Here is a 56661-nt window from a genome sequence, read left to right on the forward strand (position 1 = left end):
CGCCAACGTGGCGGCGGCCGACACCACGCTGAACTCCCGCGGCATCCCGCACCCGCGCCCGTACCAGATCAACGAATACGGGGCGTCCAACGAGCAGAACCCCGGTGACGGATCCTGGTACATCGCGCGCCTGGAAAGGGCCGGCGCCGACGGCCTGCGCGCCAACTGGGCCAGCGGCGGGAACCTGCACAACGACCTCGGCAACCTGCTCGTCCGCAACTCCGCGGGCGAGTACCAGCCGAAGGGCGAATGGTGGGTCTACCGCTTCTACGGCTCCCAGACCGGCCAGATCGTGTCCGTCACCCCCAGCGCCGCGTACGACGCGTTCGCCACCAAGGCGGCCGGGACGGCCAAGATCCTGGTCGGCGGCGGCAGCACGACCGGCAACGTGGCCGTCAACCTGCGGCGCCTGGACACCACGAGCGGCATCGTGCGCAACAACCAGGTGAGAGTCGTCACCGAGCGCATCCCCTACAACGGCGGCGGCGCCGTCCAGGGCCCGGTCACCGTCCAGAGCTCCGTGGTGACGCTGTCCGGCGACGGCACGACGGTCAACCTGCCGCACACCGCCGTCGACGACACGTACACCATCACGCTCCTGCCTCCCACGGACCCGGGCCCCGGCGGGTCGACGTCGGTGTTGCGGAACGTCAACGCCGGCCGGTGCCTGGACGTCCCCAACGCGAGCACCGTCAACGGCACCCAGCTCCAGCTCTGGGACTGCGGCGCCGGCAACAACCAGCAGTGGACCCTCACCCCCTCCAAGCAGTTGCAGGTGTACGGCAACAAGTGCCTGGACGCCAAGGGGCAGGGCACCGTCAACGGCACCCAGGTGATCATCTGGGACTGCAACGGGCAGTCGAACCAGCAGTGGAACGTCAACGGCGACGGCACCATCACCGGCGCGCAGTCCGGCCTGTGCGTGGAGGCGAGCAACTTCGGGACCGCGAACGGAACGAAGGTGCAGCTGTGGTCCTGCACCGGCACGACCAGCCAGAAATGGACAAGGAGCTGACCCGGGCTTACTCATAGGCCAGTACTGCCTTACCTCGGTTGCCTCCATGCGTGCTCAGAGCTAACCTGCAAATGAAGTTAGAGGTTGGGTACGAACGAGAGCGCGGCAAGGAGGTTCGAAATGCAGTTGACCTCGATTGACCCCTTCTTCCAGGAGTTCGAGCGCCAGTTCGACCGCCTGGCTCGTCAGGCCTTCGGCACCGAAGGCGCGGTCATGCCCATGGACGGGCTGCGCCGCGACGACGACGTGCTCCTGCGCTTCGACCTTCCCGGCATCGACCAGGACTCCATCGAGGTGACGGTCGACCGCGGCGTCCTCAGCGTCACCGCCCGCCGGGAAGAGGAGGTCGCGGAGAACGAGCGGCTGTTCGTCCGCGAGCGCCCCATGGGCTCGTTCACCCGGCGCGTCTACCTCTCCGAGCACCTGGACAGCGAGAAAATCGACGCCGGCTACGCCAACGGCGTGCTCACCGTCCGCATCCCGGTGCTGGAGCGGGCCAAGCCACGCAAGGTCGAGATCCAGCGCGGCGAGACCAAGGCCATCAGGGCCTGACCGGCGATACGGGGGTGGGCACCCCCGCCCGCCCCCGTACGACGAGGAGTTCCTGATGGCCGACCTGCCCTTCGACGACGAATACGCACCCCTCTACTCCCTGGGGCAGGTGGCGGAGATGCTGCAGGTCCAGCAGGCGTACCTGCGCCGGCTCGACCAGCACGACGTCATAAGCCCGAGCCGGTCCAGCGGCGGCCAGCGGCGCTACTCCCGGCGCGACATCATGATCGTCCAGCACGTCACGCGGATGGCCGACGAGGGCATGACGCTCATCGCCATCCGCCGCATCCTGGAGCTGGAGCGAGAGCTCACCGAGCTGCGCCGGCAGCTGAAGGAGGCCCGGGAGAGGATCCGCGAGCTGGAGTGACGGCGACATGCCCCTCGGTCGTCCACGACGTCGAAACCGGGCAGCGACACGGCCCCCGCGTCATCGCCTCTCTGGCGGGCCGAGCAGGAGTTCGCTGGAGCGGGACTCGACGGCGTCGAGGGTGGCCAGGGTCGCGGCGTCGAAGGTGATGTCGCCGACCGCCATGTTGGCCTCCAGGTGGGCGGCGTCGGCGGTGCCGGGGATGAGCAGCACGTTCGGGGCGTGGTGCAGCAGCCAGGCGAGGCCGACCTGGGAGGGCGTGACGCCGAGGGACTCGGCCACGGCGCGGGCGGCCGGCTCCTCGGTCACCTTGGGCAGTCCGGGGAAGGCCCCGCCGAGCGGGAAGAACGGCACCCAGGCGATGCCCTCCGCCGCGCATAGCGCCAGCAGGTCCTCGTCGTCACGGGAGACGAGGCTGTAGGCGTTCTGCACGCAGGCGATGCCGGCCGGCAGGGCGCGGCGCAGGCCGTCGAGGGTGACGCTGCCCAGCCCGATGGCGCCGATCTTGCCCTCGTCGCGCATCGCCGTCATCACGGCGAGCTGGTCGTCGAGGTCGACCACCTGCTCGCCCGTGGCCCGTATCCCGGGGCCGGAGTCCGTGCGGCGCAGGTTCACGACGGGGATCTGCTCCAGGCCGAGGCTGATGAGGTTGTCCTCGACGCCGGCGCGGAGTTCTTCGGGCCGCTGTGCGAGGCGCAGCCGGACGGGGCCGTGGGGGTCGGGGGCGGCGCCGACCTTGCTGACGATCATGACGTCGTCCTGCGGCCGGATCGCCTCGCGCAGGAGCTCGTTGACGTAGCCGTTGCCGTAGAACTGGGCGGTGTCGATGTGGTCGACGCCGAGGTCGACGGCGCGGCGCAGGAGTGCGATGGCCGCGCCGCGGTCGTCGTGCAGGCGCTCCAGTTGCATCGCGCCGTAGCCGATGCGGGAGACGGTGCGTCCGGCGAAGGGAGCGGTGCCGCCGGGTCGAGGGGCGTCGGAAAGGGGGTTGCTGGAGGCCATGGGGATCCCCGTCCACGTAGGATGCCAGAGATAACGGAGGGTCCTCCGCTATCTCTGACTCACTATAGAGCAATACCGGAGGTTCCTCCGGTTCCGTGCGGCCAGCGGGTTGTTGTGCGCTCGGGGGGAGTCGAACCCCCACGCTCCTTGCGGAGCACTGGATCCTGGGTCCAGCGCGTCTGCCGAAGTTCCGCCACGAGCGCCTGGGCCCCGGGCCTGGCTGGCGTCGGCCTGCCCGGGGCGAGGGCCGGGTCCGGCCGGGGGGCGCCATTCCCGCCGGTCAGGCCGTGGCCCGCGGCCCTGTTCTTTCAGGGCCGCTGTCCGAGTGGCAGGATTCGAACCTGCGGTGCTCCTGCTCCCAAGGCAGGCGGGCTGACCAAACTGCCCCACACTCGGTCATCAACAAATAAGCCGCCCCGGTGCATTCCGAGACGGCTTTCCGATAAGCGGATGGTTATCCGGAAAGCCCTCGCCACAGTCGGGGGTAGCGCACTTCACTGCCTTTCTTTCGCGCGGCTGGACAATGTCCACGGTAAAGGAGTGATCGGCGGCCGTGCCACCCGATTATTTCTGCGCGCGCGTTTCCGGGGTCTCCACGCGGAAGTGGGGCAGGGACTCGGGATAGTTGTCCCTGACGTAGTTGACCAGGAACTCGCGTACGTCGCACTTGAGGTCCCACGAGGAAGGCGAGTCCGCGGCGCTCATCAGGGCGCGCAGTTCCACCAGGCCGTTCGGCAGCACGTCGGTGACCTGGAGCGTCCAGTCCTTCTGGTCCCACAGCGGGTTGCCCTGCAGGAACTCGTACAGCGCCTCCCGGAGTTTGGGCACCGGCACCGACCAGTCCACGCGCAGGAACACGACGGCGAGGACGCGGCTGCCGTGCCGGGTCCAGTTCTGGAACGGGTTCTGGGTGAAGTACGACACCGGCAGGACCAGGCGGCGCTCGTCCCACAGGCGCACGACGACGTAGGTGAGCGTCAGCTCCTCGATCCGGCCCCATTCGTTCTCCACGACGACCACGTCGTCGAGCCGGAGCGCGTCGCTGAAGGCCAGCTGGAGGCCGGCCAGGGCGTTGCCGATGGTGGGCTGGGCGGCGATGCCGACGATGGCGCCGGCGATGCCCGCCGAGGCCAGGATGCCCGCGCCGAGCGCGCGTACCTGGGGGAACGAGAAGAGCACCGCCCCGATCGCGATCACGACGATGACCGCGGCAGCGATGCGGCGGACCAGCCCGATCTGGGTCATGATCCGCCGCGCCCGGCGGTTGCGCTCCCCTTCGACCCGCACCAGCCGCTCGAGCACCACGTCCGTCAGCGCGTAGTTGGCCTGCACGATCAGCCAGGTGACGGCGCCTATGGTGACGATGCCGAGCGCCCGGTTCACGGTCGCCGCGGCGTCCTGGCTCACCCCCAGCGTGCCCGGCGCGAACACCAGGTTGAAGGCCGCCACGGCCGCCACCGTGAACGCGGGCCACGTGCAGTGCTCCACCAGGTGCCGGGCGAACGCCCATTTGCGTCCGACCCTGTTCAGCACCCTCCGTACCAACTCAACCAGGAGGATCGAGCCGATCACCGCGATCACGAGAATCAGCCAGCCTGCTGGAGACTGCACGCCTATGCCCCCAATGTCTAGAAAGTTTCGTCAAAGGTCACATTGCCCTCAACTGCCACTTGATACGCAGAGACGCGCCGTTCGAAGAAATTGGCCAGCTCCTGCACGTCCTGCAACTCCATGAACGCGAAGGGGTTGGCCGAGCCGTACCTCGTGGGCAGGCCCAGCCTGGCCAGCCGCTGGTCGGCCACGTATTCCAGGTATTGGCGCATCTGTGCGACCCCCATGCCGGGCATGCCGTCCCCGCACAGGTCCTCGGCGAAGGCCAGCTCGGCGGCCACGGCCTCCTCCACCATGAGGGTAACCTCTTTGCCCAGCTCATCGTCGAAAAGGTCCGGTTCCTCGGCCCGCACGGTCTCCACCACGCTGAAGGCGAACTCCATGTGCATGGACTCGTCGCGGAAGACCCAGTTCGTCCCGGTGGCCAGGCCGCCGAGCAGGCCCCGGGAGCGGAACCAGTAGACGTACGCGAAGGCCCCGTAGAAGAACAGGCCCTCGATGCAGGCGGCGAAGCAGATGAGGTTGAGCAGGAAGCGCCGCCGGTCCTCCCGCGTCTCCAGGCGCTGCAGCTCGTTGATCGAGTCGATCCACTTGAAGCAGAATTCCGCCTTGTCGCGGATCGAGGGGATGTGGTCGATCGCGGCGAAGGCCTTCACCCTTTCGGCGGGATCCGGCAGGTAGGTGTCCAGCAGCGTCAGGTAGAACTGGACGTGCACGGCCTCCTCGAACAGCTGCCTGCTGAGGTAAAGGCGCGCCTCGGGGGCGTTGACGTGCTGGTAGAGGTTGAGCACGAGGTTGTTGGCCACGATGGAGTCGCCGGTGGCGAAGAACGCGACCAGCCGGTTGATCAGGTGCCGCTCCTGCGGCGTCATCCTGGCCAGGTCGGCGAGGTCGGAGTGGAGGTCCACCTCCTCGACGGTCCACGTGTTGCGGATGGCCGCGCGGTAGCGTTCGTAGAAGTCCGGGTAGCGCATGGGCCGGAGGGTGAGGTCCATGCCGGGGTTGAGCAGCACAACGGTCTCCTTACTGGCAGGCTTCGCAGGTCTCGGGGTTCTCCAGGGAGCAGGCGATCGCCTCCGTGAGGGCTGCCGGTGCCGCCTGGACGGTGGTCTGCGCGATGCGCGTGGCTGGCCGGGAGCGCAGGTAGTACGTGGTCTTCAGGCCCCGCTTCCAGGCGTAGGCGTACATCGACGAGAGCTTGCCGATGGTCGGGCTGGCCATGAAGAGGTTCAGGGACTGGGACTGGTCGATGTACGGCTGGCGCGCGGCGGCCAGGTCGATCAGCGCCTTCTGCGGCAGCTCCCAGGCCGTGCGGTAGAGCACCTTGAGGTCGTCGGGGATGCCGGGGACCGTCTGGACCGAGCCGTCGGCCCGCTTGATGTCGTCGCGCAGTTGCTGCGTCCACAGCCCGCGCGCCTGCAGATCGGCCACCAGATACCGGTTGACCTGCAGGAACTCGCCCGACAGCGTCTCGCGCTTGAACACGTTGGACACCTGCGGCTCGATGCACTCGTAGCAGCCGGCGATGGAGGCGATCGTGGCGGTCGGCGCGATGGCGATCATGAGTGAGTTGCGCAGGCCGGTGCGGGCGATCTTCTCCCGCACGGCGTCCCAGCGCCCGGTGCTCGCGACGTAGTGGTCCGGGTGCAGCACTCCCCCGGCCGCCCGCGTCTCGGCGTACGACGGGTGCCGGCCGCGCTCGGCCGCCAGGTCGGCCGAGGTGTCGTACGCGGCCAGCGCGATCTCCTCGGCGATCCTGGTGGACAGCGCCAGCGCCTCGGGCGAGTCGAACGGCAGCCGCAGCGTGAAGAACACGTCGGCCAGGCCCATGACGCCGAGCCCGATGGGCCGCCAGCGCTTGTTCGCCGCCTCGGCCTCGGGCGTCGGGTAGAAGCCCAGGTCGATGGTCCGGTCCAGGAAGCGCACGGCCGTGCGCACGGTGCCGCGCAGCCGGTCCCAGTCCAGGTCGGCGGCCAGGAGGTGGGCGGCCAGGTTGACCGAGCCGAGGTTGCAGACCGCGGTCTCGGCGTCGCTGGTGACCTCCAGGATCTCGGTGCACAGGTTCGACAGGTGGATGACGTTCCCGGGGCGGCCGGTCTGGTTGGAGGTGCGGTTGGCGGCGTCCTTGAACGTCATCCAGCCGTTCCCGGTCTGGGCGAGCGTGCGCATCATCCGGCCGTACAGGGTCCTGGCGGGGATCTGCCGGACATGTCGCCCGGCGGCCTCGTACGCGCGGTACGCCCGCGTGAACGCGTCACCGTACAGGTCGGTGAGGTCGGGCACCTCCTTCGGGTCGAACAGCGACCAGACCTCGTCCGCCTCCACCCGGCGCATGAACTCGTCGGGCACCCAGTTCGCCAGGTTCAGGTTGTGGGTGCGGCGGGCGTCCTCGCCGGTGTTGTCGCGCAGCTCCAGGAACTCCTCGATGTCGGCGTGCCAGGTCTCCAGGTAGACGCAGGCCGCGCCCTTGCGCCGCCCGCCCTGGTTGACGGCCGCGACGGACGAGTCGAGCGTGCGCAGCCACGGGACGATGCCGTTGGAGTGGCCGTTGGTGCCCCGGATCAGGGAGCCGCGCGAGCGCACCCGGGTCCAGGAGATGCCGATGCCTCCGGCGTACTTCGACAGCCGCGCCACCTGCCCATATCTGTCGTAGATCCCCTCCAGCTCGTCGCGCGGCGAGTCGAGCAGGAAGCACGACGACAGCTGCGGGCGGCGCGCGCCCGAGTTGAACAGCGTGGGCGAGCTGGGCAGGTACGACAGCGTGGACATGAGCGCGTAGAGCTCGGCGGCCTCGGCCACCGACTCCGACAGCCCGCAGGCCACGCGGAGGAAGAAGTGCTGCGGGCGCTCCAGCACCGCCCGCGTCTCGGGGTGGCGCAGCAGGTAGCGGTCGTAGACGGTGCGCAACCCGAAATACTCGAACCGCTCGTCCGCCACGGCCATGAGCTCGGCGGAGACCAGCGCGTCCAGCTCGGCGGCGTGCGCGGCGACGAACTCCGCCAGCCCGTCCTGGATCAGCCCGGCCGCGTGGGTGGCGGCGATGGACTCCGAGAACGTCCGCACCCCGTGCGCGGCGGCCTCGTCGGCGATCTCCTCGGCCAGGAGCCGGGCGGCGACCCGGGAGTTGGCCGGGTCGGCGATGACCCGGGCGGCGGCCTCCTCGATGGCCAGCCGGCGGTCGACCTCGATGATCTGCGTCACGTGCTCTCTCCTCGCGAGCTCGTCCCCCGTGAGGGCACGCGAGAGCACGGCGGCACGGATCATCCCCCGGCCGTTTCGCTCCCCGGCCCTCCCGCGAGGCCATGGTCACTTCGTGCCGGGCGGGCGGCCCGGGCACACCGCTGGCAGGTCTTCGGGCTCGCGGGCGCGCACATCGTTCCTACTGGCCGTCGCTTCCCAGATCGCTCCAGTGCACGTGACGGCGGTCGTTCCCGCTCACCGCTGCGGGGCAGCCCCGGAATCACACCGGGTTCCCTTTTGCTCCGCCTCCGGAGAGGCGAACCAGCGACGAGCAGGATCCTACATCTAGTGGCCGTTCCCGCAACTACCCCAGCATGTTGTGGCCTTGGTGGTGCCGAGGAGACCGAGATCCCGCAGGACGGCGCGGGTGCGCTCGACCTCGGAGCCCAGCCACTGCCGGAAGTCGGCGCCGCTGAGCGGGATCGAGACCCAGCCCGCGGACCGGCAGGCCGCCTCCCAGCCGGCCGAGGCGGTCACGTCCTCGCACATGCGGATGGCCGATTCGCGGCTCTCGTCCGGCATGCGCTTGGGCCCGAAGGCCGCCGCCCAGTCCGTGAAGTCGACCCGTACGCCGGACTCCAGCAGCGTCGGCGCGTCGAGGCCGGGCACCCGCCTGGCGGTGGCCACCGCGAGCGCCTTGACCTGACCGGCCTTGATGCTCGCGCGCCAGTCGTTCAGCGGGCCCGCGGCCGCCCCGGCCTTGCCGGACAGCAGCGCGGTGGCGGCCTCCTGGCTGCTCGGGTAGCCGGTGTAGTCGAGCTGGCGGGTGTCGGCCCCGAGCCCTCTGGCGATCAGGCCGAACAGCAGGTGGTCGGGCTCGCCCTGGGGACCGCCCGCCAGCTGCGTCTGGCCCGGACGGGCGAGCAGCTGCGCGCCGAAGGCCCCGAAGTCCCCGAACGGCGACCGGGCGGGCACGACCACGACCTCGACCTCGCCGGTGAGCCTGGACAGGGGGGTCGCGGTGTCGAGGAGGGTCTGGCCGTTGTTCAGCTCGGCGGCGGCCAGCGCGGGCAGCCCGCTCACCGTGATCCTGGTGCCCGCTCCGATCTCGTATCCGCCCGCCCGGGCCGCGTCGGCGAACGCCTGCCCGACCCGCTCCCAGCGGCGCCCCTGAGGGCTGATCGAGTATCGGGCGCGCAGGCCCGCCGCGCTCCCGGCGAAGCGCTCCGTCCCGCAGCCGGCCGCGCACGCGGCCAGGCCCAGTCCCCATGCGAAGAACCGCCGACGGCGCATGTGCCTCTCCCCCGAGCTTCGCGAGTCATCGCTCACCCTAAGTTATCGACACAATACGCAGAGATACACATATCTCTCATAGTGGCTTTTTGCCGACCCCGGCCATGAGGGACGACGGCAGCGACCAGTCCCCCACCAGCTTGGGCCGGTCGGGACGCCAGTCGACGGCCTGCACCAGGCCCGGCGGCTCCAGCGGGAAGTCGCCGAAGAAGGCCCGGATCTCGGCGGGCGTGCGGTCGGTGCCGCCGCCCGGATCGTCCGAGGAGGCGCCCCGGTAGCGCTGCCCGTCCTCCAGACGGCCCATCGAGGTGGCGTGGGTGATCACCAGGTAGCTGCCCGGCGCCAGCCGCTCGCACAGGGCCGCCACGGCCTGCTGCGGCCGCGCCGAGTCCGGCAGGAAGTGCAGGATCGACACGAGCAGGACCCCGACCGGCCGGCGCAGGTCCAGGAACGCGCCCGCCCCCGCGAGCACCGCGTCGGGGTCCAGGAGGTCGGCCTCCACGAGCGCGGCCCTGCCCGTACGTCCGAGCAGGGCCGTGGCGTGTGCGGCGACGACCGGATCGTGATCCACGTAGACGACCCGGGCCTCGGGCGCGACCTCGTGCGCGCTGCCCTGGGTCGGCAGCCCGCTGCCCAGGTCGAGGAACTGCCGTACCCCGGCGGCGGCCACGTAGCGCACGGCACGCTGGAGGAACGCCCGGTTCGCGCGGGCCAGCGGGACCGCGGCCGGAATCAGCTCGGCGAGCTGCTCGATGGCCTGGCGGTCGACCGCGAAGTTGTCCTTCCCGCCGAGCATGTAATCGTACATGCGTGCGAGATTGGGCCTCTCTGGGTCGAACTGCCGCACGTATCGAATTTATGTCGTCCGCAGCGAGATAACGAGGTTTGAGGCCAAATTAGCCTGTTTATTCAACCGTGACGCTCTTGGCGAGATTGCGAGGCTTGTCCACATCCCGGCCCAGCGCCACCGCGGCGTAGTACGCGAGCAGCTGAAGCGGGATCGTGAGCAGGATCGGGTCCAGCTCGATCTCGTTCTTGGGGATCACGATCACGTCGTCGGCCAGCTTGGCGTCGGGTTCGCGGTGGCCGACCATGAGCACCTGCCCGCCGCGGGCGCGGATCTCGCCCAGCGTGGTGAGGTTCTTGTCGAGCAGCTCGTCATCGGGGACGATGGCGACTGTCGGCATGTCCGGGCCGATCAGCGCGAGCGGCCCGTGCTTCAGCTCGCTGGCCGGGTACGCCTCGGCGTGCACGTACGAGATCTCCTTGAGCTTCTGCGCGCCCTCCCTGGCCACCGGGTAGCCGCGCACGCGGCCCACGAACATCATGCTCGGGTGCTTGGCGTACTTCTGCGCCAGCTCGGCGATCTTGTCGCTCTGCGTGAGGATCTCCTCGATCTGCCCCGGCAGCCTGCGCAGGCCGTCCACGATGCGCCGGCCGTCGGCGGGCGACAGGTCGCGCACTCGGCCCAGGTGCAGCGCGAGCAGCGCGAACGCCAGCGACGTCGAGGTGAACGCCTTGGTCGAGGCCACCGAGACCTCGGGGCCCGCGTGCAGGTAGATGCCGCCGTCCACCTCGCGGGCGATGGCGCTGCCGACCGCGTTGACGATGCCGATGACGCGGCCGCCCTTGCGCTTGAGCTCCTGCACGGCGGCGAGCGTGTCGTACGTCTCGCCCGACTGGCTGATGGCGACGTAGAGCGTGTCGGGGTCGACGACCGGGTTGCGGTAGCGGAACTCGCTGGCGGGCTCGGCGTCGGACGGGATGCGGGCCAGCTCCTCGATGAGCTGCGCCCCGATCTGGCCCGAGTAGTACGCCGACCCGCAGCCGATGATCTTCACCCGGCGGAAGCCCCGCGTCTCGCGGGCGTCCATGTTGAGCCCGCCCAGGTGGGCCACGTGGAAGCGCTCGTCGAGCCGGCCGCTCATCGTCCGGGTGATCGTCTCGGGCTGCTCGGAGATCTCCTTGAGCAGGTAGTGCTCGTAGCCGCCGGTGTCGTAGTGGCCGGCGTCCCAGTCGACGGTCAGCGGCTCCTTGGCGGTCTCGCGGGCGTCGCTGGCGAAGGTGTGGAAGCCGTCGGCCTTGAGCACAGCCAGCTCGCCGTCCTCCAGGTGCACGACCTGGCGCGTGTAGCGGACGAGCGCGGCCACGTCGGACGCGGCGAACATCTCCTTCTCGCCGATGCCCAGCACGATCGGGCTGCCGTTGCGCGCCACGACCACCTCGCCGGGGCGTTCGCGGTCGATGACCGCGATGCCGTACGTGCCGACGATGCTCTTGAGCGTCTTCCTGACCGCCTCCTCGAGGGAGTCGTTCTCGTCGGCGGCGCGCGCGATCAGGTGCGCGAGCACCTCGGTGTCCGTCTCGGAGGCGAACACCACGCCGTCGGCCTCCAGCTTCGCGCGCAGCTCGCCGGCGTTCTCGATGATGCCGTTGTGCACGACCGCGATGCGCTCGTCGGCGGACAGGTGGGGATGGGCGTTCTCGTCACTCGGCACGCCGTGGGTGGCCCAGCGGGTGTGCCCGATGCCCAGGGTGCCCTTGAACCTGGCCGGCACGACCTTGGCCAGGTCCGCCACGCGGCCCTTGACCTTGCGTACCTTGAGCCCCCGGTTGGACACCACGACCCCGGCCGAGTCGTACCCCCGGTACTCCAGACGCTGCAGGCCCTCCAGCAGGATGGGCGCCGCGTCCCGTGGGCCGACATAGGCCACGATTCCGCACATCGAGGTCTCCTCTTCATCCGTAGACGATCCTGCGCAGCTGCCGCAGGGACAGCTCCGGTGCCGCGACCCGGCGACCGCGTAATTCGGCGGCGATCCTGGGGAAGATCTCGTCGTTGGTGTGACCGACCGTTTTCAGCTCGGCGTGCCGGCGGCGGACGTACTCCTCGACGGACTCGGAGAAGTACGACAGCACGTCGGCGATCACCTTCGCCGCCTCGCCCGGGCCCAGGGGGCTCGTCTCGGTGAGGTGGAGGATGAGGTCTTCGTAGGGATGTCGTGCCGGGGACACAGACGAGGACATTACGCATCTGGAACGAGACACTTCAACTTCCTGCCCGAAATCGGGCAGGAATTAACTCGAACGCCTGTCTAGAGCAGGCTGCCACGGCCCCATCCCTTGCCGAAGCGCCACCAGGCGAAGGCACCGGCGGCCAGACCGAGCCCGACGAGGACGGCCGCGGGCCGGACCGTGCCCGCGACGTCGCCCCTGACGGCGGCCTGGAGCATGGTGGTCGCCCAGTATCCGGGCGAGACCGGCGCGATCGCCTGCGCCCAGGCGGGCATCATCGCGTACGGCACCAGCGCCCCGCCCAGCGCGCTGACCGACAGCGCCGCGATGTTGCAGAGCGTGCTCAGCTCCCCCTGGCTGCGCACCACCCCGGCCAGGGCCGTGCCGACGCCGAGCAGCGCGAAGCACCACGCTGCCACGGCCAGGGCCAGCGGCCACACCGTCCCGGCCGGCCGCAGCCCCACCACCATCATCCCGTACGCGAGCAGCACGACCTGCTGGAGGGCCAGCACGGCGAACACCGGCAGGGCCTTGCCGATCATGATTTCCGGGACGCGGGCCCTGGTGGCCCTGAGGCGGTCCCAGGTGTGCCACGTGCGCTCGGCGAGGCCGGCCGTGGCCACGTCGGCCATCGACAGGACCGAGAACATGACCAGCAGGCCCGTCACGACCTGGGCGGGCTCGCCCAGCATCGACTTGAAGACGAGCATGAGGACCATGGGCATGACCAGATAGCTGACCAGGTGGGCCGGGTCGCGCCGGCGCAGGAGCACGTTGTGCGCGGCCAGGACGGCGATGCGGTGCAACGTCTCACGCGGCATCCGCGGGCTCCTCACTGAGACCTTTGTAGAGGTCGTCGAGTGACGGCCGGCGGATGTCGATGCCGCGTACCGGGCGGTCGAGGTCACGCAGCAGGGCGGCCAGGGTGGCGGTGGGGTCGGTGGTCGCGACCGCGATCTCGCCGTCGTCCAGGGTGACGCGGACCTCGCCCGGCAGATCCCTGAGCAGCTCGGCGCCCGCGCCCCTGGCGATCACCCGCCCGCTGCGCGCGACGGCGATCGTGGCCGCCAGCTCGGTGAGCTCGGGAAGGTAGTGCGTGCAGTAGACGACCGCCGCGCCGCCGTCCGCCCGGCGGCGCACCGCCGCCAGGAGGGCGGTGCGGGTCTCGGGGTCGGCACCCGCCGTGGGCTCGTCGAGCAGGAGCACGTCCGGGTCGGGCAGGAGGGCGGTGGCGGCCTGCGCGCGGCGCTGCTGGCCGCCGGAGAGCACGCTCACCCGCCGGTCGAGCACCCCGGTCAGCGCCAGCTCCTCCGCCACGGCGTCGATGGCCCCGGCCAGGGCGCGCCGCCGCAGCCCGGCCAGCCCGCCGAACAGCCGCAGCGTCTCCCGTACGGTGACGCCGGGGTAGAGGGCGAGCCGCTGGGGCGCCATCCCGACCTCGCCCCGCACCGCGACCCTTCCGGCGTCCGGGCGGGTCAGGCCCGCGGCGATCTCGAAGAACGTCGTCTTGCCCGCGCCGTTGTGACCGACCAGCCCGGCGATCTCGCCCGGCTCCACCCGCAGGTCGAAGCCGTCCAGCGCGGCGACGTCGCCGTACCGCTTGACCAGCCCGGCCGCCTCCACCAGCCCGCCCATGCGTCTTTCCTTCCCCTCTGGTCTACGTTGTAGACTGCTCTACACTGTAGACTCGCGTCGTGCGCAAGCTCAAGACCTCCCGGCAGCCGGAGATCCTCGACGCGGCCCTCGCCATCGCCGACGAACGCGGCCTGGAAGCCCTGTCGATGCGGGCCGTCGCCGAGCGGGTCGGGGTGACGCCCATGGCCCTGTACGGATATTTCCGGAACAAGGATGAGTTGCTCGACGGCCTCGTCGGCCGCCTGCTCGACCGGCTCGCGCCCGACGATCCCGGGCAGACCTGGCAGGAGCGCCTGGGCGCGATCGCCTGGGCCACCCGGCGGCTGGCCCGCGAGCACCCGTCGGTCTTCCCGCTCCTGCTGCTGCGCACCTCGGCGACGCCCGACGGGGTCCAGGTGGTCGACCAGCTCTACCAGGCGCTGCTCGACGCGGGCGTGCCGGAGGCCGACGTTCCCCGGGTCGAGCGGCTGGTGAGCACGTTCGTGATGGGGTTCGCGCTCTCGGAGGTGAGCGGGCGCTTCTCCGACGCCTCCCGGGACATCAGGCTCAGCCGCGGCGCCGACGCGCCTGCCCACCGGCGATTGGCCGAGCATCTGACGCCCGATGACTGGGATGCCGAGTTCGCAGCCGATCTGGCGGATCTCATGCGTATCATCCGACCCGTCTGACCCATCCCTTTCTGGGAATGGTTACGGTGAGTAGTCGTATCGTGACCTTCCTGGGGGAGATGTCATGCGCCTCTGGCTCGCCGCCGCCCTGACCGCCGGCACGTTCACCGCGCCCGCGGACATGCCCGCATCCGGCTCTGCCCCAGGACGACCGCCCGGCCTCGCCCTCGCGAGCTCCGGCCACCGGACCACCCCTCCCCTCACGGGCCCGCCCGACCTCCTCTTCGCCGGCCCACCCGGCCTCTCCTCCACGAACCCTTCCGGGCGGCAGGCCCCTTCCGGGCGGCAGGCCGAGTTCGCCGCGGCCGCTCGGGAATTCGGGGTGCCGGAGAGCGTGCTGCTCGGCGTCTCGTACCTGGAGTCCCGCTGGGACGCGAACGGCGGGTCGCCGAGCACGGCGGGCGGCTACGGGCCGATGCACCTGGTGGACGCGTTCCCCGCCGACACGCTCACCCCCTTGACCGCCGCCGCCCCTTCAACCGGGGACGCGCACGCCTTGTCGACCGGCGGTGGGCACGGGTGGCCGATCGGTGACGCGCTGGGCGACGGCCGGGGGGACGATGCCCGCCCGATGCCCCGTACGTTCGCCGAAACCCCTCCCGCCTCGGCGCTCTCGGCGCCGCCCACCACGCTGCCCGAGGCCGGACGTCTCATCGGCGCGGACCCCGCCCTGCTGCGCACCGACCCGGCCGCCAACATCAGGGGCGGCGCCGCCCTCCTCGCCTCCTACCAGGACCGCCCGAGCGCGAACCCGGCCGACTGGTACGCGGCCGTCGCCCGCTACTCGGGCTCGGAGGACGCGGCCGCGGCCCGCGAGTTCGCCGACGAGGTGTTCTCGGTGATGCGGGAGGGCGCGCAGCGGCATACCGACGACGGCCACCTGGTACGCCTCGAACCCGTGCCCAACCTCCCCCACCCCGTCGCCGCCACCGCCGAGGACCCCGCAACCTCCAAGAACTCCGGCACCGTCACGATCCAGAGGGACCCCGCCGCCCCGCCCGTAGCCAGTTCGCAGACCGACAACGACCCGCCACCACCCCCGTACAACGACCCGTTCGACACCGACCCGCTGTCCTTCTCCGGGGAGGAGTACGGGACGGACGATGAGAGCGACCCCGACGAGAACTGGGCCGAACCCGGAAATGTGGAGAAGACCGGAAACGGCGGGCAGGTGGAGTGCCCCAGCTCGCTCGCCTGCGAATGGATACCCGCCGCCTACGAGCGCTTCGGCCGGAAGAAGCACCGCGACTACGGCAACCACGACCGCCTGAGCCGGGCCCGTTCCGTCGACTACATCGTCATTCACGACACCGAGGGCACCTACCAGGGCGTCCCGTCCCTGGTCCGGAACCCGAGGTACGTGAGCTGGCACTACACGATCCGCTCCCGAGACGGACATGTCGCCCAGCACGTGGCGACCAACGACATCGCCTGGCACGCGGGCAACTGGGACGTCAACACCCGTTCGATAGGGATCGAGCACGAGGGCTACCTGGCCAAGGGCACCTGGTACACGGAGGCGATGTACCGTTCGTCGGCCAAGCTGGTCAGATACCTGGCCGGCAAGTACCGCATCCCGCTCAACCGGGCCCACATCCTCGGCCACGACAACGTCCCCGGCACCACCCCGAAGATGGTCGCGGGCATGCACGAGGACCCCGGACCGTACTGGGACTGGGCCCACTACTTCGACCTGCTGGGCAGGCCGCTCAAGGGGGTGCAGAGCGGCAACTCCATCATGATCCGCCCCTCGTACGCCACCAACCGGCCCCGCTTCACCGGCTGCGTCGCCGTCAAGCCGGACAAGGCGTGCCCGCCGCACGGCGCCGCCACGGTCTGGCTGCACCAGGAGCCGCGCGAGTCGGCCCCCCTGGTCAGGGACCCGGGCAAACATCCGGGCAAGCCCAGCACGTACAGCGTGTACGACCACAGCGCCCGCGCCTCCACCGGCCAGCGCTACGCGGTCGCGGACCGGCAGGGCGACTGGACGGCCATCTGGTACCTCGGCCAGAAGGCGTGGTTCCACAACCCGCCCTCCGACCCCACCGCCGTCCCCGCCAAGGGCCCGCTGGTGACTCCGCTGAGGCCGGGGACCAGGGTGTACGGCCGCGCGTACCCGGAGCAGGCCGCCTACAAGCTGGCGTCGTACCAGCCGCTGGCCCCGCTCCAGTACAAGATCGGCCCCAGCCAGACGTACACGGTGGGCGACACGATCACCGGCTCCTACTACTCCGCGGGCGCCTTCAGCCCGGCCAAACACGTCACCACAACCGGACAGACCCGCTACTACCAGATCCAACTCGGTCACCGGGTGATGTTCGTCATGGCCAAGGACGTGCGCCTGATCCGCTGAATTTCGCCCCGCGGGCCTCTCAGTGCGCACGGGCACTCCTGGAAGACGATATGGTTTTCCCGTAGCCCGGCGCACGTCGCCCGGGGTTAACGCGGAAGTGGCTCAGTGGTAGAGCATCACCTTGCCAAGGTGAGGGTCGCGGGTTCGAATCCCGTCTTCCGCTCGGAGCAAGACTCCAGGGTGGAGTGGCCGAGAGGCGAGGCAGCGGCCTGCAAAGCCGTCTACACGGGTTCAAATCCCGTCTCCACCTCGGCCGAACGGCGGACCCCCAGGATCCGCTAAAGTAAAGGCAGCACCACGCGGAAGTGGCTCAGTGGTAGAGCATCACCTTGCCAAGGTGAGGGTCGCGGGTTCGAATCCCGTCTTCCGCTCTGAGTTCTAACTCAATACGGACGATTAGCTCAGCGGGAGAGCGCTTCCCTGACACGGAAGAGGTCACTGGTTCAATCCCAGTATCGTCCACCTCAATGAGAAAGCCCCCGGTCGCCACCAGCGCCGGGGGTTTTCCTCTTCGGGCTTGAGTATGGTGTCGCGCTGACGTGGGTCCTGCGAGCTGGTCAAATCCCGGCCGGGTCGACCAGCCCGGCCCTGCCTGGACCATTGCCCAGACAGGGCCGGAATGCGGATCTTGGCCACGTCCGCGCCGGCCCGGATCAGCCGCCTGCTGCCCCTCACCCTGAAGATGAGCTCCCGTCATAGACTCCCGCGGACCACGTTCCGGGCCTGGCTCCCAGGTCGGCGGCCAGTTCCAGGGCGACGTCGTACCTGACCAGCTCCTGAGCCACGTACCTGCCGTTGCAGGTCCCCTTCCGCTTGTCGACCACGGCGCAGCCGTCCAGTGACGCCTGCCCGATGAGTTCGGTGGGAGGGAAGCCCACACGCGGATGGACTGGCGCCCGGCCGACCACGTGGACGGGAGCGAACTCCGGTCGTAGGCGTGCCGAGCCATGCCGCCCTGGCACCGGGTGACCTGCCCCCCGCGCCCGCCCTCGACGGCCGTGACCACCCACGACTGCGGGTCCGCGCAGATGACGACCACGGTGGTGGCCTGGCTGGTCGGCTTGACCTCGATGTCCATTCCGGTCGCGGACATCGTGCTGAGCACGGCCCCGATCCTGGTCAGGCCGTCGATAGTGGCCGGCGGATCTGACACGCGCGACGGTGTCGCGGAGTCCACGCTCGACGAGGTGACCGGGGCGGCCGGCCGGGCCGCCGGAGTCGTCGTCACCGTCCCCGGCAGCGTCCAGATCACCGCGGTCGCGGCGGCCCCCGCCGGCGCCGCGCCCGCGCCCCATCGGGCAAGCCTGCCGCCGCCTGCCCCTCCGTACGATCCCGGCCACGTCCATGTCCCCTCCGGGGCCGTACGCCGTGCGCTCGGCGAGCAGCTCGCGCAGGTCGTCTTCGGTATGGTTCATTGCTCCACCTCCATCAGCTCGATCGCCGGTTGCACCCGCAGCCGCGCCAGCGCCCGCCCCAGCTGGGTCTTGACCGTGCCCAGCGAGCAGCCCGAACCGGATGACAGCCGCGCCAGGGATTTCTCACCGCACCTGCGCCATCGCCGTGCAGTGGCGACATGCCAGGGGCCGTGACGGTGATCACCATGTGGTGCGCCGGCGAAGCTGACCGCCTCTCTCCGGGCACCGACGTGTCCTGGCAGAGCGGTGACATTTCGCGAGCATGGTCGAGATCCGCGCTCGTAGAGGCAGCGTCGGGGCGTCAGCCAGGTGACCTCGGCGCCGCAGAGCGGGCGTCTGTGACGCTTGTCAGCCCGACGTGCTCGGCGCCAGGCTCGGCCGGGCGCTGTTGCCGGTCACTCAAGATGGAGATGAACGCGACATTCGCAGTGGTGATGCGGCTGCGCGACAAGACCCTGCCGGACGGGACCGACGTGTCCGGCGGGGTCCTGGTGTGCAGGCTGACGGCTTGATCAGGAACCGGCATGGGTCGGCAACTTCGTGTCTGATGCCGTGGTCATCGATGTGGTGGTGGCGGTCGAGATATCGGCAGTCGGTTTCCTGGTAGCCGATCAGCGGTGTTCGTGGCCGGGTTCGGCACCAAGTTGCTTCACGATGGCCCGCGCGGCGGATTTGCGCAGATTGGTGTGGACCGGGTTGTATCTGATCAATCGTATGCCCACGTTCCGCCGAGAGCTCGAATGCGGGATCAGGGGTCTGAAGTGGGTGGAGTACGACCACTTCGGCGAGCTGCTGAAGCAGCCGCCCGCTAGCCGGAAGTCGCCGAGGCGGGTGCCGTCCACCCGCCACTCCACGAGCTCGTGAACGTTGCCGCAGCAGTCGCGGATGCCATGCGGGGACGCCCCGGAAAGCCGGCTGCCGACGCGTTCGACCCGATAGTCGGTGCGCCTGCCGCCGTAATAGAGGTTCGCCCGGTCGGGTGTGGGCCGTTCCGGTCCCCACGGGTATTGCTTGTCCAGCGCCGCGCACCCGGCGAGGGCCAGCCATTCCGCCGGCGTGGGGACGGCCCACACCCCCGGCGCGCCCGGGTCCAGCTCGACACAGCCCATGATTAGCTCGTGCAGGAATGCGCGCAGTTCGACCTCGGTGCTCCGACTCCCGGTGCGGGGGAGATCGATGATGTACGGCTCCTCAAGGGCAGGGAGGCGGAGGGGCCGACCCGGGAGGACGGTGGCGGCTTCCTCGTTCTTGAGGGGGAAACGCATCGCCTCGAATTCGTAGGGGCAAATGCCGTCGATCTTCGGAATAAGGTCGATATCGGGACTGAACGCGCTCGGCAACGGGGCGAAGCGATGGGACGCCAGGGACTTCTCCTTCCTCACCACCACCCGCATGTCCCAGGCCGTCTTGGCAGGAAGGCCCCGCTCGTGGGCTTCCACAGCGCGGCGGATGGCGGACCAGAGGGACCGGTCATGGGGGACAACCTGCTGCAGCCAGCGCATGAACACGTGAAACCGGTCGGCGTGCGTCCCCGCCCATCGGGCGAAGTGATCGAAGATGCTCTCGACCGGCCACGCGGAGGCCTCGGCATCGTGCTCGCGCAGGAAGTGCTCGAAGAGCACCTCCCAGGTTCGCCGGACCACTTCCAGGTTCGACGATGGGTCCATCAGGATCTGTCCGGTCTCCTTGACGAGCCACTGCAGGTCGCCGGGGCGTGCCAGGTAGAGGGTCATGTCCGCGGCCAGCACCGCCCAGAAGTCGGTGGCGGAACGTACCGGTATAGAGAGTCTGCGGAAGGCGGTCACCAACTCGGCGTTTATCCCGGATTCCGTCAGGTGGCCCAGGGCCGACGGCAGGGCGGAAAGGCCCTTGTCCGCCTGGACGGGACCCAGGCCGCGAAGGATGAGTTCGGAGGGGCCGAGGCTCTTCTGCGGCTCCTCCTCCGTGTCTTCGTCGTCGGTTCCCGTGCGCGGCTGATCGAACTCGATCACCCATTTGTCAAGCTCGATGCGCAGGTCCGCGGTTTGGGGCGCGATGAATCCCCGGCGTGCTGTCGGCTCCATCGCGGAGCCTTCGGAAGGCGCGGGGGGTTCGAGGGCGGGAACTTCGGTGGTGGGCAGTTCGGGAAGCACCGCCGAGCCCGTGGTGGCCTTGTCCTCCATGGATACCGCCGGGAGCGTCGCAACGGAGATGCCGGATCTGGCGATCTGCTTGACTCGGGCCACGTTCACCCATGCGCGAACCCACTGGTCGACGTCGTCGGACGGCACGCCGCAGCCCTCGACGAACGCCTGGAGATGCTCCTTTCTCGCCATCACGGCACCGCTAGCAATCTTGTGCACTTGCGATTTGGATATCTTGAAGGCGACGGGGCTGTGGATTTCCCTGATTGACCTGCCCGAGATGATGTAGAGCTCGACCTGGAGGCGCTTCAACGCGTCCTCGGAGGTCACGGCCGCAGGGTCGAAGTGTAGTTCGGTCTGCAATTTGTTTCTGTCGGCCACGCGGTTTCCTGTCCACGATCGTCCACGGGAATCCACAGCTTAGACAAAAACGCCCACATGCGTATCAGTGTTGTCCAAACCACTTCCGGGCCGGCGGTCGCCGCGGCTTTCCTGGAGGCGTCACGTCAACGACAAGGAGGCGCTATGGCCGAGCAAGGCCCGGACGCGGCACGCTACTGGCGGATTCGGATCGTTCTGGAGGTTCTCAAGACGGGGTTCTGGCTGCTCTTTTATGCGGCACTCTGGAACGGCTGAGGATGAATTCGGGGGCAAGGTCGCGCGGGCGGCAACCTGTTGACGGAGAATTATGTGTCAACCAATGGTTGATACGTGATCGTACATAACAGGCACATGGAGCGACCGCCGACCTGCCCCTGGACTACCTCGTATGGCACACCGCCGAGAGCGTGGCCTCACGGGGCCGATCGAGCAAGCCGAGCGTGCTGAACGGCCCCTCGTCCGCGAGCCGGGCCCACTCCGGCAAGGCCGCCGGCTCGCTGACGGGGCAGCCCGAGACCGACGTTCATACGTCCCCCGAGGCTTCCACCGTCGGCGAGGCGCCGCCGGCTCCGCTGCGCGCGCCGGTCACCGTGCCCACCGGTTGTTGATCGCGCGCGGTCGGCGGGCGGCGCTCCGCCGAACATCGAGAGCCTGACGCCGGGGCGCCGGCACGCCGGCACTGTGCGCGTGGCGTTGTGCAGCTGCGGCTCGGGGCGGCAGGACCGAGCGTGAGCCGCGGATTGGCCGCACTCCCGTGTACGGGCGGGCAGCCCGACGTCTACCTACCCGGCGGCGGGCTGTTCGGTGGTGGCGAGGCCGGGTGCGTGGTCCACGTCGTGGCGGTCGATGCCGCTGTCGATGTGGTCGGCGTGGTAAAGACCCTGGGTGAGCAGGCGGCGCACATGTTCGTCGGCCGCGCTGTAGTAGACGAAGGTCCCCTCGCGGCGGCCCTTGACGAGACCGGCCAGGCGCAGTTTGGCCAGGTGCTGGCTGACCGCGGTAGGTGCGGCGTCGGCGAGTTCGGCCAGGCAGGCGACGTTTGACTCGCCCTGCAGCAACGCCCACAGGATCTTGATGCGGGTGGGATCGGACAGTAGCCGGAACGACTCGGCGGCCAGGTGCACCTGTTCCTCGTTCGGCATGTCGAAGTCCGGCAACGACGTGTGCATACCCGCCAGGATACCCCAACGCCTGCCTACTTGCGTATCTTCGTGAGTGCGCATATACGATGGCACGGTGACAACGGAACTGAGAACGCCAGCCGCCGGCCACGCCGGCACCACACCGCCTGCCCGGCCGCTTTCGACGCGATGGCCGGCGATGTGGTCGCTGCCGGAGGTGCGTTGGGCCGTACTGGCCCTGGCTTTGTTCGCTGTGGGCGGCATCAGCCAGTTGGCCGGGGCGCCGTCGTGGCTGTGGTGGGGGCTGTATCTGGCCTGCTACGCGGCCGGCGGGTGGGAGCCTGGCCTGGCCGGGCTGCGGGCGTTGCGTGAGCGGACGCTGGATGTGGACCTGCTGATGGTCGCCGCGGCGATCGGCGCTGCCGCGATCGGGCAGGTCTTCGACGGCGCGTTGCTGATCGTCATCTTCGCCACCTCCGGCGCGCTGGAGGCCATGGCCACCAAGCGCACCGAGGACTCGGTGCGCGGCCTGCTCGACCTGGCCCCCGCCACGGCCACCCGACTCACCGACGGTGGCGGGGAGGAGGCCGTACCCACCGAGCAGCTCGCCGTCGGCGAGGTGATCCTCATCCGGCCCGGCGAGCGGGTCGGCGCCGACGGGCGGGTCCTGGACGGGGCCAGCGACATCGACCAGGCCACCATCACCGGCGAGCCGCTGCCGGTGGCCAAACAGGTGGGCGACGAGGTGTTCGCCGGCACCCTGAACGGCAGCGGCGCGCTGCGGGTACGGGTCGAGCGCGACCCGTCGGATTCGGTGATCGCCCGGATCGTGGCCATGGTCGAGGAGGCGTCGAAGACCAAGGCGCCGACCCAGCTGTTCATCGAGAAGGTCGAGCAGCGCTACTCCATCGGCATGGTGGCCGCCACTCTGGCGTTGTTCACCGTGCCGCTGATGTTCGGCGCCGATCTGCAGTCGACGCTGCTGCGCGCGATGACGTTCATGATCGTCGCCTCGCCGTGCGCGGTGGTGCTGGCCACCATGCCGCCGCTGCTGTCGGCGATCGCCAACGCCGGACGGCACGGCGTACTGATCAAGTCCGCCGTGGTCATGGAACGCCTGGGCCAGATCGACGCGGTCGCCCTGGACAAGACCGGCACCCTGACCGAAGGCGCCCCCCGCGTCACCGACATCCGCCCCTTGCCCGGGGCCGGCCTGGACGCCGACGCTCTGCTGGCGTTGGCCGCGGCGGCCGAGCATCCCAGCGAGCACCCGCTCGGGCGCGCCGTCGTCGAGGCGGCCCGCGAGCGCGGCCTCAAGGTGCCGGGGGTGGAGGACTTCGCCTCCACCCCCGGCCTCGGCGTCGCCGCCACCGTCGGCGGGGTCAAGGTCGCCGTCGGCAGCCCCGAGCGGCTGCTGGCCGGCCTGGGCGGGCAGCGCGCCGCCGACGCCGCGACCGCGGTCGCCGACCTGGAAGGCCAGGGCCGCACCGCGGTCCTGGTCACCCTCGACGGCGTCCCGGCCGGAGCGCTCGCCATCGCCGACCGCGTGCGGCCCGACGCCGCCGCCACCGTCGCCTCCCTCACCGCCTTGACCGGCGCCGCGCCGGTGCTGGTCACCGGCGACAACCCCCGCGCCGCCGCCCGGCTGGCCGGCGAGGTCGGCATCACCGACGTGCGCGCCGGGCTGCTGCCGGCCGACAAGGTCGCCGCCGTGCGGCAGATGGAGAACGCCGGACGCAAGGTGCTGGTCGTCGGCGACGGCGTCAACGACGCTCCCGCGCTGGCCGCCGCGCACAGCGGCATCGCCATGGGCCGCGCCGGCTCGGATCTGGCCCTGGAAACCGCCGACGCCGTGGTGGTACGCGACGAACTGGCCGCCATCCCCGCCGCGGTGGCCCTGTCACGGCGCGCCAAGCGCCTGGTCGTGCAGAACCTCATCATCGCCGCGGTGTTCATCACCGGCCTGGTCATCTGGGACCTGGTCGGCGACCTGCCACTGCCCCTGGGCGTCGCCGGGCACGAAGGCTCCACCGTCATCGTCGGCCTCAACGGCCTACGCCTGCTGCGCGAGGCGGCCTGGCGCCGCGCCGCCACCCCCGAGAGCTGATGGACCAGGTCGCCGACTGGCAAGTTACACGATCACCTACGAACCCGGCGAGGACCTGGACGATCTTCCGCCGCACAAGGTGCGGACGATCCTCGCGGGCGAGTGGCCGACGGTCAAGCTCGCCATCACCATGACCGACGATGCACCGGAGGCCGGTCGAAGGCGTAGCTTGCCGCCGGCCGTTCGCTGTCATAGACGCTCGTCACGGCTCTTCCGAGATCGGCATCGGCCATGCCAAGGATCATGCCGCATGCTCGTTGAGCACAGGCCTCCGGTGCGGAGCATCAGGCGCTGCGATGGCTCGGCCAGAGCGAACTGGCCGGCGTTCATGCGCGGCGGAGACCGGCGGGGCGGCCGCGGTACGCGGTCGCCCTCACCTTACGAAGACGCCGGGCAGTACTGCCAGACGAATTCCAGCCACGGCGGGGCCACCCCCGTGAAGTGCGCCCAGCTGCCCGGTTCCGCACCCGGGTAATCACCGCTGACCTCAGAAAGGAACGTCAGCGTGAAGCCTTCCCGGATCAGGCTGTTGACTATCCGGCTCAGCGTCTGCCTGTACTCCCTGGGTTCGCGGATGCGGCGGTCGGCCTGCTCGCGGTCGTAGACCCAGGACTGGTCGGGATAGCTGGTCGCGGCCTCGTCCGTGTAGGACTGCTGCAGCGTGTAGCCCTCCCCGTTCCAGGAGTGGTGAGTGAGCCCGGAGAAGAACGGGTTGGCGCACATCAGGTAGTAACGCCCGCCCTCGGCGACGACTCTCGCGACCTCGCGGAAGACGATCCGGCAGTCCGGGACGAAGGTCAGCGAGTACGGATGCCAGACCAGGTCGAACGAGGAGTCGTCGAGGGCCGACAGGTCCCGCATGTCCCCTTGGATCGTGCGGATGCCGACACCGTAGTGCTCGGCGGCCAAGCGGTCCCGCTCCAACTGCCCGGACGAGATGTCGAGAACCGTCACGTCGGCTCCGAGCAGAGCGAAGGCCGCAGACTGCTGCCCGCCTCCTCCCGCCAGGCAGAGCACCTTCCGGCCCGCCACGTCGCCGTCGATGCCCAGCCTCTCCAGGCCCAGATAGGCCTGGGCCTTGTCGGCGTCCAGGTCGAGCATGGGACGGGTGAACAACGCGTCCGCCTGCACAAGGGCTTCCCAGCGATCCACGTTGTAGTGGTAGACCTCGTCCTGCACGGCAGGCAGCCTATCTGCCGTCCAACGGCCGGGACGAACCATATTCGGCCGGGTCTTGTGGTTCACGCGCAGGCCATGGCAGCACACTGCTAATGCCACAGCTGAGGGGCGGGCCTTGGCAGTGTCCTCGATGCACTTCCCTGGTCCCTGAAGGCAGGTGGACCCCGTTTCGCCTCAGCTTTGAAACCTCCGCTACGCGGGGCCGGTCCGCTTCATTCCTGACCCGAAGGCTGGAGTATTACGGGCGAATCGGGTAGCCCAGCCCCGGTATCGGGCCGACGATGCCGTCAAGGTCGGGCTGCGCCCTCCTCATCCCCTCCGCCGGCTTGCCGCCGCACCGCCTCTTGCCGTCTCCGCTCCCCGCCGCCTCCACTCCCCGTCCCCGCCCCGTCCCCTCCCGCCCCGTCCCCTCCCGCCCCGTCCCCTCCCGCCCCGTCCACTCCTCCTCGCTTCCCCGTCGCCCCCTCGCTGTGGCTCCCCTCGCCGAGAAATTCCGCCTTCCCGTCGGAGAATCAGGGGCGAAAGCGTTCTGGAAGGCGCCCGAGCGGAGCGAGGACGAACAGGGGGGCGGGCTTCAGCCCGCCTGGAAGGGCGCGCGAGCGGAGCGAGCACCTCTGGTTCGGGGCGGGCGTCAGTCGCGTAACCACCCAGATGGGCAAGGGGTGGGTGAGCCCGCCACACCTACTCCGAACCAGGTCAGGGCCAGGTTCTGGCCTCCGCTTCGAACCGGTCGCTCTCCGCGGGCAGGACGCAGAGCAGGTGTCCGCCCGGTGCACGTAGGATGCGGCATTCCTGCCACCGCGACACCTCCGTCGCCCCGAGTGCCAGCAGCCGCCGGGTCTCGGCCTCGACGTCGTCCGTCTCGATGTCGAGATGGAATCTGGGCGCGTCGTCCACCGCCTGGACCGCCACGTCGAGGCCGGGAACGGCGCCGTGCAACGAGGTGAACTGCTCGTACCCGGGCAGCGGGCGCGGGCTGGCGCCGAGCGCCGCGGCCCAGAACGCCGACGCCTGCTCGGCCTCGGAGGCGGGAGTGTCGATCAGAAGGGCATAGACCCGGCTGCGATGCATGGCGGTCATCCTAGCTGGGCGGATCTTGCCCGAAATGTCGCCTTATGAGAAGTTTCGACTGCTCTGTGTGCATACACGGTGTCTGTACGGGTAGCGCTCGTTGCAGTGGCTCCTCATAGGAGGAAACCGTGGACATCAACATAGGCCAGGGCATCACGGATGCCTGGCGGCAGATAGCGACGTTCGTTCCGAAACTTGTCGCGTTCCTGGTCATACTCATCATCGGATGGATCGTGGCCAAGGCGCTGCAGAAGATCGTCGACAAGGTGCTCGAGCGCGTCGGCTTCGACCGGGCGGTGGAGCGCAGCGGCGTGCGGCGCTGGCTGGAGCACAGCCGGTACACCGCCCGGAGCCTGCTGGCCAAGATCGTCTACTATGCGATCCTGCTGGTCACCCTCCAGATCGCCTTCAGCGTGTTCGGGCCCAACCCGATCTCGGCGTTGCTGAACAGCGTGGTGGGCTGGCTGCCCGCGGCCCTGGTCGCCATCGTGATCATCGTGGTGGCGGGCGCGATCGCCATGGGAGTCAGGGACATCATCGCCGGCGCGCTCGGCGGGCTCTCCTACGGCCGGCTGGTGGCGACCGCCGCGGCGGTCTTCATCTGGGCGCTGGGCATCATCGCCGCGCTCAACCAGATCGGCGTGGCCACCACGGTCACGACTCCGGTGCTGATCACGGTTCTCGCCACCATCGGCGCGATCGCGGCGATCGGCATCGGCGGCGGGCTCGTCCGCCCGATGCAGCAGCGCTGGGAGGGCTGGCTGAGCCGTATCGAGCGGGAGGCCCCGCAGGCCAGGGCGCACGCGGAGGCGTACCAGCGGGGGCGTGAGGACGCCCGCGCGATGGCGGGAGAGCCTGTACGCACCACCCCGGGCGCTCCCGGCACTCCGGGCACTCCGGGTGCTACGACCACCCGAACCGCTCCGACCACCCCGGGCACCCCAGGCACCCCGCCGCGCTCCGAGATGCCTCCGGACTGAGCCGTCCGCCCGCTTGGCCCTGGCCCCGCCTGCCCCTGGCCGGGAGGGCAGGCGGGCAGGCCAGGCGGGCAGGGCAGGCGGGCAGGGCAGGCGGGCAGGGCAGGGCAGGGCAGGCCGGAAGGTCAGGCCGGAAGGCCGTCTTCCAGGAAGCCTTCCTCGCGGGCCAGCCAGCAGACCGCCGTCAGCCGGAGCGCCGCCGCGTCCGGCTCGCCGGTGAAGACCCAGGCGCGCTCCCGCAGCTCGTCGAGGAAGCCCAGCAGGTAGTCGCCCAGGGTCTCCCGGTCCAGCGGGATCGCGTCGCGCAGCACCGCCGCGTGCTGGTCGACCGCGGCGACCAGGCCGGGGTCGCCGTGCATCCGGGCGAGCTGGGCGTCGCCCAGCGTGTTCATCAGCCAGCGCAGGGGCGAAACCGCCCAACCCTCCTCAAAGACCACCAAACAACCTTAAAGCATCTCCCAAGGTCAGCGGCCCTCCGCGTCGATGTCGGCGAGCGTGCGGCGGGCCACCGCGAAGGCGGCGTTGGCGGCCGGAACCCCGCAGTAGACGGCCGTCTGGAGCAGCACCTCCTTGATCTCCTCGCGCGTGAGCCCGTTCCGCAGAGCCGCGCGGACGTGCATGGCGAGCTCCTCCATCTGCCCCCTGGCCACGAGCGCGGTGAGCGTGACGCAGCTGCGGGTGCGCCGGTCCAGGCCGGGCCGGTTCCAGATCTCGTTCCACGCGTAGCGGGTGATCAGGTCCTGGAAGTCGCGGGTGAAGTCGGTGGTGGCGGCGACAGCCCGATCGACGTGCGCGTCCCCGAGCACCTCCCGCCTGGTGCGCATGCCCGCCGCGAAGGCGGGCTCGTCGCCCCGCAGGTGGCCCAGGAGGGCGGCGGTCACCGCGTCGGGGCGCTCCACGTTCGCCAGGTGCGAGGCCCTGGGCACCACCGTCAGGGACGCGCCCGGGATGTCGCCGGCCAGCGTGAGCGCGTGGTCGAGCGGCGTGGCCGGGTCCTCGGCGCCGGCGATCACCAGCGTGGGCGCGGCGATCTTCCCCAGCCGGCCGGTCAGGTCGAAGGCGGCGATGGCCTCGCAGCAGGCCGCGTACGACTCGGCGTCCACCTCCACGAACCGGTCGAACACCCGCTGCCCGTCGAAGCCGGGGGTGAACCAGCGAGCCTTCAGCGTCGGCACGAGCTCCGCCAGGCCCTTGCCGCGTACCAGCGCCGCCCGCTCCAGCCACGGCCCCGGCTCGCCGAACCTGGCCGACGTGCAGCACAGCACCAGCCCGCGCACCCGGTGCCCGGCCCCGTCGGCGAGCATGACGGCGATGGTGGTGGCGATCGCGCCACCGAGGGAGACGCCACCGACCGCGAACCGCTCGTCGTCGACGAGGTCCAGCACGGCCTGCGCCAGGTCGTCGATGGTGAACCCGGCCGCGGCCGGGGCCGAGCCGCCGTGGCCCGGCAGGTCGTACCTGAGGACCCGCCAGGACTCGGTGAGCGCGGGGAGCTGGGGCTGCCAGATCTCCATCGTGGTGCCGAGCGAGGGCCCGAGCACCAGCAGCGGCGCGTCGGCGGGGCCGTCGATGCGGTGGTGGAGTTTCACGGTTGCTCCCGGTAGGTGGCGAGGATGCGATCAACGAGCTCGGGGGCCGCCCCCAGGTACGCCGCAGGGTCGAGCAGTTCGGCGTGGCCCTCCAGCGGGCCGTCCCCGGACAGCGCCTCCTCGAGCGCCTTGCGGTCGAGGTGGGCGGCCAGCCGCTCGGCGAGCAACCGGCCGCCGGTCAGCTCGGCGTTGGCCCGCATCCGGTCGGGGAAGACCCGCAGCCCGGCCACCAGCTCGGCGGCGGTCTCGGCCGCGCCGCCCGTCAGGCGCAGCGCCTCGCGCAGGGGCAGCCACTCCGCCTGCCAGGCTCCCGCGGCCCGCTCGTGCTCGCCGACCTGCCCGAGGACCTGCGCGTACGCCGGCACCTGGAACGCGGCCGACCGGACCAGGACGGACAGGGCGGGATTGCGTTTCTGCGGCATGGCCGACGAGGAGCCGGCCGACGACTCGGCCACCTCCCCCACCTCGGTCTGGGCCATGAGGACGATGTCGGTGGCCGGTTTGCCGAGCGCGCGGGCCGTGGCGGCGAGCGCCGCGCCGAGCTCGGTGACGGGAGAGCGCTCCGCGTGCCACGGCATCGGGGGCGCCGCCAGCCCGATCTCCTCGGCGAACACCTCGGCCAGCAGCAGCGCGGTCCCCGCGCCGGCGCGCTCGGCGAACGCGGCCAGGGTGCCGGCCGCGCCGCCCAGCTGGGCCGGCAGGCGCAGCTCCCGGAGCCGGGCCCGGGCACGCATGAGACCGGCCAGCCACCCCGCCGCCTTCAGCCCGAACGTGGTGGGCACCGCCTGCTGCCCCAGCGTCCGCGCGGCCATCACCGTGTCCCGGTGCCGCTCGGCCAGCTCGCAGAGATCCCGCATGATCGCGCTCAGATCGCCCACGATGCCGCGGATCGCCCGCGTGGCCACCAGCATGGCGGCGCTGTCCAGGATGTCCTGGCTGGTCGCCCCCCGGTGCACGGACGACGCCGCGCCCGGCACGGCCCGCCGCAGGTCGGCCACGAGGGGCACGACCGGGTTGGCCGACTGGCGGGCCCGCCTGGCCAGGTCGGCCGGGTCGAGCACCAGCGTGGCGGCCGTCCTGTCGATGGCCGCGGCCGCCTCCGAAGGGATGAGCTCCAGCCGCGCCTGGGCGCGGGCGAGCGCCGCCTCGGCCTCCAGCATGGCCCGCAGCCAGGCCGCGTCCGAGGTGATCGCCTCCGCTCGCGTCCCCGCCCAGACCGGGGCGAGCAAGCCGCCGTCAGAACCCAACGCGGTCCACCTCCTCAGTCCTGCCATCATTCACGGCAGGCCCACGTAGTTCTCGGCCAGGGTGGTCGCCGCCGCCTCCGAGGAGGTCACGTAGTCCAGGTACGACAGCTGCAGCCGCCGCGCGTACGGGTCCTCGTCCTCGAACGTGTGCAGCAGCGTCGTCATCCACCACGAGAAGTGCTGCGCCCGCCACACCCGTTTCAGGCACGCGTCGGAGTAGCCGTCGAGCAGCCCGGTGGAGCCGTCGGCGAAGTACGCGGCCAGGGCCTCGGTCAGCACGCGGACGTCGGCCACGGCCAGGTTGAGCCCCTTGGCGCCGGTCGGCGGCACGATGTGGGCGGCGTCGCCGGCGAGGTAGAGCCGCCCGTACTGCATGGGCTCGGCCACGAACGCCCGCATCGGCGTGACGCCCTTCTCCGTGATCTCGCCGGTCGTCAGCGTGAAGCCGGGCACGCTCTCCAGCCGGGCCTTCAGCTCGGCCCAGACGCGCTCGTCCGGCCAGTCCTCCACCCGCGCGTCCGCCGGGACCTGCAGGTAGAAGCGGCTGACGGTGGGCGAGCGCATGCTGTGCAGGGCGAAGCCGCGCTCGGTCCTGGTGTAGATCAGCTCTTCCGACGAGGGCGCCACCCTGGCCAGGATGCCCAGCCAGGCGAAGGGATAGTCCCGCTCGTAAACGCTCAGAACGCCCTCGGGGATGGCCGGCCTGGACACGCCGTGGAAGCCGTCGCACCCGGCGATCACGTCGCAGTCGAGCCGCTCGCCGCCGAAGGTCAGGTACGGCCCAGAATCCGGCGAGTGCACCTCCACGTCCTCGACCTCGAACCTGATGTCGCCGCCCGCCGCCAGCCTGGCCGCGATCAGGTCCTTGACCACCTCCTGCTGCCCGTACACGGTGATGGACCTGCCCGGCACGAGCTTCTCGAACGCGATGCGGTGGCCCGCGCCCCCGTACCTGAGCTCGATGCCGTGGTGCGGCAGCCCCTCGCGCAGCAGGCGCTCGCCGACGCCCGCCTCGACCAGCGTGTCCACCGTGCCCTGCTCCAGCACCCCGGCCCGCACCCGCCGCTCGACGTAGTCGCGGCTGCGCTTCTCCAGCACCACGGAGGAGATGCCGCGCAGGTGGAGCAAGTGGGAGAGGAGCAGCCCGGCGGGGCCCGCCCCGATGATCCCGACCTGAGTTCGCATGAGGGAAGCATGCTGCCTTGACCGGGATTGGCCGAGATCCTGCTTCCACTCAGTGGAAGAATGGCTCCATGGCAGGCGGGGCCCGGGAGGGCGGGCGCTCGGTGACGTCCAAGGTGCTGGCCATCCTGGGCGCGTTCGACTCCGCGCATCCGCAGCTCACGCTGACCGACGTGGCCCGGCGCAGCGGGCTGCCGCTGAGCACGGCGCACCGGCTGGTGGCCGAGCTGGAGGAGTGGCAGGCGCTGAGCCGCGCGCCGGACGGGCGGCTGCGGGTGGGGCTGCGGCTGTGGGAGCTGGGCCAGCTCGCGCCCGGCCGGCTCCAGGACCTGGCCCATCCGTGGCTGCAGGAGCTGTTCGCGACCACGCGCGAGAACGTGCACCTGGCCGTGCGCGACGGGCTGGAGGTGCTGTACGTGGACAAGGTGTACGGCCGGCGGGCGGTGCCGATCGTGTCGCGGACGGGCGGCCGGCTGCCGATGCACCCGACGGGCGTGGGCAAGGCGCTGCTGGCGTACGAGCCGGACTGGTTCGTGAAGTCCTACCTGGCACGCAAGCTCGAACGGCCCACCCCGCACACGATCACCGAGCCGGGCCGGCTGGCCAGGGAGCTGGCCGTCGTGCGGGCCCAGGGCTACGCGCTGACGTACGAGGAGATGACGCTGGGCACCTGCTCGGCGGCGGCGCCGATCCTGGTGGGCGGGCGGCCGGTGGCGGCCGTCGGCATCGTGCTGTCCTCGCGGCGCGCCCGCGAGCTGCCCCAGCTCATCGATCCCCTGCTGGGCACCGCGGCGGCGATCGCGAAGGCTACTCCCCCAGCCGCTGGATCCGGTCCTTGAACAGGGTCGTGGCGATGGCCGCCTTGTGCGGCTGGCCCTTGAGGAACGCCTGCGCGAAGTTCTTCGCCTGCTCGTAGGAGACCTTGGCCGGCATGGGCGGCTCGTTCGGGTTCACGTCCACGTCCACCAGCGCCGGGCCGTCATGGGCGAGCGCCTGCCCGATCGCCATGGCGACGTCCTCCGACTTGGTGACCTTGGCCCCGAACCCGCCGCACGACCTCGCCCAGGCCGAGAAGTCGGCCTCCGGCTCGGGGAAGCGCACCCCGTGCTCCGGATAGCCGAGCACCATCTGCTCCCAGAGGATCTGCCCGAGCGAGTTGTTGTTGTTGATGATCACCTTGACCGGCAGCCGCTGCTGGACCGCCGTCAGGAACTCGCCCATCAGCATCGTGAACCCGCCGTCGCCGACGTACGCGATGACCTGGCGCCCCGGGTAGGCGTGCTGCATGGCGATGGCGTACGGCAGCCCCGGCGCCATCGTCGCCAGCGTCCCGGACAGGTAGAACCGGCGCTCGCCGCGGATCGTCCAGTGCCGAGCGGCCCAGGTGGCGATGGTGCCGCTGTCACAGGTCAGGATGGCGTCGTCGGTGGCGAGCTCGTCCACGATGGACACGACGTACTGCGGCGCGATGGGATCCCGGTCGGGGTTCTCCAGAGCGTCCATGTCGGCCCGCCACTTATCCATCATTTCCTGATATTTCCTTAGATGGGCGGTGCGGTCGCGGGCGTTGAGCAGCGGCAGCAGGGCCCGCAGCCCCTCCTTCGCGTCGCACACCACGGGCACGTCGGTCGCGATCCGCGCCCCCGCCCTGGTCGGGTCCGCCTCGAACTGCACCACCCGCGCCTGCTCCGGCAGGAACTTGGAGTAGGGGAAGTTCGTGCCGACCATGAAGAGCACGTCGGCCTCGTCCATCAGCTCCTCGCTCGGCCGGGTGCCGAGCAGCCCGATCCCGCCGGTCGTGTACGGCGAGTCGTCCGGGATGACCGCCTTGCCGGGCAGCGTCTTGGCCACGGGCGCGCCGAGCGCCTCGGCCACGGCCAGCACCTCCTCCCGGGCGTGCAGCGCCCCCTGCCCGACGAGCATGGCGGGGCGCCGGGCGTTGTTGAGCACCTCGGCCGCCCATTCGACGTCCTCCTGGCGCGGCAGGCCGGACGGGCGCAGGTAGACGGGCGCGGTCTCCGGCAGCCGCGCCGGGGCCACGGTCCGGTACGGGGCCATCCCCGCCTCGGCCACCTGCAGGTCGTTGGGCAGCGTGAGATGGGCGACCCCGCGCCGCGCGTAGGCGGTCCTGATCGCCAGGTCCACCAGCGAGGGCAGCTGCGCCGGGTTGGTGATCATCATGTTGTACTCGGCCACGTCCTCGTACAGCCGGTCGAGGTGCACCTCCTGCTGGTAGCCGGTGCCCAGCACGGACGTCTCCTGCATGCCCGTGATCGCCAGCACCGGCACGTGGTCCAGCTTGGCGTCGTAGAGGCCGTTGAGCAGGTGGATGCCGCCGGGCCCCGAGGTGGCCAGGCACACGCCGATCCGGCCGGTGGCCTTGGCGTAGCCGGTGGCCATGAAGGCGGCCGCCTCCTCGTGGTGGACGAGGACGAAGCGCACGCGGTCACGGTGGCGCCGCAGCCCTTCCATGATGCCGTTGATGCCGTCGCCCGGCATGCCGAAAACGGTGTCGACACCCCACTCGGCGAGCCGCTCTACCAGGGATTCCGCTGCGATTCGAGCCATGGGCCCGCCCTACCCGGCTCCGCGGCCCGCAGACGCTTTTACCAGATTCCTTGTCATTTCTGGACATTCGCGGGTAGAGGGGCGTCATGCGCATTCTGGTCACGGGAGCAACGGGCACGCTGGGCGGGGCCCTGGTGCCCGCACTGCTCAGGTCGGGCCACCGGGTGCGGGCGCTGAGCCGTACCAAGCGCGAGGACCGCGGGAACGTCGAGTGGGTGTGGGGCGACCTCGTCTCCGGCAACGGCCTCGCGGAGGCCGTGCGCGACGTGGACGTCATCGCGCACCTCGCCACCGGCGGCCGCAAGGGGCGCGGCGCCGTGGACGTGACCGGCACGCGCAAGCTGGTCGCCGCCGCCCGCCAGGCGGGCTACCCGCACCTGCTGTACACCTCGTGCGTCGGGGCCGACAGCGTGGCCAGCGGCCACCTGCGGCACAAGCTGGAGGCGGAACGGCTGGTCTGCGAGAGCGAGCTGGGCTGGACGATCCTCCGCTCCACCCACTTCCACCAGGCGCTCGACCGGCGGCTGAGCGACTTCGAGTCGCTCCCCGTGCTCGCCGTGGACCGCTCGATGCCCTGGCAGCCGGTCCACACGGGCGAGGTGGCGGCCCGCCTCAACGAGCTGATCGCCGCGGGCCCCGCGATGGACGAGCTCGAGTACGGCGGCCCCCAGGTGCTCAACACGGAGGAACTGGTCAGGACCTGGCTGCAGGCCAAGGGCCTGCACCGCCCCTGCCTGCCCGTGCGCTTCCCCGGCAGCCTGTACGCGGCCCAGCGCGCCGGCGAGCTGCTGACCGACGCCGAGCCCAAGGGCCGGATCACCTGGCACGACCACCTCTTCCCGGCGTCGGTCGAGCTCTCCGACGACTTCGCCTCGGAGCACACCGCCTCGCCCACCAGCCCCGCCAACCAGCCGGAGCAGGACCCCGACCTGCACGTCTACGGGGGCGACGAGGGCTACGAGCGCCCCACTCGCGGCTGACTCCTTTTACGTAGTCGTTACGTAACTCCCTCTTGCTGGGCATTCGGCTACCTATGTACGGTCCTTTCATTGCCACTTAACAACTTGTTCAGTGCAGCCAATCGAGAGGTTCGATGACGGAGTCGGAGAACGCCCGCTTGGGTGCGCGAATCCGCGCCTACCGCAACATGCGCCGCATGACCGTGCGCGCACTCGCGGCGGAGGCCAGGGCGAGCGCGAGCTTCATCAGCCAGCTGGAGCGCGGGCAGACCAGCTCCAGCATCGGGATGCTCAGGCGAATAGCCTCGGCTCTCGGTCTCACGGTCGCGGATCTGTTCAACGAGGAGGACGAGGTCGGCCACCGCGTGGTGCGCCGCGACGCGCGTCCGGAGCTGCACACGGCTCCCGGCACGCGCAAGTTCCTGATCTCCCAGCGTCCGCTCCAGAACGTGGAGGTGTACGCCGGGGAGTTCGATCCGGGCTCGTCCACCGGGGACGAACCGTACACCCACGGCGACTCCCAGGAGATCTTCCTGGTCATCCGCGGGCGGATCACTCTCTGGCTCGGCCCCAACGGCTCCGCCGCCGCACACGTGCTGGAGCCCGGGGACAGCGTGGAGTACCGCACGTCGGTCCCCCACCGGATCGTCAACGAGAGCGACGAGACCGCCGAGGTCCTCTGGACGGTCGCCCCGCCTACCACATCCTCCTGAGCCCCAGCCATACCTGCCAACAAGGGGGAACCCATGCCGAAGCACCCAGCGCGACTGGCCGCCACGGCCGGTGTCGCGGCTTCGCTCCTGCTCGCGACCGCCTGCGGAGCCGGCTCGGCGACGCCCGCCTCGATCGACCTCGGGTCGGGGCCCGCCAAGTCGGGCACGATCAAGAAGGACGCGTTGAGCGGCGTCAACATGACCTTCGTCTCCTACGGAGGCGTCTACCAGGAGGGCCAGCAGAAGGCGGCGGTGGACCCGTTCGCCCAGGAGTCGGGCGCCAAGATCCTCCAGGACGGCCCCACCGACTACGCCAAGATCAAGGCCCAGGTCGACTCCTCCAACGTCACCTGGGACGTGATCGACTCCGACTCCATCTGGGCCGAGGCCCAGTGCGGCAAGCTGCTCCAGCCGCTGGACTACTCGATCATCGACAAGTCCAAGGTCCCCGAGGGCCTGTCCGGCCAGTGCACCGTCCCCGCGATGCAGTACGGCATGGTGCTCGTCTACAACAAGGACAAGTTCGGCGCCAACCCGCCCAAGGGCTGGAAGGACTTCTTCGACACGACGAAGTTCCCCGGCAAGCGCGCCATCTCCGGCAACCCCGGCGACTCGGCGCCCGGCCCGTTCGAGGGCGCGCTGATCGCCGACGGCGTGGCGCCCGACCAGCTCTACCCGCTGGACGTCGACCGGGCCACCAAGAAGCTGCAGTCGGTCCGCTCCAACCTGGTCTTCTGGAAGACCGGCGCGGAGGCCCAGCAGTTGCTGGAGTCCGGCGAGGTGGACATGGGGATGGTCTGGAGCGGCCGGGCCTACGCCGCCGTCAAGAACGGCGCGCCGTTCCAGGTCGCCTGGGACCAGTGGATGCCGATCATGGACTCGCTGGCCGTGCCCAAGAACGCCAAGAACCCGAAGGCGTCGATGGCGCTGATCAACTACTACCTGGGCGCCCAGCAGCAGGCCAAGCTCACGGAGCTGACCTCGTACTCGCCGATCAACACCGACGCCAAGCCGAGCCTCGACCAGACCGGCCAGGCGTTCCTGACCACCGCTCCGGGCGTGCCGGAGAAGGCACTCAAGATCGACTCCAAGTGGTGGGCCGAACACCAGCCGGAGATGATCGAGAAGTGGTCGGCCTGGCTCGGCGGCTGATCGCGCATGGCCTCCACCCTGCAGGCGGTCGCCCCGCCCGCCGCCGCCAGGCAGCCGGCGGACCCTGAGCGCCGCCCGGCGCTCCTGGTCCTGCCGGCGCTGGTGGCGCTCGCCGTCTTCTTCCTGTTTCCGCTGATCTCGATGGTGATCAGCGCGTTCACCGATCCGGTGCCCGGTCTGGGCAACTTCACCTGGTTCTTCAGCGAGTCCCAGAACCTGCGCGTGCTCGGCCGCACGTTCACCACCGCCCTGTGGGTGACGGTGGTCGCGCTGATCCTGTCGTACCCGTACGCGTACGCCATGACGATCGCCGGCACGCGGGCCAGGGCCGTGCTGACGCTGCTGGTGCTGGTGCCGTTCTGGACCAGCCTGATGGTGCGGACCTTCGCGTGGGTGATCCTGCTGCAGGACACCGGCGTGGTGAACGACCTGCTGGGCACCATCGGACTGGGTCCGTTCAGCCTGATCCGCACCCAGACGGGCGTCGTGATCGGGATGGTGCAGCTGCTGATGCCGTTCATGGTGCTGCCGCTCTACGCGGTGATGAGCGGGATCGACCGGCGGCTGCTCACCGCGGCGGGCAGCATGGGAGCGCGGCCCGTCAAGGCGTTCCTCGACGTCTACGTGCCGCTGTCGCTGCCCGGGGTGTCGGCGGGGTGCCTGACGGTGTTCATCAGCGCGCTCGGGTTCTACGTCACGCCCGCGCTGCTCGGCTCCCCCACCGACGCGCTGCTGTCGCAGCAGATCTTCACGCAGGTCAACGGCCTGCTGAAATGGGGGCGCGGCGGCGCCATGGGCGTGGTCCTGCTCGGGCTCACGCTGGCCATGATCGCGCTGCTGGCGGTCACGCTGCGCCGCGCCGGGAAGAAGGTGACCGGATGAGCGCCCGGATCGGACGCGGGGCGCTGTGGGCGTTCTGCGCGCTGGTCGGCGTCTGGCTGGTGGCCCCTGCGATGATCGTGGTGCCGCTCAGCTTCACCTCGAAGGCGTCGCTCAAGTTCCCGCCGGACGGCTGGTCCACCCGCTGGTACGAGCACTTCTTCGGCGACCCGGCCTGGATGTCGGCCCTGTGGACCTCGCTGGAGGTCGGCCTGCTGGTCACCGTGGTCGCCACCGCGCTCGGCACGGCGGCGGCGCTCGGCCTGACCAGGGCCAGGATGCGCGGGCTCGCGCTGCTCCAGGGGTCGATGCTGGCCCCGATGATCGTGCCCGGGGTCGTGCTGGCCATCGGCGTCTACGCCGTGTTCCTGAAGCTGCAGCTCGTCGGGACGCTCATGGGCTTCGTCATGGCGCACACCGTGCTGGCGCTGCCGTTCGTGATGATCCCGGTGACCGCGTCGCTGAGCGGGTTCGACCGGCGGCTGGAGAGCGCGGCGGCCAGCCTGGGCGCCGGCCGCTGGACCACCTTCCGCACCGTGACGCTGCCGCTGGTCGCCCCCGGCGTGGCCGCGGGCGCGCTGTTCGCGTTCGTCACGAGCTTCGACGAGGTGGTCGTCTCGCTGTTCATCCAGAGCCCCTACCTGCAGACCCTGCCGGTGAAGATGTACGCGAGCGTCACCCGCGAGACCGACCCGACCATCGCCGCGGCGGCCACGATGATCATCGTGCTGACCACGAGCCTCGTCCTGATCGCCACCTTCTTCGTCGCCCGGAGGTCACGTGCCCACCAGTAACGATCTCGCCGCCCGCGGCGCCGGCATCGAGCTGACCGGACTGACCAAGCGCTACGGCGACTTCGTCGCCGTGGACGACGTCTCGCTGTCGATCAAGCCGGGCGAGTTCATCACCCTGCTCGGGCCGAGCGGCTCGGGCAAGACGACCACGCTGAACATCATCGCCGGCTTCGACCACCCCACCACCGGCGAGCTGACCGTGGACGGCACCGCCATCGCCGCGACGCCCGCCCACAAACGGGACATGGGCATGGTCTTCCAGCACTACGCCCTGTTCCCGCACATGACGGTCGCCGAGAACATCGCGTACCCGCTCAAACAGCGCAAGGTGCCCAAGGCCCGCCGCGCCGAGCTGGTCGCGGCCGCGCTGGCCACCGTCCACCTCGGCGAGTACGGCCACCGCTACCCGCGCGAGCTGTCCGGCGGCCAGCAGCAGCGTGTGGCCGTGGCCCGCGCCATCGTCTACAGCCCGCGCGTGCTGCTGATGGACGAGCCGCTGGGCGCGCTGGACAAGAAGCTGCGCGACTGGCTCCAGCTCGAGATCAAGCGCATCCACGGCGAGCTCGGCACCACGTTCGTGTACGTCACGCACGACCAGGACGAGGCGCTGGTGCTGTCGGACCGGATCGCGGTCTTCAACCGCGGCCGCATCGAGCAGGTCGGAGCCGCCGAGGAGCTGTACGAGCGGCCCGCCACGCTGTTCGTGGCCCGCTTCCTCGGCGAGTCGACGATCCTGCGCGGCGACGTCACGCCCGACGGCATCGGCGTGTGCGCGCGGCTGCTGCGGGCACCGGGCACCTTGGCCGACAAGGCGGGGGCGCTCGTCGTACGCCCGGAGCGGCTGGCCGTGCGCGAGGCGGGCTTCGACCCCGACCCGGAATGGAACGCCCTGCCGGCCACCGTCACCGGCGAGATTTACCTGGGCTCCAGCAGGAAGCTGGAGCTGAGGCTGCCCGACGGCTCGTCCGCGCTGGTGCGCGAGCAGGCCGGCAGCCTCAGCGACGCCCGTGGCGGCGACGAGGTCACCCTGACGTGGCGCGTCGCCGACTCCGTCCTGCTGCCCGACTCGCCCGATGTGGAGGCTGTGCTCACATGAAAGGCATCCCGCTCACCAAGGACTTCGCCAACGGCGGCGTCTCGTTCTGGTACCGGCAGATCGGCCTGCCGGACCGGCGTCCCCCGCTGCCGGGGCCGCGCTCGTACGACGTGGCCATCGTCGGCGGCGGCTACACCGGCCTGTGGACCGCGTACTACCTGAAGAAGGCCGAGCCGGGGCTGCGGATCGCGATCCTGGAGAAGGAGTTCGCCGGGTTCGGGGCGTCGGGGCGCAACGGCGGGTGGCTGTCGGCGGAGTTCGCCGGGTCGCGCAAGCGGTACGCCAAGGCGCGCGGCCGGCAGGCGATGATCGACCTGCAGCACGCGATGTTCGACGCCGTGGACGAGGTCATCGAGGTGACCCGCGAGGAGGCCATCGACGCCGACATCCACAAGGGCGGCCTCGTCCACGTCGCGACGAACCCGGCCCAGCGGCGCCGGCTGCGCGCGGAGCTCGACGACCTGCGCACCTGGGGGTACGGCGAGAGCGACCTGCGGCTGATGGACCGCGACGAGCAGCGCGAGCGCGTGCAGGTGGCGGGCACCCTGGAGGCCACCTACTCGCCGCACTGCGCCCGCATCCAGCCCGCCAAGCTGGCCGTCGGCCTGGCCGAGGCGGTCGCCCGGCTCGGCGTGGACATCTTCGAGGACACCACGGTCACGAAGATCGTCCCGCGGCGGGACGGCAGCCAGGCGGCGGCGGTCACCACGCGCGGGGCGGTCACGGCGGACTACGTCATCCGCGCCACCGAGGGCTTCACCGCCTCGCTGGCCGGCCAGCACCGGCAGTGGCTCCCGATGAACAGCTCCATGATCGTCACCGAGCCGCTGCCGCCCGAGGTGTGGAAGCACATCGGCTGGCAGGGCAACGAGCTGCTCGGCGACGAGGCGCACGCCTACATCTACGCGCAGCGCACCGCCGACGACCGCATCGCGATCGGCGGGCGGGGCGTGCCCTACCGGTACGGCTCGCGTACCGACCTGCGGGGCGCCACCCAGCCGCAGACGGTCGCGCTGCTGTGGCGGATGCTGGTCAAGCTCTTCCCCGCGGCGGCGGACGCGCGGATCCAGCACTCCTGGTGCGGCGTGCTGGGCGTGCCGCGCGACTGGTGCTCCACGGTCCACCTGGACCACGCGAGCGGCCTCGGCTGGGCGGGCGGCTACGTGGGCAGCGGCGTCACGACCACGAACCTGGCCGGCCGCACCCTGCGCGACCTGGTGCTGCGCCAGGACACCGAGCTGACGTCCCTGCCCTGGGTGGGCCGCCAGGTGCGCCAGTGGGAGCCCGAGCCGCTGCGGTGGACGGGGGTGCAGCTCATCTACGCGCTCTTCCGCGCCGCCGACCGGCAGGAGAACGACCACGGCACCACGACGTCGCCGTTCGCGCGGGTGGCGAACCTGATCTCCGGCCGCTGACGCGCCTCACCCTCCGGAGCGCGCTCAGCGCTCCGGGCCATCCGGGGGCCATCCGGGGGCCAGAGGTCAGCGCTCCGGGGGCCCGGCGCCGCGCCAGGGGTCGTAGTCAACCTCCAGCGGCTCCTGCGGCGGCCGCTCGGCCTCCGGCACGTGCTGGAGGTTGACCCGGATGCGATACCACACGCTGCTGCGCCCCCGCATGCCGTCGACCAGCACGTCGGCGGGCTCCAGCCGGGCCGCGACCTCCGGGTGGCGGGCCTTCCACCGCTCGAACCCGGCCAGCGCCTCCTCCTTGTGCTCCGCCCGCGCGATCTCGATGACGGGCATCGTCTGCTGCCTGCGCCCGCTGCCCTTGGGCGGCTTGGGCGCCGGGCCGAGCTCCTCGGCCAGCTCCAGCAGCGAGTCGAGCGAGCCGGGGTGCAGGTCCATGTCCTCCCACGGATCGCCGGCCTCGGCCAGCCGCTTGGGCACGGAGTCGATCGTGAACGCCTCGGGGCGGCAGCCGGGCACCTCGTCCCAGGTCAGCGGCGTCGAGACGCGGGCGTCGGGCACGGCCCGCACGGAGTAGGCGGAGGCCACGGTGCGGTCGTAGGCGTTCTGGTTGAAGTCGACGAACACGCCGTGCCGCTCCTCCTTCCACCACCGGCTGGTGGCCAGCTCGGGCGCGCGCCGCTCGACCTCGCGGGCCACCGTCTCGGCGGCCTTGCGCACCTTGGCGAACGGCCAGCGCCGCTCGATGCGGGCATAGACGTGAAACCCCCGCGACCCCGACGTCTTGGGCCAGGCGACCAGCCCGTGGTCCGCCAGCACCTCGCGCGCCACCTGCGCGGTGGCCAGCACGTCGGCCCACTCGACGCCCGGCACCGGGTCGAGGTCGATGCGCAGCTCGTCGGGCCTGGACAGGTCGTCGGCGCGCACCGGGTGGGGGTTGAGGTCGACGCACCCGAGGTTGACCACCCACAGCAGCTGGGCCAGGTCGGTGCAGACGACCTCCTCCGCGCTCAGCCCCGAGCGGTATTTCAGCTCGGCCACCTCGATCCAGTCGGGCCGCTTGGCCGGGGCGCGCTTCTGGAAGAACGCCTCCTGCTCGATGCCGTGCACGAACCGCTTGAGCACCATCGGCCGCCCGTGGACGCCCCGCAGCGCCGCCTCGCCCACGGCCTGGTAGAAGCGGATCAGGTCGAGCTTGGTGTGGCCGGACTGCGGGAAGACCACCTTGTCGGGGCTGGTGATGCGGACCTCGCGACCCGCGACCTCGATGTCAGGCATACGGTCACGATACGCGGGAGCACCGACAAGGCTCAGGGCGCCAGCTCGGCGCCGCGGGCGCGGCTGCGCGACTCCAGGTAGGCCAGGCCGAGCCGCCGGTGCCGGGCGATGGCCGCCCGGTTGTGCCCGAGCGCCTGCTCCGTACGCCCGAGCCGGAGCGCGAGCTCGGCCAGCACGTCGTGCACGCAGCCCAGGGCCCCGCTGCCCGTGCCCAGGACGATGGGCTGGTCGGCGATCGGCAGCAGCCGCTCGTACATCTCCCCGGGGTCGGGGGTGCCGAGCTGCGCGGCCACGAGCCCCCAGACCGGGAAGAAGAAGTCGGCCGACCAGTCCTCCCGCAGGTCCACCCCCCACCGTTCGAGGAGCCGGCGCGCCTGCTCGGTGCGGCCGACGTCCAGGGAGGCCAGGATGGCGAGCGGGCGTACCAGACCCATGAGCGGGCGGTCGCCCGCGGCCACCAGCTCGTCCAGCAGCTCCGCCACCCGGCCCTCACCGCGCCGGCAGGTGTAGAGGACGCCGAGGCGGCGGGCCTCCTGGCCCCACAGGCTCGCCCCGAAGGAGATCTTGGGGAAGTGCTCGGCCAGCGCCTCCGCCTCCGCCCACCGGCCGTGCAGGGCGTGGTCGGCGGTCTGCGCGACGCGGACCATGGCCTCCAGCTCGGGCCGGGCGACCTCGTGCAGCAGCTGCTCGCAGCGGGCCAGGTCCCTGCTCCACTCGGCCAGCTCGCCCGCGCGCAGCAGGCACGACATGCGCAGCACCCGCGCCACCAGCCTGGCCTCCCTGGGCAGGCCGGGCACGGCCAGCATCTCCTCGGCCGCCGCCAGCCGCTCGGGGTTGCGGCCGGGTACGAAGCTCGCGATCAGGTAGTTGTTGAGCGCCCTGGCCAGCAGCATGGGGTCGCCGGAGCGGCGGGCCAGGCCGACCGCGTCGAGCGCCAGCCGCTCGCCCTCGGCGCGCCGCGGGCCGTAGTGCAGCTCGATGCCGAGCGTGCCCAGGAGCGCGGCCCTGGACCGGTCGTCGAGGTCGCCCGCCAGGAGGTCCTCCAGGATCGCGACCATGTCCTCGTCCACGACGCCGTACGGGCGCCAGTTCCACACCGACAGGCCGCCGAAGACCGACACCGCCGCCACCAGCGCGTCCCGGTCGCCGAGCCGCTGGGCCTGGGCGACGGCCTCGGTCAGGTCGCGGTAGGCGCCTTCGGCGTCGCCCGTGGTGCGGCGGGCCTGGCCCAGCTCGGTGAGCACGCGGCAGCGCTCGGGCGAGTCGCCGGGCGGCAGGTGGTCGAGCGCCAGCTCCCACAGCTGCACGGCCTCCTGGTAGCCGTGGCGCTGCGCGGCCTGCGCGGCGGCCCGGGTGGCGTACGTGACCGCCTTGGGCGCGCCGCCCAGCCGGGCCGCGGCGGCGAAGTGGCCGGCCAGGATCGCCGGGTCGGCGCCGGGCAGGGTCTCCAGGTGCCCGGCGGCCCGCAGGTGCAGGCGGGCGCGGTCGAGCCGGGTGAGTCCCTGGTCGAGCGCCTGCCGTACGAGGGCGTGGGAGAAGCGGTAGTCGGCGGCCCCGGTCAGCGGCTGGGTGAGCAGGCCGGCGGCCAGCGCGGGCTCCAGGTGCGACATGACCTCCTCGACGGGGCGGTCCACGAGGGCGGCCAGCAGGTCCAGGTCCACCTCCCGGCCCGCGACCGCGGCGGCCCCGAGCAGGTCCCGGGTGGGCTCGGGCAGGCGGGCCAGGCGGCGTTCGATGACGTCGCGGGCGCCGGGCGGGACGAGGTGGCGCTCGCGTTCGGGCAGGCGGAGCAGCTCGGTCAGGTAGAACGGGTTGCCGCCCGAGCGGTCGAGCAGCTCCTGCGGGTCGGCCGCCACGTCGCGCAGGCGCAGGTAGTCGCGCACGCCCGAGGCGTCGAACGGCGCCAGCGGCAGCCGGCGGCCCTCCCTGGCCAGCGCGCCCAGGGTCTCGCGCAGCTGCTCGGGGTGGTCGCCCGGTTCGGGCCTGAGCGTGGCCACGACGAGCGCGGAGGTCCTGGCCAGCTCGCCGGCGACGTGGCCGAGCAGCCTCAGGGAGGAGGCGTCGGCCCAGTGCAGGTCCTCCAGCACCACGAGCAGGGGGCCGGTCCGCAGCTCCGCCAGCACGGCGTCGTACAGGTCGAACAGCTCGGCCTGCGGGGACGGCGGGATCAGGCCCGCGCGGGTCCACGGCCAGAACGCGGGGGCGGTGCCGCCGTCGAGGCAGCGGCCCCACTCCACCCGGAAGCCCCTGGCCGTGGCCAAGTCGGCGACGGCCCTGGCCAGGCTCGTCTTGCCGATGCCCGCCTCGCCGGTGACCAGCGCCAGCCCGCCCCTGCCGTGCCTGGCCCGAGCCAGCAGCTCCTCCAGGACCCGCAGCTCGTCCTCCCTGGCCACGAGCCTGCCGGAGCCCGGGCCCGCGGGGACGGGTGCCGGAACGGGGTCGGGTGCCGGGCTGGGCTTGGGGGCCGGGTCGAGTTCGGGCGCCTGCTCGAACACCGCCTGCTCCAGCCGCCTCAGCTCGGGCCCCGGCTCGATGCCCAGCTCGCCGGCGAGCAGGGCGCGTACCTTGCGCAGCGCCGCGAGCGCGTCGGCCTGGCGGCCCGCCCGGTACAGCCCGAGCACCAGCAGCCCCCACGCCCGCTCCCGGTACGGGTGCGCCTCCGTCAGCGCCTCCAGGTCGGGCACGCTGGCCTCGCCGAGCGCCAGCCGGGCCGCCAGCCGGTCCTCCTCGGCCACGAGCCGCAGCTCCTCCAGCCGCGCCGACGCCGCCGGCGCCAGATCGGGGAACTCGGCCAGCGGCTCCCCCCGCCACAGCGCGAGCGCCCGGTCGAGCGTCCGCGCGCCCTCCGCGTGCCGCCCCTGCCTGACCAGGCGCGCCCCGTCGGCGGCCCACGCGGCGAAGCGGCCCACGTCGGTCTGGCCGGGCGTGACGTCCAGCACGTAGCCGGGCTCGCGGGTGAGCAGCACCCGGGGCGGCGTGCGCGGCTTGCGGTCCGGCTCCAGCACCCGCCGCAGATGCGAGACGTACGCCTGCAGCGTCGCCGTCGCCTTGGCCGGCGCCTCCCCCGCCCACAGCTCCTCGATCAGCCGGTCGAGCGGCACGACGCGGCCCGGTTCGAGCGCCAGCCTGGCCAGGACCGCCCGCTGCTTGCGGGTGCCGAGGTCGAGCCGGTTGCCGTCGCCGTCGTCCACCTCAAGCGGACCGAACAGTCTGAACTCCACGAACCCCAAGTCAACCTCAACTCCTCCGCAAATGCCGAAACGCACACTTGATCCATGAACGAGCTGAAGAACGTGATGAACGGCCGCGTGCTCCTCCCCGGCGACGAGGGTTTCGACGAGGCGCGCAAGCCCTGGAACCTGGCCGTCGACCAGCAGGTGCGCGCGGTCGTCGAAGCGGCCGACGCCGACGACGTGGCGGCCACGGTCGGCTACGCCCGCCTGCACGGGCTGGCGGTGACCGCGCAGCCGAGCGGCCACGGCGCCTCCGGCGACACCGACGGCACGATCCTGCTGCGGACCGGCGGCCTGGGCGGAGTGGCGATCGAGAACGGGGTGGCGCGCGTCGGCGCGGGTGTGAAGTGGGGCGAGGTGCTGGCGGCGGCGAGCCCGCTCGGGCTGACCGGCCTCGCGGGCAGCTCCCCCGTGGTCAGCGTGACCGGGTACACGCTGGGTGGCGGGCTGAGCTGGTTCAGCAGGAAGTACGGCTTCGCCGCCGACACCGTGCGGGCCTTCGACGCGGTGGACGCCGAGGGCCGGCGGATCCGGGTGACGGCCGAGCGGGACCCCGAGCTGTTCTGGGCGCTGCGGGGCGGCGGCGGTGACTTCGCGGTCGTGACGGCGATGGAGTTCGACCTGAGCCCCGCCCCCTTCCTGTACGGCGGGCGGATCACGTGGCCGATCGAGCGGGCGCCCGAGGTGCTGGCCGCTTACCGCGAGGTCACCGCGAGCGCGCCGGACGAGCTGACGGTCTGGTACGACCTGCTGCAGATCCCCGGCGGCCCGGGGTTCGTCATGGTCGACAGCACCTACCTGGGCCGGGACCCGGGCGCGCTGCTGCGGCCCTTCGAGCTGATCGGCGGCGCGATCGGCGACACCCGGCGGCTGCTGCCGGTGGCCGAGCTGGGCTCCATCTGCGACGAGCCCACCGATCCCCAGCCCGGCACCAGCCGGTGCGAGCTGCTGACCGGGCTCGACGACCAGGTGGCCGGCGTGCTGCTGGGCGAGCCGATCGACCCGATGATCAGCGTGCAGATCCGGCACCTGGGCGGGGCCCTGTCCCGGCCCGCCGACGGGGGCGGCGCCGCGGGGCACCTGGACGAGCCGTACCTGGTCTACGCGATCGGCCGGCCCACCGAGGCCACGGCCGAGCGTCTGGAGCGGCTGGGCAAGGCGCTGGTTCCGTTCAGCAGCGGGCGCAAGCCGTACACGATGCTGCACGGCGGCGAGCAGGCCGCGGCGGCGTTCCCGCGCGAGTCGCTGGCCCGGCTCCGCGACCTCAAGCGCTCCCGCGACCCGCACGGCGTCATCCGGGCCAACTTCCCCGTGCTGGGGTAGCCCGTTTCACCCGATGGCCCGGGCCAGGAAATCGCGGATCAAGGGGACGATCTCGCCGAGGCTGGTCTCCAGCGCCCAGTGGCCGGCATCGAGCACGTGCAGCTCGGCGTCCGGCAGGTCGCGCAGGTACGCCCTGGCCGCCCCCTCGGGCATGTAACCGTCGTGCGGGCCCCACACGATCAGCGTCGGCGGACGGTGCTCCCGCAGGTACGCCTGCTCCTTGGGGAACCATTCCAGCGTCGTCGCCTGGTCCTCGAAGAGGCCCACGACGTTCGCGCGGCGCCGCGAGGTGTTCATCAGCGACCAGTGCAGCCGCCACAGGTCCGGGCTCACCCGTTCGGCCAGATGGTCCGGCAGCTCGCCGGCGAACTCGTCGCGGAAGCCCTCCTCCGTGACGTTCGCGGCGAGCCTGGCCCGGCCCTCGTCCGTCGGATCGCTCCAGAACTCCTTGAGCCAGGCGTACTTCGGCCCCAGCTGGTCCTCGTAGATGTCGCCGTTCTGGATGACGAGCGCGGTGACCCGTTCGGGGGCGCGCATGGCCAGCCGCAGCCCGAACTGGGAGCCGTAGTCGTGCAGGTAGATGGCGTACCGCGACAGTCCCATCACGTGCGTGAAGCGTTCGAGGAAGTCGGCGTAGCCGGTGAAGGTGTAGGAGAAGTGCTCGGGTGTCGCGCTGTAGCCGAAGCCCGGCAGGTCGGGCGCGATCAGGCGCCAGCGGTCGCCGAGGGCGGGCAGGAGGTTGCGGAACGCGTACGAGGAGCAGGGGTAGCCGTGCGGCAGCAGGAAGATCGGCGCGTCGCGCGGGCCGGCCTCGCGGTAGAAGACCTCGATCCCGTCGACGTCGATCCTCCGATGCGCGACCGCGGCGGGCGTGCTGTGTCGGTTTCCGGTCATGGAACAAGGGCCTACCCCGCAGGCGCGGCATGGTGTCCTGCGCAGTGCCTAGAGGTCGCCGAAGTCTCCGTGGCGGCCCGCGCCCGCGGCGAAGCGGGCGGCGCCGCCCACGGCGTCGGGCATCGAGACGAGCCCGTGGCGCAGCTCGTTCCGCATCGCCTCCGCCTCGCTCAGCCCCTCCTGCTCCAGCGCCGACAGCCGGTCGCCGCGCAGGCAGGTCTGCGGGAAGCGGGCGATCTCGCGGGCCAGCTCCTCGGCCTGCCGCCGGGCGGTGCCGTCGGGCACGAGCCGGTTGGCCAACCCCCACTCGTACGCCTCCCGCCCGTCGACGGGCCGGCCGGTGAGGATCATGTCCATCGCCCGCGAGGCGCCGACGAGCCGGGGCAGCCGTACGGTGCCGCCGTCGATGAGCGGCACTCCCCACCTGCGGCAGAACACCCCGAAGACCGCCCCCTCCTCGGCCACCCGAAGGTCGCACCAGAGGGCCAGCTCCAGCCCGCCCGCGACGGCGTGCCCGGCCACGGCGGCGATGACCGGCTTCGACAGGCGCATCCTGGTAGGCCCCATCGGCCCGTCGCCGTCCTCGCCGACATGGTTGTCGAGCGCCTTCAGGTCGGCGCCCGCGCAGAACGTGCCGCCCTCGCCCCACAGCACCGCCACGGCGGCGTCGGACCCCTCGAAGTCACGGAACGCGCCCGCCAGCGCGTCGGCCGTCTTGCGATCGACCGCGTTACGCGCCTCCGGCCTGCTGATCACCACGGTGGTGACCGGTCCCTCGCGCTCCACGCGTACGCTCATGCGGCCCTCCTCGTGCTCGGGAACGGGCCGAGCGTACGTCCAAGCCTGGGTCTCCGGCCAGCAACCCCACCGTCAGTGGTTGCCGAGAGAATGCAGGCGGACAGGTTCCGTCAAAGCGGCCTTGGCACCCTCGAAGTCCGCCAGACGGATGGCGACGGTCGCTACCGCCAGCCGTTCGGGGAGCACGGTCGCGAATTTGAGTCCGGTGACGGCCCGACGGTCGACGTCCGGGAGAACGAGGAGTTCTCCGTTGCCGGTGTTCTCTTTCGCCGCCTTCCATACAGCCGGGGTGAGGTCTTGGCGGAGCCGAACCGCGAAGTCGGTCGACCGTTGCACCGGGTCGGCGATCGAGGGCAGCGTGGCGGCCAGGGTCGCGTTGGCACGGTATCCGGCCCAGGTCCACCAGCGCACGTCGGCGCCATCCCTCGTGATCAGAGTTCCGCCGGGGTGCACGACGGCGGGGGCTTCTTCGCGCCAGTCCGCCAGGCATGCTTGCGCCCGGCGGGTGAGCGACACCGGTGGGTCGGCGCCGAGCAGGACCTCTCGCATCGCGCGCGTCAGGGCGAACGGCAGACCCGCGACGCCGCTGCCGGTCCACTTGGCCACTCCACCGCGGTCAGCCGGTTCGACAAAGGCTCGTTTGCGCGTCCAGTCGATGAAAGTGACCCGCCAGCTCTGGCCACCCAGCAGCAGCAGTCGCGGGCCGCATTCACAAGTGTGCGAGATCACCCGGATGCGTGGTGGCCGAGGGGTGGGGTCGTACCAAGTCAGCTTGACGTGGCCGGGCAGGGGCGACTCGACGTGCGGACCATGGAAGTCGGGGATCTTCGACATGTCACACGGTCCTTTCCTCAAGTTCTCGACGAGGGTCCTGCACGTGATGTCGATGGGGGACATCCGCGATGTCCACTGCGGCAGGGGCCTGGACAGGCAGCTCGAACCAGACGGTCCGGCCGAACGAGCGCCTTCTGACTCCCCATTTCGTCGCCACGGCCGCCAAGATCTGAAGTCCTCGTCCGCCGGTCTCGAATGGGTCGTCACGAAGTCGCGGCCCCGACCACCACCCCTGGTCCTTCACTTCGATACGGATCCGGTCGGCGCCGAGCCACAGGCGGACTCGAAATGACCCCCGTTTCCAGCGACCGGACATGGTGTGCTTCATCGCGTTGGCGGCGAGCTCGGTGACCAGGAGCCGCAGATCCTCCAGAAGATTCTCATCGTCAGCGGCCTCCGGCAGTGCCATAACGAGCCAATGAGCAGCATAAATCCGTACATCACGGATTATCTGAGGGCACCCAGGAAACCGCATTGCGCCGATGAGTTTCATTCCGAGTGAAGACATATTTATCACCCATACCCCCATTAGCCCGACATGATGATGCCAGCATTGATCCTGCTGGGCTCTGTTATGAGCGCTTGCGAATCATCCATCTCCGCAAGCCCCTTCAAACAATGCCTGCGACGAGCTACATTGTCTTGCGAAATAATCCCAGAGCGGTCCCAGACTACAACTGGCAACAAACCAGAAGAGCTGGAATGGACTTGGTTACGGGAGGCGTGATGCCAGCACCCAAGGAGCTTGACCCAACCGCCAGCCCAGCGGCACATTTCGGTGCCGATCTACGCAAATACCGATATGCCGCTAAATGGACTCAGGAACAGCTCGCCGAGCGCATCGGCTACAGCAAGAGCCGTATCGGCAATGTAGAACGCGGAGACGAGAACCCCACGCGCGAGCTGATCGAGCTCTGCGAAGAGGCACTTGGCCTCAACGGCCCACTGCTCTCCCACTGGCCGGCCATCAGCGGCAACCGGATGCCCGATTGGTTCCGGCAGTGGCCGCCGATCGAGCGGAAAGCCGATCAGCTCCTCACCTGGGCCCCGCTCATCGTGCCCGGACTGGTACAGACGGTGGAGTACGCGCGTGCGATCTTCGAGGGCGAGCCTCACACGACCCCTCAGCAGGTCGAAGACGCGGTCGAGGCCCGGATGGAGCGACAATCCATATTCGATCGGCCGAATCCCCCTCAATTCCTTGCTGTGATAGACGAGGGCGTCCTGTATCGTCCGATTGGAGACGAGTTCGTAACCCACCGCCAGCTAGAGCACCTGATCACTTTGGCCGAGAACAAGTGGTTCACCGTCCAACTACTCCCGTACGCAGCCCGGTGTACGGCAGTGCTGGTGGGCCCAGCTCTCTTGGCGCAGCAGAACGGAGTGCCGATCGCCGCCTACGTCGAATCAGCCGTCCATGGTCGCGTCGTTGACTCCACCAGCGAGATCAAGCGACTCGTGGACCGACTCGAACTCATACGCAGCGCGGCGCTCCCTGAGTATCTGTCAGTGCAGCGGATCAAGGAGAGAGTGCAGCGTGGAGTTGAATGAGGAAGTCGCCAAGGAGATAGCAAGCCCGGCCGGATGGATCACCGCGTCGAGCGGTCAAGGCGGCGACTGCCTGGAGGCCAAGCATCTGTCGGACGGCCGCATCGCGTTGCGCGACACCGAACAGCCGGATGCCGAGCCATGGGTGGTCCGCCGGGCCGTCTGGGACAAGTTCGTAGCAGGCGCGAAGAACGGCATATTCGACTTTTAGTGTCATCAACCATGCGGCCCCCGAAATCCGTCAGGGGGCCGCACCGTTCCTGACCCTGTGATCATGCAGCCTCACCTGGGCTTGTCCAGCAGAAGGGGTTTGAGCTGGCGGAAGAATTCGGTCGCGTCCGCCAGAGAGTCGCGGCCTGGTCCGCCCCTATAGATGTTGATGGTGAGAAGGCGCTTGTAGTCGGGCGTCCATCCGTAGACGAAGGCGATGGTCTGATCCTTGGCGTTCTTCCGCCGCGCTGCGAAGCCTGGCCCGAGTTCGTCGGGCAGGTCCTTCCCCTGCGTGGTCAGCTTGGTGTTTTTCAGGTCTTCTGCGTCGTTCGGGGACGGGTCGAAGACTTCGATCACGAGTCCGAGTTTGCCCTCTGGGGCCAAGTCCTCGGCTACCGAGCATGACGCGAAACGGCCCTTGTCCATCTTCGTGCCGACCGCCGTGTAGTCCTTGAAACCGGTAGCGATCTTGATAGCGCTCGCCGAGATGAGTTCACATTCTTGTGGAGCGGCAGTAACGCTGCCCAGCGGTCGGGTGTCCGGCGGAGCAGGGGAAGGAGACGAGCACGCGGCCGCCAGAGCGAGGACCACGAGTACGGAGACCGCCTTCGGTTGGCTTCTCATGAGCCATGCCCCGAATAGTTGGTTTCGGCCTCCTTGAAGCCGAGCGCGATGGCGTCATCCGGTCGGCCGAAGACCCGGCCTGGCCCGTCCAGCGTCAGCCACTCATCGTAGGCCTCACGCTCGTCGGCATTCATGTCGGCCCAGGACTTGATCTCCCCGTTCACCATAAAGTGACCTTTCGAGCCCGGAGAGAAATCCTTGTAGCGGTACGGATGCGTCTCGGCGGGCACTGATCCGTCCCCGAACAGGCCGTGGCGCATCATCGTGGCCGCCGTGAGATCGGTGAACATGTGCTTGGCCGCTCCCATCGCGGTGTCCGCGTCCTGGCGAGCCTGGTCCTCGTGGCCGGAATCCATCTTTCCGAAGATCGCGCTCTTGGCCTCGTCGACCAAGAGCCCGACAAACTTCCCCTGCGGCCCTGGAGCCAGGCCCACGACTTTCTCCGTCATCTCCTTGAAGGCAGCGGCGCGTGCATCGCTCTCCTTCGCCTCTCCGATCTTGGTGATATTGGCGGCATTGGTGATCACCCAGGTCGTCATGCCGAGGCCGCGCGTCGCCCGGGAGAATTCCGCGCCTCCGCTGCGGCTCGTGCGCTCTTCGAGGATGTCCTGCCGTGCGGCGTCGAGCTGCTGCCGCGTGGCCTCTGGGTTCGACTTCCGCCATGCCGCGAAATCAGCGTCGACTTCCTTCGCGATCTTGGCAGCCAGTTCGTCCAGCACCTTGGCGGAATACAGCCCGTGCGCGGCGGCCACGGTCTGAAACGCGTCGTCGTCTGCGAACGCCCATGTCATCGCCTTCTTGACATCTGGCGCATTGAACTTGGCACCGTAGGGTTCCACGCCTTGCATGTTCTTGTCCGGGTCCGATCCTGTCACCACGGCCGGTGATTTCGCGCTGAAAGACTGGAGATCGCGATGCAGATCCCCGGTGTATTGGGCCAAGATCTCGCCGAGGTTGGCACGGGTATGGGGCAGGTTCTTCTGGACCTTGGCATCGCTCCAGAAGTGGGCGGCCCACGAGGCGATCAGGGCGGATTTGTAGCCGCGCGAATTGCCCGGTGGCACGTCGTGATCGCGGAATTTCGTGCCGGCCTCCTGGATGGCCCAGCCGAGATCCGCGTCGGCGTCGCCATCCCAGCGGTGCTGCCGCATCAGGTAGGCCAGCGGCTTGCGCTGCGGGTCGGTGAAGAAGTCCTGGGCGACGGCGGGATGGTGGGCGAGTGGCACCAGGGCCGTGCCCATGGGGCTGAGGTCGCCGGGCGAGATGTCCTTGGGGCCGGGCTTCGCCCAGGCGTCTCGCGGCAGGCTCGGGTCGGGCGGATGGGCCACGTCCTTGTCGTACAGCTTCCGGACCACCGTGAGCAAGAACGAGTGGTCGAACTGGCCGTCCTGGAGCAGCCTTTTCACCGCGAACGCGTCCTGCGGGTTCTCGATGCCGTCGACCAACTGATCGGCGTAGTCGTCGGCAAGCTTTATCGAGCCCACTCCGCGCGAAGCCGTGCCCAGGATCTTGCTGAGCATGGTGAGGAGCCTGTCCTGGGTCCTGACGTCGCGTTGGTCCGGGCGGCCCGACTGCGGGAGGCCGGCCCCGTACACCTTGTTGATCAGGGCCTTGAGCTCGCGCGGCAGTATTTCCTTGGCGAAGGCGATCGCGAAGTACGGATCGTTCTTGTGTCGCTCGATCTCGGCCACCGTCTTGGCGTCGAGCGAGTGGGTCTTGATCTGTTCCCGTAGCTTTGTGGCCAGGGCCTTGGCCGATGCCGCGCCCTCGGCGGGAGACTTCGACAGCCAGTCGGATTCGTTGGCCCAGAGAATGCCGGCCTTGCCGGATTTGCGGTCGGGTTCGGCGAGTATCAGGTCGAGACGGCCCTGGAGCGCGGGAATCTGCTCGCTCATCTGCCGCCCGATGGCATGGGCCGGGCCGTACAGCTCGACACCCAGCGCCGTCACGGCCCGCTCCACCTGGAGACCGACGTCCGGGATCGTGCCGCTGACGCGCTTCATGCCGTTGATCAGTTGCGTCATCAGCGTGGGGTTGATGCCGACCATGGAGCTCATCGAGGAGCCGCTCCCTTGCCCGGCCCGGACGGCTGCAGGGAGTCCAGCACGGACATGGCCCGCGTGAACAGGTCCTTGAAGCCCCGATCCCAGGCGCGCAGATCGGCGGCGAGCCTGTCGCCCGCCTCACCCTTGAGCGCGCCGTCATCGACCAGGCGAACCAGCGCGATCACGTCGTTCGCATGCTCATCGCGTAATCGTTCGATCTGACGCCGGGCGGCGTCAATTTCTTCCTTTGTCGCCATCATCGCCCGATCTCGTGGAGGTGGGAGATACCGGGGTCGATGGCATGGTAACTACAGGGAAGGTGGGGTTAAAGCGGAATGCCGCATACTCAACGAGATGGCTATAGATGGGAGACCATGGCCGGCAGTAGCTGGATACATATCTCACTCGCTGAAAAGCCTTCTGCTCACATCATGGATGCCACTTTGCAGGCCAGAGGGGCTGGATGCCGAAGTGGTCGCCGAGCTGAAAGCGCGGGCCGCGCGTAGATCGGCAGCAAGCTTGCCAGCCGCCCTGCCACTGAGAGCAATGATTTGGCTACGATCAGCTCATGAGCAGCTACGTCCGAACCATCCGCAAGTACATGCGCCAGCAACCGTCCCCAACCTGGACAGAACTGCCGCTGGCGGGCGAACGACTCTCGGAGATCATCCTTTTTGGTCATGGGAAGGATGCCGATGTCATGGTGGAGCTGCTTGACGGGCGGCAGTTCGTCTTGGGGTTGGGCGGCACCCTGCGAGTACACGGCTGCCCTGGGCTGGAAACCGAGGTAACCAGATGGGATGACCGTTCGCTGGCTATCCGGTATTTCGGCCAGAATCTGAAAGTGGCTGCCGTACGGCTTGGCGTTCCGGACCAGGCCGACGCAGAGAAGCTCGCCGCTGAGGTTCAGGAATGGCTGGCTACGAACGGCGTTGACGACCTGCTTTGGGGAGTATCAATCGAGATTGAGGTCGTGCCGATTCTCGAAGCCGCCGATTGAGGGTCAGCGGGCTGTCACGAGCGCAGCGGCGCCATTGCGCATACCGCAGCATGCTTGGTTCGTGGCTGCCTGGAGCCGGGCAGCCAGTGTCCGTCCGCCGATCCGCAACACGCCCGCCATGCCAACTTAACGTAATGGTATAGTCACCGTCAGGCGACGGTCGCGGACCTAGACCACGGACGTGAGTCCTTCAGCTGACGGTCAGCGCTGACTCACCAGGCGATCATGCCGGGCAGACCCGCAGGGGACACATGGGCTTTTGGGGCACCTACATCGTGGCGCGTGCGAACCAGCCGCTGACCGGGCTCCCAGCACTGCGGCAATCGGCGGCCAACGCCAGCTGGCACTGGCAGGGACCGGACCGATGGCGTGCCGTGCAGGTCGACCGCGGCCCCGCCGGCTGGGACTCGCCGACCCTTCCGCACGCCTGGGACGGCCTTCTCACAGGGCTGATGCAGCAGACAGGACACCCGGTCCTGGCAGCCGTCATCAAGCACAGCGAGGGCGCCCAGCTCCTCGGCCGCAGCCCCGTGGCCGGCCACTGGGGCGGCTGGCTCATGGCCGACGGCATCACTTGGCGTTCGCTGCCCGCCGACGGACCGGCCCAGTCCTGGGACGAAAACGGCGAGCAACATGCCGAGGACCCCGCCGAGTACCAGCGACGCCGCCAAGCGGCGCTCGACCGCCTTTACACGGCTGCGGGGCCGCCCGGCTCCGCAGCCGCACCATCAGCCCTCGCATGGGCCAGAGAAGCTGGCCTCACGCCCGACCCCGCCGCCGTAACCACCGCCCTGGACGCCAAAGGCGTCTTCGCCGAGGACGTGCTCTTCCAACTCCTAGCCGCCCTTGGCCTACCAGACCTCCCCATCGGGTACCACAACTAGCCGTATCTCCGGCTTGACAGCCACCCCCGCCACCGCGGGGTCAGGATGGCCGAAGGAGCTGCGCCCGCCGAGTGAGTGGCCACAATCCTCTCCGGGCACCCGATTGCGTGCAGCGCTGCGGGAGTGGTGCCGCCCCTGCCCGCGCCGGATGGTGCTGTTCCTCGACGAGATCGACGCCCTTCAAGGCAAGAGCATGATCAGCATCCTCAGCCAGCTCCGCGCCGGTCACAACGCGCGACCTGAGGGCCACCCGTTCCCCACATCCGTGGTGCTGTGCGGGTCGCGCGACCTGCGTGACTATAAGGTCGCCTCGGGCGGCGAACCCGGCCGGTCGAACCCGGCCAGCCCGTTCAACATCGTCGCCGAGTCGCTGCGCCTGGGCGACTTCACCGCCGATCAGATCGCCGAGCTGTACGGCCAGCACACCGGCGCCGGTGGCACCGGTCGGCATACCGCTACCCTCTACTACGGCCAGATCGGCGGTGTCACCTGCAGCTGGGCTCATCTGGGTGGGGACACTCAGTGGCTTGACACCGTATGGATGGGCTGGACCCGGGACGGCGGCAGGATCTGGCTCCAGTGCGGTCCGTTCGAGGTGACCTCCGGCGGGCAGACCAAGACCAGCGCGGCACAGCGCACCAGCTCCGACTCCAACTGGCAGTTCCGGGCGTGCTTGAGGTGGGGCCGCCACGACCCGCCTTCCGTCCGCTGGCAATGGGGTGAGCGGATCGATGACCCGCTCACCCTACGTTCGTCAGAGAGTGACCGCTCCCGTCAGGAGGTCCTCGAAGTGGTCGGCGGCGGGGGCGTCGATGCCGCGCAGCGGGCCGTGATCCACGAGGTGGGCCTCGGCGTACAGCCGGGCCACCAGCGCCTTGCGGCCGTCGTCGAGCCCCCAGGTGGCCTGGTCCTCCAGCAGGGCGGCGGCGTACACGTCGGCCATGAACTGCGCCAGCGGATACAGCCGCTCCTCCGCCACCGAGGGCTCCAGCGCGGCCCACGCCGTGACCGCCTTGGCGAGGTCGTCGATGCGGGCGTGCACCAGGTCGGAGGTGGCCAGGTCGCGCAGGCGGTCGAGGAAGGGCAGGTGGGCCTGCTCCTTCACCATGGCCCGCCGAACGTCGAGGCAGAGGATGTTGTCGCCGCCCTCCCAGATCGGGTTGACCTGGGCGTCGCGCAGGAGGCGGGCCACCGGCCACTGCTCGATGTAGCCGTTGCCCCCGTGCACCTCGATCGCGTCGCTCGCCGCCGTCACGCCGAGGCGGGCGGCGCGCAGCTTGATCAGGGCGGGGGTGATGCGCAGGCGGGGGCCGGCGAGGCCGTCGAAGGCGAGCGCCTGG

The 56661-nt window shown here is 70.3% G+C and carries 52 protein-coding genes, 6 tRNA genes and 1 riboswitch (2 of these 59 only partly in view); of the genes, 26 read left to right on the forward strand and 32 right to left on the reverse strand.

All coding sequences use genetic code 11. The annotated features are described in order from the left end of the window. From HD596_RS55610 to HD596_RS55620, 3 genes are all read left to right on the forward strand, one after another. Nucleotides 1-1015 carry the 3' portion of an RICIN domain-containing protein gene (locus HD596_RS55610; RefSeq protein ID WP_185077462.1) on the forward strand. The gene continues 761 nt to the left of window position 1, outside the view, so only the last 1015 of its 1776 coding nucleotides appear in the window; the start codon falls outside the window, past its left edge; it ends in the stop codon at nt 1013-1015. A gap of 120 nt (nt 1016-1135) precedes the next feature. Beyond that, a complete protein-coding gene (locus tag HD596_RS55615; protein WP_185077463.1) occupies nt 1136-1567 on the forward strand; it encodes an Hsp20/alpha crystallin family protein in 432 nt (143 codons plus the stop codon). Between the two features lie 55 nt (nt 1568-1622). Then, nucleotides 1623-1934: a MerR family transcriptional regulator gene (locus HD596_RS55620; protein WP_246555487.1), complete on the forward strand. Its 312-nt coding sequence runs from the start codon at nt 1623-1625 to the stop codon at nt 1932-1934. Nucleotides 1935-1994: 60 nt separating this feature from the next. Here the strand turns inward: HD596_RS55620 and HD596_RS55625 are convergent, their stop codons facing one another. The 12 genes from HD596_RS55625 to HD596_RS55680 all read right to left on the reverse strand — a co-directional run bounded on the left by HD596_RS55625 (nt 1995) and on the right by HD596_RS55680 (nt 13670). Beyond that, the gene (locus HD596_RS55625) at nt 1995-2936 is read right to left on the reverse strand and encodes an aldo/keto reductase (protein WP_185077464.1); all 942 of its coding nucleotides are present in this window, start codon (nt 2934-2936) and stop codon (nt 1995-1997) included. A gap of 115 nt (nt 2937-3051) precedes the next feature. After that, a tRNA-Leu gene (locus HD596_RS55630) sits at nt 3052-3139 on the reverse strand. Nucleotides 3140-3256: 117 nt separating this feature from the next. Then, nucleotides 3257-3332: transfer RNA gene (locus HD596_RS55635), tRNA-Pro, on the reverse strand. 168 nt (nt 3333-3500) lie between these two features. Then, nucleotides 3501-4547, reverse strand: coding sequence for a mechanosensitive ion channel family protein (locus HD596_RS55640; protein ID WP_185077465.1), 1047 nt, complete (start codon nt 4545-4547; stop codon nt 3501-3503). 17 nt (nt 4548-4564) lie between these two features. Further along, nucleotides 4565-5560 (reverse strand): ribonucleotide-diphosphate reductase subunit beta, encoded by a 996-nt coding sequence (locus tag HD596_RS55645; RefSeq protein ID WP_185077466.1) that lies wholly within the window; start codon nt 5558-5560, stop codon nt 4565-4567. Between the two features lie 10 nt (nt 5561-5570). Then, nucleotides 5571-7748 (reverse strand): ribonucleoside-diphosphate reductase subunit alpha, encoded by a 2178-nt coding sequence (locus tag HD596_RS55650; protein WP_313047210.1) that lies wholly within the window; start codon nt 7746-7748, stop codon nt 5571-5573. Between the two features lie 125 nt (nt 7749-7873). Continuing rightward, nucleotides 7874-8068: riboswitch (cobalamin riboswitch) on the reverse strand. Nucleotides 8069-8072: 4 nt separating this feature from the next. Further along, entirely contained in the window at nt 8073-9020 is a 948-nt protein-coding gene (locus HD596_RS55655) for a Bug family tripartite tricarboxylate transporter substrate binding protein (RefSeq protein ID WP_185077468.1), read from the reverse strand. Between the two features lie 76 nt (nt 9021-9096). Next, entirely contained in the window at nt 9097-9867 is a 771-nt protein-coding gene (locus HD596_RS55660; RefSeq protein WP_313047213.1) for an SAM-dependent methyltransferase, read from the reverse strand. A 58-nt stretch (nt 9868-9925) separates the two neighbouring features. Beyond that, complete coding sequence (glmS, locus tag HD596_RS55665) at nt 9926-11746, reverse strand: glutamine--fructose-6-phosphate transaminase (isomerizing) (protein WP_185077470.1); 1821 nt, start codon at nt 11744-11746, stop codon at nt 9926-9928. Between the two features lie 13 nt (nt 11747-11759). Next, entirely contained in the window at nt 11760-12035 is a 276-nt protein-coding gene (locus tag HD596_RS55670; protein WP_446685869.1) for a hypothetical protein, read from the reverse strand. A gap of 80 nt (nt 12036-12115) precedes the next feature. Then, entirely contained in the window at nt 12116-12856 is a 741-nt protein-coding gene (locus HD596_RS55675; protein ID WP_185077472.1) for an ABC transporter permease, read from the reverse strand. Continuing rightward, nucleotides 12846-13670 carry an ABC transporter ATP-binding protein gene (locus HD596_RS55680; RefSeq protein WP_246555488.1) on the reverse strand — a complete coding sequence of 275 codons (825 nt, stop codon included), beginning with the start codon at nt 13668-13670 and terminating at the stop codon, nt 12846-12848. The genes HD596_RS55675 and HD596_RS55680 overlap by 11 nt, the downstream gene beginning before the upstream one ends. A 59-nt stretch (nt 13671-13729) precedes the next feature. On the opposite strand from HD596_RS55680, the gene HD596_RS55685 reads away from it, so the two are divergent. From HD596_RS55685 to HD596_RS55710, 6 genes are all read left to right on the forward strand, one after another. Next, nucleotides 13730-14338, forward strand: coding sequence for a TetR/AcrR family transcriptional regulator (locus HD596_RS55685; RefSeq protein ID WP_221520062.1), 609 nt, complete (start codon nt 13730-13732; stop codon nt 14336-14338). Between the two features lie 64 nt (nt 14339-14402). Further along, entirely contained in the window at nt 14403-16691 is a 2289-nt protein-coding gene (locus tag HD596_RS64480; RefSeq protein ID WP_281398361.1) for an N-acetylmuramoyl-L-alanine amidase, read from the forward strand. 91 nt (nt 16692-16782) lie between these two features. Next, nucleotides 16783-16854: transfer RNA gene (locus tag HD596_RS55695), tRNA-Gly, on the forward strand. A gap of 16 nt (nt 16855-16870) precedes the next feature. Further along, nucleotides 16871-16941, forward strand: a tRNA-Cys gene (locus HD596_RS55700). 49 nt (nt 16942-16990) lie between these two features. Then, nucleotides 16991-17062, forward strand: a tRNA-Gly gene (locus tag HD596_RS55705). A gap of 19 nt (nt 17063-17081) precedes the next feature. Beyond that, nucleotides 17082-17153: transfer RNA gene (locus HD596_RS55710), tRNA-Val, on the forward strand. 209 nt (nt 17154-17362) lie between these two features. Here HD596_RS55710 and HD596_RS55715 read toward each other — a convergent pair. Further along, complete coding sequence (locus tag HD596_RS55715; protein WP_185077473.1) at nt 17363-17569, reverse strand: hypothetical protein; 207 nt, start codon at nt 17567-17569, stop codon at nt 17363-17365. Between the two features lie 120 nt (nt 17570-17689). Between HD596_RS55715 and HD596_RS55720 the strand changes: the two genes are divergently transcribed. Then, nucleotides 17690-18280 carry a hypothetical protein gene (locus HD596_RS55720; protein ID WP_185077474.1) on the forward strand — a complete coding sequence of 197 codons (591 nt, stop codon included), beginning with the start codon at nt 17690-17692 and terminating at the stop codon, nt 18278-18280. Nucleotides 18281-18717: 437 nt separating this feature from the next. Here the strand turns inward: HD596_RS55720 and HD596_RS55725 are convergent, their stop codons facing one another. Next, on the reverse strand, nt 18718-20610 hold the full coding sequence (locus HD596_RS55725; RefSeq protein ID WP_185077475.1) for an SUMF1/EgtB/PvdO family nonheme iron enzyme: 1893 nt from the start codon (nt 20608-20610) through the stop codon (nt 18718-18720). A gap of 407 nt (nt 20611-21017) precedes the next feature. Here HD596_RS55725 and HD596_RS55730 point away from each other — a divergent pair, with 407 nt between their 5' ends. After that, on the forward strand, nt 21018-21218 hold the full coding sequence (locus tag HD596_RS55730; RefSeq protein ID WP_185077476.1) for a hypothetical protein: 201 nt from the start codon (nt 21018-21020) through the stop codon (nt 21216-21218). Nucleotides 21219-21392: 174 nt separating this feature from the next. On the opposite strand, the gene HD596_RS55735 is transcribed toward HD596_RS55730, so the two are convergent. Beyond that, a complete protein-coding gene (locus HD596_RS55735) occupies nt 21393-21779 on the reverse strand; it encodes an ArsR/SmtB family transcription factor (RefSeq protein WP_185077477.1) in 387 nt (128 codons plus the stop codon). A 67-nt stretch (nt 21780-21846) separates the two neighbouring features. Between HD596_RS55735 and HD596_RS55740 the strand changes: the two genes are divergently transcribed. Further along, complete coding sequence (locus HD596_RS55740) at nt 21847-23838, forward strand: heavy metal translocating P-type ATPase (protein WP_446685870.1); 1992 nt, start codon at nt 21847-21849, stop codon at nt 23836-23838. A gap of 378 nt (nt 23839-24216) precedes the next feature. Here the strand turns inward: HD596_RS55740 and HD596_RS55745 are convergent, their stop codons facing one another. Together HD596_RS55745 and HD596_RS55750 are read right to left on the reverse strand one after the other, a co-directional pair. Continuing rightward, the gene (locus HD596_RS55745) at nt 24217-25017 is read right to left on the reverse strand and encodes a class I SAM-dependent methyltransferase (protein WP_185077478.1); all 801 of its coding nucleotides are present in this window, start codon (nt 25015-25017) and stop codon (nt 24217-24219) included. Nucleotides 25018-25713: 696 nt separating this feature from the next. Next, on the reverse strand, nt 25714-26088 hold the full coding sequence (locus tag HD596_RS55750; RefSeq protein WP_185077479.1) for a VOC family protein: 375 nt from the start codon (nt 26086-26088) through the stop codon (nt 25714-25716). A 134-nt stretch (nt 26089-26222) separates the two neighbouring features. On the opposite strand from HD596_RS55750, the gene HD596_RS55755 reads away from it, so the two are divergent. Continuing rightward, nucleotides 26223-27068 carry a mechanosensitive ion channel family protein gene (locus HD596_RS55755; RefSeq protein ID WP_185079353.1) on the forward strand — a complete coding sequence of 282 codons (846 nt, stop codon included), beginning with the start codon at nt 26223-26225 and terminating at the stop codon, nt 27066-27068. 122 nt (nt 27069-27190) lie between these two features. Here the strand turns inward: HD596_RS55755 and HD596_RS55760 are convergent, their stop codons facing one another. The 4 genes from HD596_RS55760 to HD596_RS55775 are packed head-to-tail and all read right to left on the reverse strand — an operon-like array spanning nt 27191 to nt 31086. Continuing rightward, nucleotides 27191-27502, reverse strand: coding sequence for a DUF6401 family natural product biosynthesis protein (locus HD596_RS55760; RefSeq protein ID WP_313047221.1), 312 nt, complete (start codon nt 27500-27502; stop codon nt 27191-27193). 27 nt (nt 27503-27529) lie between these two features. Beyond that, nucleotides 27530-28654: a bifunctional 3-oxoadipate enol-lactonase/4-carboxymuconolactone decarboxylase PcaDC gene (pcaDC, locus tag HD596_RS55765; RefSeq protein WP_313047223.1), complete on the reverse strand. Its 1125-nt coding sequence runs from the start codon at nt 28652-28654 to the stop codon at nt 27530-27532. Continuing rightward, complete coding sequence (locus tag HD596_RS55770) at nt 28651-29901, reverse strand: lyase family protein (RefSeq protein ID WP_246555489.1); 1251 nt, start codon at nt 29899-29901, stop codon at nt 28651-28653. Before HD596_RS55770 ends, pcaDC begins: the two co-directional genes overlap by 4 nt. A gap of 30 nt (nt 29902-29931) precedes the next feature. Next, nucleotides 29932-31086 (reverse strand): 4-hydroxybenzoate 3-monooxygenase, encoded by a 1155-nt coding sequence (locus tag HD596_RS55775; RefSeq protein WP_185077480.1) that lies wholly within the window; start codon nt 31084-31086, stop codon nt 29932-29934. A gap of 68 nt (nt 31087-31154) precedes the next feature. On the opposite strand from HD596_RS55775, the gene HD596_RS55780 reads away from it, so the two are divergent. Continuing rightward, on the forward strand, nt 31155-31922 hold the full coding sequence (locus HD596_RS55780; protein ID WP_185077481.1) for an IclR family transcriptional regulator: 768 nt from the start codon (nt 31155-31157) through the stop codon (nt 31920-31922). Here HD596_RS55780 and HD596_RS55785 read toward each other — a convergent pair. Then, nucleotides 31891-33651 carry a thiamine pyrophosphate-dependent enzyme gene (locus HD596_RS55785; RefSeq protein WP_185077482.1) on the reverse strand — a complete coding sequence of 587 codons (1761 nt, stop codon included), beginning with the start codon at nt 33649-33651 and terminating at the stop codon, nt 31891-31893. The genes HD596_RS55780 and HD596_RS55785 overlap by 32 nt on opposite strands. Before the next feature lie 86 nt (nt 33652-33737). Between HD596_RS55785 and HD596_RS55790 the strand changes: the two genes are divergently transcribed. The 7 genes from HD596_RS55790 (at nt 33738) to HD596_RS55820 (ending at nt 40659) form a co-directional block, all read left to right on the forward strand. Further along, a complete protein-coding gene (locus HD596_RS55790; protein ID WP_185077483.1) occupies nt 33738-34631 on the forward strand; it encodes an SDR family oxidoreductase in 894 nt (297 codons plus the stop codon). Between the two features lie 113 nt (nt 34632-34744). Next, a complete protein-coding gene (locus tag HD596_RS55795; protein ID WP_281398362.1) occupies nt 34745-35323 on the forward strand; it encodes a helix-turn-helix domain-containing protein in 579 nt (192 codons plus the stop codon). A gap of 33 nt (nt 35324-35356) precedes the next feature. Beyond that, entirely contained in the window at nt 35357-36475 is a 1119-nt protein-coding gene (locus HD596_RS55800; RefSeq protein ID WP_185077485.1) for an ABC transporter substrate-binding protein, read from the forward strand. 6 nt (nt 36476-36481) lie between these two features. Next, on the forward strand, nt 36482-37357 hold the full coding sequence (locus HD596_RS55805; protein WP_185077486.1) for an ABC transporter permease: 876 nt from the start codon (nt 36482-36484) through the stop codon (nt 37355-37357). Beyond that, nucleotides 37354-38148: an ABC transporter permease gene (locus HD596_RS55810; protein ID WP_185077487.1), complete on the forward strand. Its 795-nt coding sequence runs from the start codon at nt 37354-37356 to the stop codon at nt 38146-38148. Before HD596_RS55805 ends, HD596_RS55810 begins: the two co-directional genes overlap by 4 nt. Then, the gene (locus HD596_RS55815) at nt 38135-39244 is read left to right on the forward strand and encodes an ABC transporter ATP-binding protein (protein ID WP_185077488.1); all 1110 of its coding nucleotides are present in this window, start codon (nt 38135-38137) and stop codon (nt 39242-39244) included. Before HD596_RS55810 ends, HD596_RS55815 begins: the two co-directional genes overlap by 14 nt. Next, nucleotides 39241-40659: an NAD(P)/FAD-dependent oxidoreductase gene (locus HD596_RS55820; RefSeq protein WP_185077489.1), complete on the forward strand. Its 1419-nt coding sequence runs from the start codon at nt 39241-39243 to the stop codon at nt 40657-40659. Before HD596_RS55815 ends, HD596_RS55820 begins: the two co-directional genes overlap by 4 nt. A 66-nt stretch (nt 40660-40725) precedes the next feature. Here the strand turns inward: HD596_RS55820 and ligD are convergent, their stop codons facing one another. Next, complete coding sequence (gene ligD, locus HD596_RS55825) at nt 40726-41928, reverse strand: non-homologous end-joining DNA ligase (RefSeq protein ID WP_185077490.1); 1203 nt, start codon at nt 41926-41928, stop codon at nt 40726-40728. Nucleotides 41929-41960: 32 nt separating this feature from the next. Further along, on the reverse strand, nt 41961-45149 hold the full coding sequence (locus HD596_RS55830; RefSeq protein ID WP_185077491.1) for an ATP-binding protein: 3189 nt from the start codon (nt 45147-45149) through the stop codon (nt 41961-41963). A 54-nt stretch (nt 45150-45203) separates the two neighbouring features. Between HD596_RS55830 and HD596_RS55835 the strand changes: the two genes are divergently transcribed. Next, nucleotides 45204-46484, forward strand: coding sequence for an FAD-binding oxidoreductase (locus HD596_RS55835; RefSeq protein ID WP_185077492.1), 1281 nt, complete (start codon nt 45204-45206; stop codon nt 46482-46484). Nucleotides 46485-46490: 6 nt separating this feature from the next. Here HD596_RS55835 and HD596_RS55840 read toward each other — a convergent pair whose 3' ends face one another. From HD596_RS55840 to HD596_RS55855, 4 genes are all read right to left on the reverse strand, one after another. Next, the gene (locus HD596_RS55840; protein ID WP_185077493.1) at nt 46491-47378 is read right to left on the reverse strand and encodes an alpha/beta fold hydrolase; all 888 of its coding nucleotides are present in this window, start codon (nt 47376-47378) and stop codon (nt 46491-46493) included. Nucleotides 47379-47426: 48 nt separating this feature from the next. Then, a complete protein-coding gene (locus HD596_RS55845) occupies nt 47427-48176 on the reverse strand; it encodes a crotonase/enoyl-CoA hydratase family protein (RefSeq protein WP_185077494.1) in 750 nt (249 codons plus the stop codon). A 72-nt stretch (nt 48177-48248) separates the two neighbouring features. Further along, nucleotides 48249-49010 (reverse strand): hypothetical protein, encoded by a 762-nt coding sequence (locus tag HD596_RS55850; RefSeq protein ID WP_221520063.1) that lies wholly within the window; start codon nt 49008-49010, stop codon nt 48249-48251. A gap of 1 nt (nt 49011) precedes the next feature. Further along, nucleotides 49012-49419 (reverse strand): ATP-binding protein, encoded by a 408-nt coding sequence (locus HD596_RS55855; RefSeq protein ID WP_185077495.1) that lies wholly within the window; start codon nt 49417-49419, stop codon nt 49012-49014. Between the two features lie 317 nt (nt 49420-49736). Between HD596_RS55855 and HD596_RS61080 the strand changes: the two genes are divergently transcribed. Both HD596_RS61080 and HD596_RS61085 read left to right on the forward strand, forming a co-directional pair. Then, nucleotides 49737-50561 carry a helix-turn-helix domain-containing protein gene (locus HD596_RS61080; protein ID WP_221520064.1) on the forward strand — a complete coding sequence of 275 codons (825 nt, stop codon included), beginning with the start codon at nt 49737-49739 and terminating at the stop codon, nt 50559-50561. Beyond that, entirely contained in the window at nt 50548-50769 is a 222-nt protein-coding gene (locus tag HD596_RS61085) for a DUF397 domain-containing protein (protein ID WP_313047230.1), read from the forward strand. The genes HD596_RS61080 and HD596_RS61085 overlap by 14 nt, the downstream gene beginning before the upstream one ends. A 71-nt stretch (nt 50770-50840) precedes the next feature. Here HD596_RS61085 and HD596_RS61090 read toward each other — a convergent pair whose 3' ends face one another. Genes HD596_RS61090 through HD596_RS55875 form a run of 3 tightly spaced genes read right to left on the reverse strand, consistent with a single transcriptional unit; the run spans nt 50841 to nt 53622 of the window. Continuing rightward, nucleotides 50841-51359: a hypothetical protein gene (locus HD596_RS61090; RefSeq protein ID WP_221520065.1), complete on the reverse strand. Its 519-nt coding sequence runs from the start codon at nt 51357-51359 to the stop codon at nt 50841-50843. 29 nt (nt 51360-51388) lie between these two features. Further along, on the reverse strand, nt 51389-53449 hold the full coding sequence (locus HD596_RS55870) for a hypothetical protein (protein ID WP_185077498.1): 2061 nt from the start codon (nt 53447-53449) through the stop codon (nt 51389-51391). Continuing rightward, on the reverse strand, nt 53446-53622 hold the full coding sequence (locus tag HD596_RS55875; RefSeq protein WP_185077499.1) for a hypothetical protein: 177 nt from the start codon (nt 53620-53622) through the stop codon (nt 53446-53448). The genes HD596_RS55870 and HD596_RS55875 overlap by 4 nt, the downstream gene beginning before the upstream one ends. Before the next feature lie 383 nt (nt 53623-54005). Between HD596_RS55875 and HD596_RS55880 the strand changes: the two genes are divergently transcribed. Together HD596_RS55880 and HD596_RS55885 are read left to right on the forward strand one after the other, a co-directional pair. Then, entirely contained in the window at nt 54006-54437 is a 432-nt protein-coding gene (locus HD596_RS55880) for a hypothetical protein (RefSeq protein WP_185077500.1), read from the forward strand. 251 nt (nt 54438-54688) lie between these two features. Beyond that, nucleotides 54689-55321: a hypothetical protein gene (locus HD596_RS55885; RefSeq protein WP_185077501.1), complete on the forward strand. Its 633-nt coding sequence runs from the start codon at nt 54689-54691 to the stop codon at nt 55319-55321. Nucleotides 55322-56075: 754 nt separating this feature from the next. Here the strand turns inward: HD596_RS55885 and HD596_RS55890 are convergent. Then, nucleotides 56076-56661 carry the final stretch of an acyl-CoA dehydrogenase family protein gene (locus tag HD596_RS55890; RefSeq protein ID WP_185077502.1) on the reverse strand. It continues 1073 nt past the right edge of the window, so only the last 586 of its 1659 coding nucleotides appear in the window; the start codon falls outside the window, past its right edge; its stop codon occupies nt 56076-56078.

The organism is Nonomuraea jabiensis, assembly GCF_014204795.1.
Taxonomy (GTDB): Bacteria; Actinomycetota; Actinomycetes; order Streptosporangiales; family Streptosporangiaceae; genus Nonomuraea; species Nonomuraea jabiensis.

Excerpts from the sequence above, each read along its gene's own strand:
- HD596_RS55615 (WP_185077463.1), top strand. The coding sequence starts at position 1,136 with ATGCAGTTGACCTCGATTGACCCCTTCTTCCAGGAGTTCGAGCGCCAG.
- HD596_RS55620 (WP_246555487.1), top strand. The coding sequence starts at position 1,623 with ATGGCCGACCTGCCCTTCGACGACGAATACGCACCCCTCTACTCCCTG.
- HD596_RS55625 (WP_185077464.1), bottom strand. The coding sequence starts at position 2,936 with ATGGCCTCCAGCAACCCCCTTTCCGACGCCCCTCGACCCGGCGGCACC.
- HD596_RS55655 (WP_185077468.1), bottom strand. The coding sequence starts at position 9,020 with ATGCGCCGTCGGCGGTTCTTCGCATGGGGACTGGGCCTGGCCGCGTGC.
- glmS (WP_185077470.1), bottom strand. The coding sequence starts at position 11,746 with ATGTGCGGAATCGTGGCCTATGTCGGCCCACGGGACGCGGCGCCCATC.
- HD596_RS55675 (WP_185077472.1), bottom strand. The coding sequence starts at position 12,856 with ATGCCGCGTGAGACGTTGCACCGCATCGCCGTCCTGGCCGCGCACAAC.
- HD596_RS55680 (WP_246555488.1), bottom strand. The coding sequence starts at position 13,670 with ATGGGCGGGCTGGTGGAGGCGGCCGGGCTGGTCAAGCGGTACGGCGAC.
- HD596_RS64480 (WP_281398361.1), top strand. The coding sequence starts at position 14,403 with ATGCGCCTCTGGCTCGCCGCCGCCCTGACCGCCGGCACGTTCACCGCG.
- HD596_RS55735 (WP_185077477.1), bottom strand. The coding sequence starts at position 21,779 with ATGCACACGTCGTTGCCGGACTTCGACATGCCGAACGAGGAACAGGTG.
- HD596_RS55750 (WP_185077479.1), bottom strand. The coding sequence starts at position 26,088 with ATGCATCGCAGCCGGGTCTATGCCCTTCTGATCGACACTCCCGCCTCC.
- HD596_RS55775 (WP_185077480.1), bottom strand. The coding sequence starts at position 31,086 with ATGCGAACTCAGGTCGGGATCATCGGGGCGGGCCCCGCCGGGCTGCTC.
- HD596_RS55780 (WP_185077481.1), top strand. The coding sequence starts at position 31,155 with ATGGCAGGCGGGGCCCGGGAGGGCGGGCGCTCGGTGACGTCCAAGGTG.
- HD596_RS55785 (WP_185077482.1), bottom strand. The coding sequence starts at position 33,651 with ATGGCTCGAATCGCAGCGGAATCCCTGGTAGAGCGGCTCGCCGAGTGG.
- HD596_RS55790 (WP_185077483.1), top strand. The coding sequence starts at position 33,738 with ATGCGCATTCTGGTCACGGGAGCAACGGGCACGCTGGGCGGGGCCCTG.
- HD596_RS55795 (WP_281398362.1), top strand. The coding sequence starts at position 34,745 with ATGACGGAGTCGGAGAACGCCCGCTTGGGTGCGCGAATCCGCGCCTAC.
- HD596_RS55800 (WP_185077485.1), top strand. The coding sequence starts at position 35,357 with ATGCCGAAGCACCCAGCGCGACTGGCCGCCACGGCCGGTGTCGCGGCT.
- HD596_RS55805 (WP_185077486.1), top strand. The coding sequence starts at position 36,482 with ATGGCCTCCACCCTGCAGGCGGTCGCCCCGCCCGCCGCCGCCAGGCAG.
- HD596_RS55810 (WP_185077487.1), top strand. The coding sequence starts at position 37,354 with ATGAGCGCCCGGATCGGACGCGGGGCGCTGTGGGCGTTCTGCGCGCTG.
- HD596_RS55820 (WP_185077489.1), top strand. The coding sequence starts at position 39,241 with ATGAAAGGCATCCCGCTCACCAAGGACTTCGCCAACGGCGGCGTCTCG.
- ligD (WP_185077490.1), bottom strand. The coding sequence starts at position 41,928 with ATGCCTGACATCGAGGTCGCGGGTCGCGAGGTCCGCATCACCAGCCCC.
- HD596_RS55835 (WP_185077492.1), top strand. The coding sequence starts at position 45,204 with ATGAACGAGCTGAAGAACGTGATGAACGGCCGCGTGCTCCTCCCCGGC.
- HD596_RS55840 (WP_185077493.1), bottom strand. The coding sequence starts at position 47,378 with ATGACCGGAAACCGACACAGCACGCCCGCCGCGGTCGCGCATCGGAGG.
- HD596_RS55845 (WP_185077494.1), bottom strand. The coding sequence starts at position 48,176 with ATGAGCGTACGCGTGGAGCGCGAGGGACCGGTCACCACCGTGGTGATC.
- HD596_RS55850 (WP_221520063.1), bottom strand. The coding sequence starts at position 49,010 with ATGTCGAAGATCCCCGACTTCCATGGTCCGCACGTCGAGTCGCCCCTG.
- HD596_RS55855 (WP_185077495.1), bottom strand. The coding sequence starts at position 49,419 with ATGGCACTGCCGGAGGCCGCTGACGATGAGAATCTTCTGGAGGATCTG.
- HD596_RS61080 (WP_221520064.1), top strand. The coding sequence starts at position 49,737 with ATGCCAGCACCCAAGGAGCTTGACCCAACCGCCAGCCCAGCGGCACAT.
- HD596_RS55870 (WP_185077498.1), bottom strand. The coding sequence starts at position 53,449 with ATGAGCTCCATGGTCGGCATCAACCCCACGCTGATGACGCAACTGATC.
- HD596_RS55880 (WP_185077500.1), top strand. The coding sequence starts at position 54,006 with ATGAGCAGCTACGTCCGAACCATCCGCAAGTACATGCGCCAGCAACCG.
- HD596_RS55885 (WP_185077501.1), top strand. The coding sequence starts at position 54,689 with ATGGGCTTTTGGGGCACCTACATCGTGGCGCGTGCGAACCAGCCGCTG.